This is a genomic window from Caulobacter vibrioides (assembly GCF_002858865.1).
In the GTDB taxonomy this organism is placed as follows: Bacteria; Pseudomonadota; Alphaproteobacteria; order Caulobacterales; family Caulobacteraceae; genus Caulobacter; species Caulobacter vibrioides.
This window is the reverse complement of record NZ_PJRR01000019.1, coordinates 1-56335: the sequence shown is the minus strand read 5'-3', so window position 1 is coordinate 56335 and position 56335 is coordinate 1. Positions and strand designations below refer to the sequence as shown.

The window sequence follows — 56335 nt, the reverse complement described above, 5'->3', positions numbered from 1 at the left end:
GCCGAGGCGCCGATGCCGATGGTCGGCACGGAGACCGACTCGGTCACCTCGCGCGCCAGGCTTTCGGCGACACCTTCCACGACGATGGCGAAAGCGCCGGCCTCGGCGGTCAGACGCGCCTCCTCCAGCACCTTGGCGCGGCCCGCATCATCCTTGCCCTTGGCCTTGAAGCCGCCTTCCAGCAGCACCGCTTGCGGGCGAAGGCCGACGTGGCCCATCACCGGCACGCCGCGGCGGGTCAGGTAGGCGATCGTCTCGGGTACGGTCGGGCCGCTCTCGACCTTCACCGCCTGGGCGCCCGTCTCCTTCATGATCCGCACGGCGTTGGCGTAGGCCTCCTCGTGCGAGGCCTCGTAGGAGCCGAACGGCATGTCGACGACGACCATGGCCTTCTTGGAGCCCCGCATCACGGCCTGACCGTGCAGGATCATCATCTCCATGGTCACGCCGACGGTGTTGGGCAGGCCATGCACGACCATGCCCACCGAGTCCCCGACCAGCAGCACGTCACAGGCGTCGTCGAGCGCCGCCGCGACAGGCGCGGTGTAGGCGGTCAGACAGACAATGGGCACGCCGCCCTTGCGAGCGGCGATGTCAGGGGCGGCCAGACGGCGGACCGTCTCTTCACGATGGGCGGACAGGGCGAACCCTCCCTAAGACGCTTTTGGGCGCCGTTTGTGGGCGAGATCGCGCCGCACCGCAACATGAACAGTGATAAGCCGCCGGCAGCCGCTTAAAAATCTTCGACCAGCCGGGTCACCGCAAACGCCAGGGCGACGACCGCTAGCCCGGCCGCCAGCCAGACGGCTTCGGCGCTGGACGGTGTGCTCAGCAGAGCCGTCAACCTGGCCCATCCGCCATTGATCTCGGTCTCCAGACCATGGCTGCCCTCGCGGGAGAGCTGCGCCAGTTCGTTTGAGAACCGGCTGCCGAAGATCTGGAAGGCGCCGATCAGGCCTGCGCCCGTTCCCGCGACGGCGATGAACATCCGTCGCATCGCCCACCCTCGGTCCAACTTGGCCATGACTTCCGCGTTGAACAGCGCCGCGTCAGGAAACGACGGCGCCTGAGCGAACATGCGGGTCAATTGCGCTTCGAAATCGGGTTCAGCCATGAGCTTCCCTCCTCGCGCCCTCATCCGGTCGGGCGAGCTTCGCCCGAAGTTTGTCCAAACCACGTTTGACATGGGATTTCACCGTGCCGATCGGGATGTTCAATGCCTCCGCCGCTTCGCCGTGGGACCAGTCGGCCCCGTAACAAAGCGAAACGCACAGGCGCTCGCCCCGTGAGAGGCTCTTGAGCGCCTCGTCGAGATCGATACGGCTGGCGGCGTCGCTGGACGCATCCCGGGCGGATATCTCTTCGAGCGGCTCGATCGTGTCCGAGAAAATCAGACGCGCCTCGCGCTTGACGCGCTTTAGATACAGCCGCGCGGCGATCTTCTTGATCCACGCCCCGAAGGTCCCCTCCCCGCGAAACTCCGCCACTTGCTCGAAGCCCGTCATGAAGGCGTCCTGCGCCAGGTCGTCGGCGGTCGCGGCGTCGGCGCCAAGGCGTCGCAGCAGCCCCCGGACGGTGGAGCCATGCCGCCGCACCAGTTCCCCATAGGCCAGCCGATCTCCAGCGGCCGCCTGCGCGGCGAGCTCGACATCGTGTCCTGTTGGCGGGCGTTCCATGCCCATTGAAATCAAGCCCCTCCCAAGGCTTCGGGCGCTAGACCCGTTGTTCCTTGTTCGGATTGAAGAAGCTCAAAACAATGAACGCCACGCCGATCACGGCGGGAATGCAGGCGATGCCAAAGCCGTCGAAATCGCCGTCGCCATGGATGAAGTCGCCGAAGTAAGTCGCCAGCGCCACGCCGACGCCGATCGCCAGCCAGATGATCCCGGCGCGCAGATCGCGCAGCCGGGTCGGCGGCGTCTTCACATTACGGGTCAGGGCCTCGATCACCTCGGGCGGGACCGGCTGGCCCTTCTCGATGGCGAGACGGAGAGTCGCCTGCATTTCCATGCGCTCCTTGCTCTTCAGGTACAGCGGCACGCAGACGACGGCGCAGATCATCGCGAAGAGCGCGACCGGGACGATGATTTCGGGACCCATTCTCAAATCCTCCAGTTCGGTGAACGACGCCACAGCGCCGCCTTCACTGGTAAGAGGCGTTCACGCCCCCGTTTGGAGGCGCCGTTCGCCATGAAACTTTCGTAAGGCGCTAGGCGGTGGCGAGGCCGAGCCTTCGCCGGACCGAGGGACTGCTGACCAGCAGCGTGGCCGCCACCAGGGCCAGCGCCGCCGCAGGGGGGGCCAGACCCGGCGCCAGCGCGCCGATCAGCACGTTCAGCGCCGGCGCGCAGGCCCAGGCGACCAGGCCGACCACGCCCGCCCACCCGCCGGCCGCGGCGATCCGCCCAAGAAACGCGCGGCGTTCGATCTTCTGCATCACCACGGCGGTGAACAGATCCGCGCGGCTTGTCGCCGGCTGCTCCCCCAGAAAGGCCGAGAGCTGATCATCAGGGGTCATCGAGATCCTCCCAGAACCGCCAGCAGCCGTTCGCGGCCGCGGGTAACATGCGATTTCACAGTGCCCAAGGGAATGCCCAAAGCGTCTGAAACCTCCGCGTGAGACCAGGCCTGTCCAAGGCACAGGGTGACACACGCGCGCTGATCTTCCGGCAGAGTCGCCAGCGCCGTTTCCAGCGCCAGGCGATCTTCGGCGGCGACCTCGGCGGCGGCCTCCAGGTCCTGCTCGCCACGCCAGGCCTCGTCCCGGGCGGCGGCGCGCTGGGCGCCGCGACGCTGGGATAGAGCCTTTTTCCAGGCGACGCCGTACAGCCAAGCCCGAAAGCCGGCGTCATCGCGAAGCCTTGGCAAATCACTCCAGGCCGCCACGAAGGCTTCCTGGGCGATGTCGTCGGCGTCGATCCAGCCGCTCTTGCGTAAAAAGCCCCGCAGCGGCTTCTCGTGGATCGCCACCAGCCTGGCGAAAGCGACCTCAGAGCCCGCGCGCGCCTGTCTGACGAGCGCGGCGTCCATCAGTCGCGCGGCCGCTTGCGGCTGAACAGCACCTGGGCCAACGACGCGGCGCTCAGGGCGGCCATCACGAAAGCCACGATCGTGAACGCCTCGCCCATCCCGTAGATGTCCGCAAAGGCTGCATAGGAGAAGCCGACGCAGAGCATGCCGAACAGCACCACCTGGTACCAGCCGTCGTAACTGCTGTTTTGGCGGCCGCGCTCGGCCGCATCATCGGCGTCGAAGTTGTGGCGCTTGTCCAGACGGTTCAGAAGCTCGGGCGGCGGCTCACGTCCTGATGTGGCGTAGGTCTTGATCAGGTCCAGAGTCGCGCGGTTCGAGCGATACGACAGCCAGCTTTGGAACGCCCCGTAGACGAAGAACGCGATCGGAAACAGCAGCCACCAATAGCGGTTGAAAAAGTCAAACATCGTCGCCCCCCATCACTTCAATTGGTTCAGGAGCGCGGCCGGCGGCTCGAGCCCCTTTTCTGCGAACGCCCGCAGCGTCTGGGTCAGCTCAAGACGCGCGCGCCAGTTCAGCCATTGGCGGAAGATGCCGATCGCGGTGAACGCCATCGGAAACAGAAGCCACCAGAAGTCACGGAACAGGTCGGCCATGGAAGTTACCCCTCGTTGGAGCGCGATCTCTCGCGCTTTCGAAGGTTAGTCGCCGCCGACGGCCGCCTTGGATGCGCCGACGTACGAAATAATTTCCGACATCGAGTTGAAGGACACGGTGGGGCCATGTTGCGCCAGGATCGAAGGCTTGGCGTAGCCCCAGCCGACGGCGCCGCAATCAAGGCCAACAGCCCGCGCAGCTTCGATGTCGCGGGTCTCATCGCCAATGCAGATGATCTTGTCGCGGGCGACGCCCTGGCGCGTGACCTGCCTGAACTTGCGCGCCTTGCCAAACAGCGACGCGCCGCAGGCGTAGAGGCTGATCAGATTGCCCAGCTCCTCGCCCAGCACACGGCGGATCACCGTCTCGCTGTTGGAGCTGACAACGGCGATCTTCACGCCCGCCGCGTGCAGCGCCCGAAGCATCTTTTCGGTCTCAGGGAAGAGCGGAATGGTGTGGGCGTCGGCGGCCATAAGCTTCTTGCCGGCCCGCGCGATCAGCGGAAGCTTCCACGGCGACACGCCGAGATACCGGATAACCTCGCGCGTGCTGCGGCCCCGCAGCATCTCGATCTCGTCTTCCGTGACGGTCTTGAAGCCGTAGCGACGCGCCATGGGATTGACGGCGCGCATCATCCACGCGGCGCTGTCGGCCAGCGTGCCGTCAAAGTCGAAGATGACCAGCTCGTATCGCGAGACGGCGTTCTTCCCCACGCGCGAAATGCCCTCCATGAGCCCGCGCTTCGCGAGCTTAGCCCCCACTGATAGACCGAACCGCCCGGGCATGTCGTCTTAAACTTCGCCCGGGAGGCGACGAACAATATTCGTCGGCGTCCGTCAGCCGAACGCGGCGGCGTACCAGTCCGGCTTGAAGCCGACCACGCGCCGATCGCCAAGGTCTAGAATAGGGCGCTTGATCATCGAAGGCTGGGCCAGCATCAGCTCAACCGCCTTGGCGGCGTCGAGATCCTGCCGGTCGGCGTCCGGGAGCTTTCGGAACGTCGTGCCCGCGCGATTGAGCACAACCTCCCAGCCCAGCTCCGCAACCCAGGCCTCAAGACGCGGTCGATCGATTCCCGCGGCCTTGTAGTCATGGAAAGCATACGACCGCCCGTGATCGTCGAGCCATTTGCGGGCCTTGGAGACCGTGTCGCAATTCTTGATGCCGTACAGGGTGGGAGTCATGACGAGGTCCGTGCCGGGTCGAATCGAGCCTTGGCCTCTTCCTGCCATCGAACCGGCTCAGAGCAACAGACTGATCCGCCCCGCGCCGGCCAGGATCAGCCCAGATCCCACTCGCGCAGGACGATGTGCTGGGTCCGCCCAAGCTTGCTCTGCACCAGGGCAAAGCGGCTCACCGTCCATCTGATGGGCGTGATCGCCTGCTCCGGCAGCACCTGCCGGTCGTAGAGCAGGGTGATGTGCGGCGTGAAACTCCGGTCGGGTCGAAGCGCGGCGCCCGCCATCTTCTCTCCCAGCGCTTTCTGGAAGGCGATGAGCGGCTGAATCCCCTCCCCGCCCTGCAACGTGAAGGGGTTGTTGCCGGAGCGATTGGCGAAACTGGCGGCCCGATCGAAGACCACCTCGAACGCCCCGGCCTCGACGGCGTCGCCAGCGAAGCGACCCTTGCTGACAATGTCGTTGGGCAGGCCCGCATAGTCGCCCAGATGATGCAGGGTGATGTGGAGGCGGTCGGTCTGGAGAAGCGGGCCGGCCAGTCCTGACGCCCGTTTCAGTCGCGCGGCCTCCAGCGCGATGCGCTCGGCCGTCCGCCGGTCAGGATACAGCAGGAACATCAGCCGATCCGTCGGCGTGGGCGACTCAAGGCCCGGCAGGCCAAGCTGAAGCGTGTCTGGCATGTACGACTCCTCCGCTCTCGAGCGTTAAGCCGCTTCGCTTGCGCCTCCAACGCTGCATTACATTTCGTTTACATGCGTAATCGATCACTTGACGGAAACGTTTACGTGCGTAATCGTCCGCTCATGGAAACGACATCACAACGTATCAGCGGCGCCGAGAGCGAAGTCATGAAGGTGCTCTGGGCCGACAGCCCCAAGCCGGCCGAGGAGGTGCTGGCCATCCTGGCCAAGGATCATGGCTGGGCGGAAGGCACCGTGAAGACCCTGTTGAACCGGCTGCTCAAGAAGGGCGCCATCGCCGCCGACAAGGACGGCCGGCGCTTTCTCTATCGCCCCCTGATCGGCCGCGAGGACTATGTGGACTCCGAGAGCCAGGGCCTGTTGGACCGCCTGTTCGACGGGCGCCTCGCCCCGCTGGTGAGCCATTTCTCCAAGCGCGAAAAGCTCAATCCCGAAGACGTCGCCGAACTGCGTCGCCTGCTGGAGCGGATAGACGATGGTCAGTGACATCCTCCTCTTCGTGGGCGAAGCCAACCTGGCCCTTGCGGCGGCCGTGCTGCTGGTGCTGGCCCTGCGGCGGCCCGTCCGCAAGGTCTTCGGAGCGCGCAACGCCTATGCGCTCTGGCTGATCGTCCCGCTGTCGATCCTCGCCCTGCTGATCCCGGCCAGGACGATCGTTCTGCCCGCGCCCTCCACCGTGAGCTCAACGGCTGCGATTTCGCCGTCGCCCTCGTCGGCGCCGAGCAGCGTCACGGCGCCGAAATCGCCGCAACCGGCGCCACTGCCCGCCATCCCGGTCGGCGAGATCACGCTGGGCCTCTGGCTGATCGTGGCGTTCGGAGGGCTGATCCTGCAGGTCGAGCGACAACGTCGTTTCGTCCGCTCGCTCGGCGCGCTCAGCCGAACCGGGGAAGATCGACTGCTGCGCGCCGAAAAGCCTGGCGTCGGTCCCGCCGTGATTGGCGCCGTGGCGCCGTGCGTCGTGCTGCCGGCGGACTTCGACCGACAGTACACGCCCGAAGAGCAGGCCCTGATCCTGGCCCACGAGCGCAACCACCTCGCCGTCGGGGACGCCCAGATCAATGCCGTCGTGACCGGACTGCAGTGCCTTTTCTGGTTCAACCCGTTCGTCCACCTCGGCGCGGCCACCCTGCGCATCGACCAGGAGATCGCCTGCGATGCGGCGGTGCTGGCCCGCCACCCCAAGACCCGCCGCGCCTATGGCGAAGCCATGCTGAAGACCCAGCTGGCCGCCTGCGCACCCCCGCTGGGCTGCCACTGGCCAGCCTCGGCCAACAAGCAATTGAAGGAGCGCTTCACGATGCTCACCCACCATCAAACCGACCGCCGTCGCCATCTGGCCGGAGCCGTCGCCGTGGCCGTCCTTGGCCTCTCGACCGCCGCTGCGGCCTGGGCCACGCAGCCCGCCCGAACGGTGCAACAGACCCCTGAGGAGGCGCGTCGCGCCGTCGCGCGGCATCTTGGCCGGCCGCTCTACGACGCGGTGGATCGGAAAGACCTGCAGACCGTGCGTGAGCTGATCGCGCTGGGCGCCAACCCCAACTACATCGCCCGCGGCGACGGCTCACCGCTGATCGAGGCTGCGCGCAGCGGACAGGCTGACGTGGTCCGCGCCCTGCTGGCCGCCGGCGCCGATCCCAACCTGGCTGTTCGCGGCGACGGCAATCCTCTGATCCAGGCCTCGCGGGTCGGCCGCCTCGACATCGTGCAAGCCTTGGTGGCCCGCGGAGCCGATGTGGAGTCCTTCGTCCCCGGCGACGAGACCCCGCTGATCGGCGCCGCCCTCCAGGGCGAGCTGGCGGTCGTGAAGTACCTTGTCGAGCGCGGCGCTGACGTGAACCGCGCCGTCGAGGCCAATCCTGGGGAAATGCGCTCCCCGCTGGGCATGGCCCGCAAGAACGGCCATGCCTCGGTGGTCAACTACCTCAAGAGCCGAGGCGCTCGCGACTAAGGCGTTCATCGCTCTGCCCGAAACGGCGGAACGCCCTAGCGCACCACCACTGCCTGCCTTCTCCGATCCGGCGATGTCGATCGGATCGGAGAAGGTCCCTCGCCGCCAAGCCTAGGGCCAACACCCGGCGCGCGGCGGTCTTCCCCCCTCAACAATCAGCGAGTTTTTCAACGATGGCGATCATCGACGCTCGAACCTTGCCTGACGCCAGCCATTTGGAAGCCGATCTGGTGATTATCGGCGGCGGTCTGGCCGGCATCACCCTGGCCAAGGAACTGGCCGGCGGTCCCTTGAAAGTCGTCGTCCTGGAAAGCGGCGGCCGCGAGATGGAGCCCGAAACCCAGGCGCTCTACGCCGGAGCCTGCGTGCAGAAGGCCGACGGCAATAAGGATCGCCCGCTCCATGAGTTTCCGGTCCAATCGCGCGTTCGAGCCCTCGGCGGCTCTGGCCATGTCTGGGGCGGCAAGTGCGGACCGCTGGACCCGGCGGACTTCGCCGAGCGCGCCTGGATCCCCTATAGCGGCTGGCCGATCAGCCGCGAGGCGATGCAGCCTTACTATGACCGCGCCTGCGACATGCTGGAGATCGATCGGTTCCCGCCGGAGCGCCCGAACGCGGCCGAAGCCAGCCTGCAACCCCTGGCCCTGGACGCCAGGGACGGCTTTTTCCCCGCGCCCCGCCTGTTCGCGCGCATTTCGGGTCGCACCGACCGCCCGGCGTTCGATCGCTTTCGCACCCAGTTCGCCGAAGCGCCCAATATCGACGTCTACCTCTATGCCAACGTCGTCCGCATTCGTCGCGAGCGGAACACGATCACAGGCCTGGACATCGCCTGCCTGGACGGCAAGCGGCACAAGGCAAAGGCGACGCGCTACGTCCTGGCCACAGGCGGGATCGAGAACGTCCGGTTGCTGCTGGCGTCAGACAATCTCGGCAACCGCCATGACCTCGTGGGACGCTTCTTCCAGGGTCACGTGACCTACTCCAATGACAGCGACGCCCAGCGTGAAGGCTCGGCCTTCGCCGCGTCCCGCGCCGAGCCGCTGGATCTGTACGCACCCGCGCTGCGGTATGGTCCCCACTGCGTCATCGGCGCGGGCTTGGCGGCGCAGAAGCGAATGAAGACGGGCAACTTCACCGCCACGCTCTTCCGCGCCAACTTCTCGAACGCCGACGCCAAGGTCGCCGCCGAAACCCAGACGATCAGCAAGGTCAGCGCACAGCTCGACAAGGGGCAGGCTCAACCCAACCTGCTCGGCTTCTTCGCAATGACCGAGCATTTTCCCCATCCGGAAAGCCGGATAACGCTGGATCAAAGCCAGAAGGACGCTCTGGGCATGCCCCGCGTGAATCTCACCTGGGTCCACGGAAAAAAGGACTACGACGACCTCGAGCGCTCGATCGACGGCTTGGCGGCCGCGATGGGCGCCGCCGGCGAAGGCCGCCTTTGCTGGTCGCTTCGACGCGACGAGCTGCTGGCCAGCTCCAACGCCTCGCGCCACCACATGGGTACGACGCGGATGCACGCAGATCCTCGCAAGGGCGTGGTGGACGCCGACGGTCGACTGCATGAGGCGAACAACCTCTATGTCGCCGGAAGTTCGGTCTTCCCGACCTCGGGCATTGTCAATCCGACCCTCACGATCCTGGCCCTGACCATTCGGCTGGCCGATCACCTGAAATCCGAGAAGAAGGCAGCCTGAGCATGAGCACCCGACGCGACCTACTCGCCGCGCTGGTGGCGCTCGCCGCGGCCCCTTCCCTGTCGCAGGCGCAGACCTCCGGATTCCTGCCCGGACTCGACAAGGATGCGGCGCGGCGCATCGGCGAAGCGTGGCGAAAAGCCCATCCTGGCGACACCGCGAAGACGCTGGTCGCCAAGCTTTTCCCCACAGGCCGAGGGCCCGAAGCCCTGCCTCGCCTGCGTCGCGCGATGGCGGCGGATTTCCGAGCCGGCGCGATCTTTGCGCATCGCGGCTGGCGGCTTTCCAACACCGAGGGCGCGCTCTTCGCCCTGGTCTCAATGGAGACTTGAGCCTTAGGGCCGCAGATGGAGCAGGCTCGGGAGGGCGAGCCTGCCGCCCCTTCCGACCTCAGGCGATCGTCGACGTCTCGGGGCTAGAGTGTGCGCCCCGTGACGGCGGCCGTCTCAACGCGGGTCCAGACCTGCGACTTGCACAGGAAGTTGGGCAACAGGCACCCCTTGGCGCGCAGCGATGCGCGATTCAGCAGCCTTACCTGTCCCGAAAACGTCATGTTCAGGTCGGGCACGAACACCTTGCCCTTCCACTCATTGGCGCCAGAAACCGAGAAGTCGCGCAGCAACTGCATGCCGACCAGCCCTTGGTTGCTGCCCTTCTTGACGTCGGCCTGAGCCTCGGCGTTCGCCCAGACGACATAGCCGCAAGTCCCTGGCCCGCACGGCTTGATCTCGATGTGAACACTGCCCTTGGGATTGCGCCAGACGCCGAAAAGATCATCCGGGCGCGCCGGTCCGGCGTCGGCGGCCAAGGCGGATCCAGCCACGCTCAGCCCCGCGGCGATGATCGACGCCACAAACATCTTCCGGCTCATAAGTGTCCTTCCAGGGTCGTCAACATCGCGTTCTGAGGAAGCTAGTCGGTCGCACGATCCAGGAGAAGCCGTCAGAAATGAGACGCGCGCCGCCACGACCGCCCAGACGTGCGGAGATAACCGCCGCTAGAGCCTGTCTGGTTTGGACGGAACCATCTAAACCAGATGAACAGGCTCTAAAATCAAACATTTAGAGCCCCTTAGCGGGTCGCCCAGCCTCTGCCGATCTCCGCCAGCGGGACGCAGCCATTGTACGCCCCCGGTACCGGATCATACTTCAGCGCCAGGGTCGCCCCGGGCTCAGAGGTGAAGTAGCCGACCGTGACGAAGTCCTCCAGCAGCGGGAAGAAGTGCCCGCTGGTCGAGACGGCGGTCTCGCGATCATAGACGTTCAGGATCGCGACCTGCTGTTCCGGCGCCAGCGCCACGAAAAGCTTGCCGTGAGCCGCCTTGGCGTCGGCGTCCATGCGGGCGAACCCGCCCACCAGCTGGTCGACCTGCCATTTCTCGCAATAGTTGGCGATGGCGCGGTCGATGAACTGCGGAACGCCGGCCGCCCGAGCGCCCGGCGTATCCGTGGCGGGAATGATCAGCTCTGCGACGACATCGAGGATCTGAGCCTGCTCGGGCGTGAGGGCCGTCGGCGTCCAGCTCAGCGCAGTCGTCGCCGCAGCGGTTCCCGCCCATCCCGTCGCCGCGGCGCCGACCGTCAGAGCCAGACCGCGAAGGGCGTCGCGTCGGTTCAGCATTACAGTTCTCCCCGCTTGCGGGCGCGTACCGCATGGTCGGCGGCGCGGGCCGTCAGGGCCATGTAGGTCAAGGATGGATTGACGCACGAGGCCGAAGCCATGGCCGCCCCGTCGGTGACATAGACGTTCTTGCACTCGTGAACCTGATTGTGCGCGTTCAGCACCGAGGTCTTGGGGTCACGCCCCATGCGGGCCGTTCCCATCTCATGGATGCCAAGCCCCGGCGCGAAGCCGTTGTCATGCGCCCGCACGTTCTGGAACCCCGCCGCCTCGAGCATCTCGGCGGCGGCCGCCTGCATGTCGCGGCGCATCGCCATCTCGTTGTCGCGCATGGTGACGTTCATGGTCAGGGTCGGCAGGCCGAACTTGTCCTCGACGTCGCGGTTCAGCGTCACGCGGTTGTCGGCGTAAGGGAGCATCTCGCCGAACCCGCTAAGCCCCATGGTCCAGGGCCCGGGCTGGCTGAGCGCGGCCTTGCGCGCTGCGCCGAAACCTCGCCCGCCCTGACCGCGATCACGCTCCCAGGTCGCGCGCCCGGCGCCGCCCTGATAGCCGAAGCCCCGCAGATAGTCCGAGCGCTTGCTGGCCGCATCACCAAGATTGCGGAAGCGAGGCACATAGATGCCGTTCGGCCGGCGCCCCGAGAAGTACATGTCCGCGAATTCCGGCGCCTGGCCCGTTGCTCCCGCGCCCAGGTGGTGGTCCATAACGTTGCGGCCAAGCTGATCGCTGGCGTTGCCGAAGCCGTTCGGGAACCGCGAACTCGTCGAGTTCATCATGATCCACGCGGAGTTCAGCGCCGAGGCGCAGAGGAAGATCACATCGGCGTGGAACTCCTCGTCCTTTCGGGTCTCTGCGTCCAGAATCCGCACGCCGCTGGCTCGTCCTGCGCGCTCATCATAGATCAGCTCGGTGACGATCGAGTTGGGACGGATCACCAGATTTCCCGTCCGCTCGGCCGCGATCAGCCCGCCTGAATTGGAGCTGTAATAGGCGCCGAACGGGCAGCCGCGGATACAGAGGTTGCGGTACTGGCACTTGGTACGCCCCAGCGCGAGCTGCTCCTCGGTGGGATCGGTCAGGTGGGCCGTGCGCCCGATCGTGACGCGCCGCTCGGGGAAGCGCGCCTCGGACCGCGCCTTGAAGGCCTTCTCGACGCAGTTCAGCTCCATCGGCGGCTGGTAGTGGCCGTCCGGAAAATGCGGCAGGCCCTCGGCCTGTCCGGAAACTCCGATGAAGCGCTCGACATGCTCGTACCAGGGCGCGAGATCCTCATAGCGGATCGGCCAGTCGACCGCGATTCCTTCGCGAGCGTTTGCCTCGAAATCGATCGGGCTGTGGCGATAGCTCTGCCGCCCCCAGGTCAGCGAGCGGCCGCCGACATGATAGCCCCGGATCCAGTCGAAGCGGTTCTCCTCGGTGTAGGGGTGCTCGTCGTCCCGCACGAAGAAGTGCTGGGTTTGCTCCGTCATCGTGTAGCCGGTGCGCCGCTGCACCTTGTAGTGCGCGTTCAGCTCGGCCTCGGGGAGCTTGCCCTGCGGATATTTTGACTGCCACGGGTCCAGCATCGCCGTGGGATAGTCCTCAAGGTGGCGCACCATGGGTCCGCGCTCGAGCACAAGGACCTTCAACCCCTTTTCGGTCAATTCCTTGGCCGCGATGCCACCGGTAATGCCACTGCCCACCACGATGGCGTCGTAGGTGTTCTTACGACGCGCGCGGCCGTTCAGGTTGGCCATGTTCGCTCCCTTCGCAGTCGCTCAATGGACCGCATCGAGATGCTTCACGCAACACGACACCAACCCCGGCGACCTCTTCATTCTTGCCTGGAGGCTTCCATGAAATGGGTTACATTGCAACAAAGCTCGGCGTTTCGACCGAGGTGATATGATGCGGGGGAGACGCGCCATGGTCTGGATGAAGCCGTCACGGGGCTGGGCCAGCTTTGGGCTCGTAACAGGGCTCGCGCTCGGCTTGGCCGGCGCATCTCACGCCGATGAGGTCCAGGCTGGACCGTGGCGCTCACTTTTCGACGGCAAGACGTTGAACGGCTGGACCGCGAAGGTCGCCAGGCATCCGGTCGGCGAGAACTACCGCCAGACCTTCGTCGCCGATCAGGGCGTGATCCGGGTCTCCTATGCCGGCTACGACAAGTTCGACAACCAGTTCGGCCATCTGTTCCACAAGACCCCGTTCAGCGCCTACCGACTGCGCTTCTCCTATCGCTTTCTCACCGAAGGCGGCCTGCCCGACACGCCGGGTTGGGCGCGGGCCAACAGCGGGATCATGTTCCACAGCCAGAGCGCCGAGAGCATGACGGTCGATCAGCCCTTTCCAGTCTCGATCGAGTTCCAGCTTCTGGGCAAGGATGGCGACAAGCCCCGGCCGACCGGCGCGGTCTGCACGCCGGGCATCACGATCACGATCGACGGCGCCAAGGTGAAGGAGCACTGCACGCCGCCGGCGAATGGTCCGACCATCGCCAACGGAACCTGGGTGCAGGCCGAGCTTGAAGTGCTGCCCAGCGGCGAGATCACCCAGAAGATCAACGGCGTCGTCGTCCACCGCTATGCTAGCGCGACGCTAGACCCGGACGACACCGTCGCGGGCGGGGCCAAGCCCTACATCCTGGCCCGAGGCGCAAGCCCGGTGACCGGCGGCTACATCGCCCTGCAAAGCGAGGGCGCCCCGATCGAGTTCAAGGACATCGAGATCCAGGAACTGACCCCGCGCTGAGGCCTATTTCTTGGCTGTTTTGACGTTGAGTGTTGACGGGGTAGTGGGAGCCGCCCTCGCCAGGAGTTTATCCTCGGGCCGACCTTCGGTCGGTCGCGGGGGACAAGCTCAGGGTGAGGACGACTGCTGACCTCGGTTCGCGAAAAATCCTCATCCTGAGCTTGTCGAAGGACGAGGATTTCCATCCGCATTAGCACCCGTAGCTAACGCGAAATCAGCCTATTTCTTGACGCTGGCCAGATAGGCGATCACCGCCGCGCGCTCGGCGTCGTTGGGCGCTCCCAGCAGCATCTTGGTGCCCGGCACGACCTTGGTCGGAGCCTTCGAATAGGCGTCGAGCTTGTCGGCGGTCCAGGTGATTCCCGAGCCCTTCAGCGCCGCGCTGTAGGTGTAGCCCGGAAAGCTCGCCGCCTTGCGACCGACCACACCCGCCAAGGGCGGCCCCATCTTGCCGGGAGCCTGCTGCAGCGAATGGCACATGCCGCACCGCTGCTCGAACAGCTGCTGTCCAGACGGCGCGGCGACCGCGCCAGACGCCAGGGCTGCGAACACCGCCGCCAGGGTAAGCCGAACCTTCATCAAGCCACTCCGTCAGAACACGCGCTTGGACTACAGGCCAAGCAGCCGTCGATTGCGCCCGGCGTCGGACCCGGCGCTCGCGAAATCATCGAACGCCTTGTCCGTCACCCGAATGATGTGATCCCGGATGAACGGCGCGCCCTCGGCGGCTCCCTGCTCGGGATGCTTGAGCGCGCACTCCCACTCCAGGACCGCCCAGCCGTCATAGTCGTACTGCGCCAGCTTTGAAAAGATCGCCTTGAAGTCGACCTGACCATCACCCAGCGAGCGGAACCGGCCCGGCCGGTCCACCCAGCCCTGATAACCGCCATAGACGCCCGAGCGCGCCGACGGTCGGAACTCGGCGTCCTTGACGTGGAACGCCTTGATCCGCTCGTGGTAGCGATCGATGTAGGCCAGATAGTCCAGTTGCTGCAGCACGAAATGGCTGGGGTCGTAGAGGATGTTGGCCCGAGGATGTCCGCCGACCTCGTCGAGGAAGCGCTCGAACGTAGCCCCGTCGTGCAAGTCCTCGCCCGGATGGATTTCATAGGCCGCGTCGACCCCGTTCTCGTCGAAGACATCCAGGATCGGCTTCCAGCGACGCCCGAGCTCAGCGAACGCCTCCTCGATCAGGCCCGCCGGCCGCTGGGGCCACGGATAGAGGTAGGGCCAGGCCAGGGAGCCGGAAAAGGTCGCATGCGCCTTCAGGCCCAGCCGCCGACTGGCGACAGCGGCAGCCTTCACCTGCTCAACCGCCCAGGCCTGCCGTTCCTTGGGCTTGCCGCGCAGTTCCGGCGGCGCGAAGCCGTCGAACAGCTCGTCATAGGCCGGATGCACCGCGACCAGTTGTCCCTGCAGGTGCGTCGACAGCTCGGTGATTTCCAGGCCGTACTCGGCCAGCAACCCGGCGATGTCGTCGCAATAGGTCTGGCTTTCGGCGGCCAGGGCCAGATCAAAGAACGAGTCCGCCCCGCCCGTCGGCATCTGCACCCCGGCATAGCCCAGGCTCGACACCCAGGCGGCCATGGTCTCGAGCTTGTCGAACGGGGGCGTGTCGCCGATGAACTGGGCCAGGAAGATGGCCGGTCCCTTGAGCGTCTTCATCAGCCCTCTCCCTGCAGCGACACCCAGCCCGCATCGTCGCGGCTGGCCGCAACGGCGCGCTCGACAAAGGTCATGCCGCGTACGCCCTCGGCAATGTCCGGCACAAGGCCGCCGGCGCGGCCTTCGATGGCGTCGGCGAAATCACGGTAGATCGTGGCGAAGGCCTCGATGAAGCCCTCGGGATGACCGGTCGGCAGGCGCGTCACCGCCCGCGCCGCCGGGCCAAGATAGCCAGAGCCGGCGTGCAGCACGTGGCTGGGCCCATCCAGCCAATCCAGCGTCAGAATGTTGGGATCCTCGTGCGACCAGGTCAGGCCGCCCTTCTCGCCATAGACGCTGATCGTCAGGCCGTTGCGGGCGCCGGCTGAGATCTGCGAGGCGATCAGCACGCCGCGCGCCCCGCCCTCAAACCGCAGCAAGACGTTGCAGTCGTCGTCGAGATCGCGCCCGGGTACGACCGTCGCGACATCCGCGCACAGTCTCTCAACGCGCCGCCCAGTGATGAACTCGGCGATGTTGAACGCATGGACGCCGATGTCGCCGATGCAGCCGCCGACGCCCGATTGGCTGGGATCGGCGCGCCAACTGGCCTGCTTGTTGGCGCTGTCGCGCTCCAGCGGCGTCGACAGCCAGCCTTGCGAGTACTCGACCACCACCTTGCGAACCGCGCCCAGATCGCCGCGCGCCACGATCTCGCGCGCCTCGCGGACCATCGGATAGCCGGTGTAGGTGTAGGTCAGGCCGTACTGCTTGCCCGAGGCGGCGACGACCTTCGCCAAGGCCTGCGCCTCGGCGAGGTTCAGCGTCGCGGGCTTGTCGCTGATCACATGCAGACCCGCCTTCAGGGCTGCGGCGGACACATCGAAATGCAGATGGTTCGGCGTCACCACCGAGACCAGCTGCACGCCGTCGGCGCGCCCGCGCTCAGCCGCGAACATCGTGTGGTGGTCCGGATAGACGCGATCGGGCGAGACGCCCCAAGCAGCCGCAGCCTGGGCGCTCTTGGCGGGGTCTCGGCTGAACACGCCCGCCACAAGCCGAATGCGGCCGTCCAGCTCGGCGGCCATCCGGTGCACCGGCCCGATGAACGAGCCGGGCCCGCCGCCCACCATGGCCATCCGCAGCGCCATCAGGCGACGACCTTGGCGAGATAGTCGAAGCTGATCCTGGCCGACTCCAGGCGCGTGTAGGCGAACGGCGGCTCCTGCTCGTAGTAGAAGCCCCGGATCCCGGCGTCATAGGCCGCCGGCAGCAGCCGCTTCCAGTCGATCATGCCAGAGCCCACCTCGGTCGGATCCTGCCGCAGCTCGAAGTTGGGCTTGGTGCTCGGCTTGACGTCCTTGACGTGCATCTGGGTGAAGCGCCCCGGATAGGCCTTCAGCAGCGCGAACGGATCCTGGCCCGCCGCCGTCACCCAGCCGGCGTCCAGCTCGAAGGTCACCAGCGACGGGTCCGTGCCCTTCAGCAGGATGTCCATCCCGGTGGTCTCGCGGCCCTTGGCGTCCTTCAGCGGCGCGAACTCGAAGTTGTGGTTATGATAGCCGGCGAGAATGCCGGCCTTTTTCAGGATGGCCGCCTTCTCATTGAGGAAGTCGGCGTTCCACTTCCATTCGTCGGCGGTCATCTGCACGCCCGCCTGGCGCAGGTCGGCCGCGCCCATCCGCTCGGGGATGTAGAAGATCGGCATGATCGCCGACTTCACCCCGATGACGTGCAGTTCGTCCGCCAGCTTGACGAGGTCGCCGCTGAAGCCGCTGGGTCCCTTGGGCGAGATATGCGCGCTGGGACAGACAAGCCCGTGCTTGTCGAACGCCGCGCGCAGATCGGCGGGCGTGCGGCCAAGGTAGCCGGCCAGCTCAACCGTCCGGAAGCCGATCTTGGCCACCGTCGCCAGCTGCGCATCGAGCTCTTTGGCAAGGTCCGGACCCAGGCTGTAGAGCTGGATGCCCACGGGCTGCTTGCGACGCTGGAAGAACGGCAGCGCGCTGGCGCCCGCCGCGCCGGCGACGCCCGCGCCCAGCGCGGCGGCGCCGGCGGCCAGCAGGCCCCGACGCGACAGGCCCTGGCTCTGATTATCGAAGGCGGTCATGCGCATGGGGATCACCTTTCCTGACATCTAGGCTTGGGCCGAACCGGCGGCGGATGAAGCGGAATCCGCCTCCGAAACAGGTCCCCGCGTGGGCGGCCGGAAGAACAGCGCCAGCAGGCAGACCGCCGCCAAAGCCATGGCGGTCGGCACGAGGAACAGCGTCGTGTAGTCGACGGACCCATCGGTGGTCAGGCGACCGATCAGCGCGGGGAAGATGAAGCTGGCGGCCACATTGCCGACGCCCAGGATCAGCAAGTTGAACAGACCCTGCGCGCTGGAGCGGACATCTTTCGGGAAGACGGCGTCGACGAAGATGTAAACCGTGGCGAAGAAGAAGGCGTAGCAGACGCCGTGCAGCAGCTGCACCGCCACGATGACCGGCACGCTGTCGGCGAAGTAGGCGAAGACCGCAAAGCGCGCGGCGTGGCCCAGCACGCCGACGATCATGGTGACCTTCCAGCCCAGCTTGGCCAGCACGCGGCCCAACAGCAGCATGGTGATGATTTCGGCCACCTGGCCCAGGCTCAGCACGACCATGCTGAGATTGCCCGCGATCCCGACCCGGTTGGTCAAGAAGGCGTCGGCCATCACGAAGTAGCCGTTGTGGATCACCGAATCGATGAAGGTCACGACAAAGAGGACAAACACGAAGGGCGCGCCCAGCAGCTTGAACGCCCGTCGCCAGGCCAGCTTGTCGACAGCGTCATCGGCCTTGCGCGGCGGCGTGTGCGGCAGGGTCAGAGCGTAACCGGCGAAGACGAAGGAGACGATCGCCGCCACCAGGAAGATCCAGCGGACCTGCTCCACCGTCGCTTGGGCGCCCAGCAGGAACACGAAGGGCCAGCTGACCAGCACCCAGCCGACGGTTCCGCCCATCCGCACCCCGCCGAAGCCCGCCGCCGGATCGCGCAGATTGGCGAAGGCGATCGAGTTGGTGACCGACAGTGTCGGCACATAGACCAGGCTGAAAACGAGGTAACAGGCAAAGAACGGCCAGAAGGTCGTCGAGAAGGCCGTGCCCAGCAGCGCCACGCCGCCGATCAGGTGGCTGACCGCCAGGAACCGCTCGGCCGAGAAGTTCCGGTCGGCGAACTGATTCGAGAAGAAGATGCCCACCAGCGCCGCCACGCCCCAGGCGCTGCCGACCAGCGACTGCTGCCAGGGCGCGAAGCCCAGCATGCCCATGTAGGGGAAGATCTTGGGCGCCCAGGCGCCCCAAATCGCCAGCTGCAGCACCATCATCACGAACAGACGGAAACTCGTCCCCATGCCTTCGTCCTCCCCGACCCCTGGGCGGCCGCCTTTTCGCCTCTTCAGACGCGCGCCGCTCCAATGTAATCGAATTCATCGATAACAGGGGTCCGCGAAAGCGGCAACCGTTGCAAGGCCACAACGCGCGGTCTGCGATGCTTGCCAAGCTAACGGCGACCCGCCAGTGTCCGGCCGATGGCCACCATTCAAGATGTTGCTCGGGAAGCCGGGGTCTCGACCGCGACCGTGTCGCGGGTCTTCAGCGCGCCCGACCTGGTGCTTGAGGCCACGCGCCAGAAGGTGATGGAGGCCGTCCAGCGCCTCGGCTACGAGCCGAACTTCGCAGCCAAGAGCCTGCGCACCCTGCGGACCGAGAAGATCCTGGTCACGGTGCCTGACATCTCCAACCCCTTCTTCTCGCAGGTGATCCGCGGCGTCGAGGAGGCCGCGCTGGCGGCGGGTTACTCCGTACTCTTGGGCGACACGCGTCATGAGGAGGCGCGGGAGGAGCAGTACGCCCTGATGTTCCGGCGCAAGGAAGCCGACGGCCTGATCTTCCTGGGGCATCGCCTCCCGGACGTCCTGGCCGAGATGCTCGCCGCCAAGGGGCCGCGTACGCCGATCGTCAACGGCTGCGAGTTCCGGCCGGGCCTGGCGGTCTCCAGCGCCCATATCGACAATGAACGCGCCGCCGCCGAAGTCATGGACCATCTCTATGGCCTGGGCCACGTCCGCGTCGGCGTGGTGACCGGACCGCTGGCCAGCCCGATCAGCAGCGACCGCCTGGCGGGTGTGCTCACCGCCGCCCAGCGCCATGGACGCGCCAGCGCCCTGCGGATCGCCATCGGCGACTTCTCGATCGAGTCCGGCGTCCGACAAGCGGGCGGAATACTGGACGAACCGGGGCGGCCGACGGCGATCTTCTGCTTCAGCGACGAGATGGCCATGGGGGCGCTGGAAGCGATCCGGCAGCGCGGCCTGGACTGTCCGCGCGACATCTCGCTGGTCGGCTTCGACGACATCCGCTTCGCCCAGTACCTGCACCCGCAGCTGACCACGGTGCGCCAGCCCAAGGAGCAGATTGGTCACGAGGTGGTTCGGCTGCTGCTCGACATCCTCGCGGGCCGCTCCACGGCGCTGCAGAACATCACCCTGCCCCACCAGTTGGTGGTGCGGGGCAGCACGGCGCCGCCCCCCGCTTAGCGGGGCGCCAGCTCTCGCACCCAGATGTTGCGGAAGCTGATCGGAATGCTGGGGTCGCCGTGCGCCTGCAGCTTGATCGGCGACGGACCGTGCGCCTTGTAGCCGGGCTTGCCGATATAGACGGTCTCGCCCGCCAGGACCGCGTTGTCCTGCACCAGCACGCCGTTGTGCAGCACCGTCACCGAGGCGGGGGTCGTCAGCGCGCCATCGGAGCCGAACACCGGCGCGCGCCAGATGATGTCGTAGGTCTGCCACTCGCCGGGCTTGCGGTTGGCGTTGGCCAAGGGCGGATGCTGCTTGTAGACGGCGCCGGCCTGGCCGTTGACGTAGGTCGCGCTCTGATAGCTGTCGAGAATCTGCACCTCATAGCCCTGGTCGCGCGAGCCGGTGGAGGCCAGAAAGACGCCGCTGTTGCCACGCCCTTGGCCGGAACCGGCGATGTCAGCGGGAATGCGCCACTCCAGGTGCAGTTGATAGTCCCGGAAAGCGCGCTTGGTCTCGATATTGCCCCGCGCCTTGTCGACGGTGATGACCCCGTCCGCGACCGTCCAGCCCGCCGGAGACTTGTCGGCCGCTGTGACCCACTGATCCAGGTTACGGCCGTCGAACAGGATGATCGCATCCGACGGGGCCCCGCCCGGCGCGGACGCCGGCGTCACCACCGCAGGGACAGGCTTCCAGACTTCGGTGTCTTCGGGACGAGTCTGAGCCGAGGCTGTGGCGCTCAGGAGCGCCATGCCGACCGCAAAGCTAGCCAGACCCATGATCGGCTTGATCGTCATCCGCCCTACTCCCTGGAGCCGACGTTCTTTGGCCAGCAAAGCGGGCAAGATTGACCAGCCCGCGCTGCACCGCAAGCCAGGGAGGCTCACCCCTTGACGGGAGCGGTCCAGACCACGCGAGACCCCCGCACCGCAAAGGCCGCTGAGCCCAAGGCCACCGAGCGCGCATTGATGCGATCCAGGATGACCCGGGCCTGCGCGGGCGACGCCAAGGTCGGCATGCCGCGCGTGGCCATGTCTTCGGGGCCGCCCAGTCCGATCTCGTTCATCACGATCGGCGTCAGTTCGAAAGCCTGGCAACGCCCGCGCTCGAACGAGGCCTGCACGATCACACTCTCCCAGCATTCGGCGGCATAGGCGCCGGGCGGCTTCTCGGTCTGGAAGACGAAGTTGCCCAGTCCAAAGAACAGCGGCGCGCCGTCATGGATCTCGATCCCCTGCAACAGGGGCGCGCCATGCCCGACGAACACCGAGGCTCCGGCCGCGACGCATCGGCGCGCGAACGCCCTCTGCCAGGCCGGCACGTCGGCCTGGTTCGGCTCCCAGTCGTGATTGTGCTGATAGGCGATGACGACCTCGGCGCGGCGCTTGGCCTCGGCGATGGCGGCCAACACCCGCTCAGCGTCGTCCTCGCGCGGGAGACCTGAGGCGTCGCGGCGCAGTTCATTGACACCCGGACGCGCCAGCGTCGCAGCGCCGCCCTCGCGCACCTTGCCCGTGGCGAAGGCGACCAGCGCCACCGGCCCTGCTGGCGTCGGCGCATAGGCGGGCGCGGCGGCCCGGGCGAGATCACGCCCCGACCCCGCCGACACCAAGCCGGCGCGCTCAATGGCGTCGACCGTATCGAGGATCCCGCCGCTCCCCAGGTCAAAGGCATGGTTGTTGGCGGTGGCCAGCAGACGAAGGTCCATCGCCTTGAGCGCATCCAGCACCGCCGGCTCGCCGGTGTGCAAGGTCAGGGCTTCGCGCGTCGGTGCGCCGGCGCGGGGCCCCTTGATGACGGTCTCCAGGTTGGTGAAGCCAAGATCGGCCCTGGCCAACGCGCGCGCCACCGCTCGCCGTCCGGGCCACTGGGCGTCGGTCGGGGCGTGCTCGATGAGGGCCTGCCCCACGAGCGCCAGCCGCACGCGACGAGGCTTGGCGATCGCCGGCGTCGCGGCCAAGCCCAGCGCCCCCAGCAACAGACTGCGTCGATCCATCTCAGCCCCCAAAGCTTCTCATTGGAGACCATAGGCCGAACCGCGAAAAGCCAGCCACATCATGCGCGCGCGGTATGGCTTGATGATCGCCGTCTATACCATTGTCGGCTCTCAGGGGCGCTGCCAGGGTCGCCGAACGCAATGGGGGCCTTGCATGAACGAGAGCATCGAGCCGCAGCGCGCGGGCCAGCGCGGCTGGCGGCGACTGCTGGACCGCATCGAGCGCGTCGGCGACGCCCTGCCCGATCCCGTCTTCATCTTCATCGGTTGCATCGCCGTATTGATGGTCGGCTCCGTCATCGCCTCCGCGCTGGGCTGGAGCGCGGTGAACCCCGTCACGGGCCAGCACCTCCAGGCTGAGAGCCTGCTCTCCCGCGAGAACCTGGCGAAGCTGTTCGTCGACATGCCCGAGACCATGACCAAGTTCCCGCCGCTGGGGCTGGTTCTGGTGGTCATGCTGGGCGCGGCGGTGGCCGAGCGTTCGGGCCTGTTCGGCGCCTTGCTGGGCGACGCCATTCGCAAGCTGCCGAAGACAGTTCTGAGTCCCGCGATCTTCGTGATCGGCGTCATGTCGCACCATGCGGCCGACGCGGCCTATGTGGTGCTCATCCCGATGGCGGCGCTGATCTACGCCGAGGCCGGACGCCATCCGCTGGCGGGCATCGCCATCGCCTATGCCGGCATCTCCGGCGCCTTCGCCGGCAACATGCTGCCCGGCCAGTTCGACGTCTTGATCCTGGGCATCACGGCGCCGGCGGCCCAGTTGATCGATCCGAACTTCGTGATGAACCCGCTCGGAAACTGGTGGTTCACCCTGGCGATCGGGATGCTGTTCACGCCGATCGCGTGGTGGGTCACCGATCGGGTGGTCGAGCCGCGCCTTGGCCCGTGGACCCGCGAGGACACCGCCGCCGCAGCGCCAGACCTCGCCCTGGACGAGATCGGCGAGGCGCAGAAGAAGGGCCTTCGCCGCGCGGGCGTGGCCGCCTTGGTGGTGATTGGACTTTTCGCGACCCTCACGCTCTGGCCCGGCGCGCCGCTGGTCGATCACGAGGCGGTCGGGCCCAAGCGCATGACGCCCTTCTACCAGTCGCTGATCGCCGCGTTCATGCTGCTGTTCCTGACCACGGGCTGGGCGTACGGCTCGGCGACCGGTTCGGTGAAATCGCACCGCGATATCGTGTCGATGATGGCCGAGGGTATGCGGGCCATGGCGCCCTACCTGGTACTGGCCTTCTTCGCCGCCCACTTCGTGGCGATGTTCGCCTGGTCCAAGATGGGGCCGGTCATGGCGGTGCAAGGGGCGGAGACCCTAAGCGGTCTTGGACTGCCCAAGCCGCTCCTGCTGCTCTCGCTGTTGATCATGTCGTCGTTCCTGGACCTGCTGATCGGCTCGGCCTCGGCCAAGTGGAGCGCGATGGCGCCGATCGTTGTGCCCATGCTGATGCTTCTGGGCGTCTCGCCCGAGATGACGACGGCCGCCTATCGGATGGGCGATTCGATCTTCAACATCGTCACGCCCCTGGCCTCGAACTTTCCGCTGGTGCTGATCCTGGCCCAGAAATGGCGACCACGCTTTGGCGTGGGATCCATGGTGGCGTTGATGTTGCCCTACACCATCGGCTTCGCCATCGCCGGCATGGCGCTGGTCTTCACCTGGGTTGGGCTGGGACTTCCTGTCGGGCCAGGCGCGCCGAGCGGCTATGTTACGCCTACCACCGCCCAGACCATCCCCTAGCGCCATCAGGCATCATCACGCGGTGTTCGCCGCCGCCCGCCTCCCAGGCGGCGGCGATGCGCATTTCGGCGACCAACGGTCTGCGACCATGCCGTCCAGGCATAGGGTGATGCGCCGGACCAATAGCGTTGCGCGCGAAAACAGCCCGCCCCTAGGCTTCAGCATCCAAGGGGAGCGGGCCGACAGAGCCGCGCCGAGCACACCATGACGAGGGGACTTCATCGTATGCCCGTACTGAACCTGCGCGCGCTTCGCGCTGGAACCGCCTATGCCGCCCTGCTGGCCGGAGCCTTGGCCACGCCGGCCCTGGCGCAGACGGCCACCGCACCCGCCGCCCAGGCCGCCGATGCGGTTGAGGAGATCATCGTCGTCGGCTCGCGCATCCAGCGCAGGGATGCGGACGGCGTCGGCGTGGTGACCACGATCACCGAACAGGATCTGAAGAATTCCGGCGCCGGATCGGTCGGCGAGTTGCTGCAGAAACTGCCGTCCGCCGGGGTCAGCCTCAGCACCAATGGCACGCAAGGCACCTCGTACGGCGCCAGCTCGATCAACCTGCGCTACCTCGGCGGCGCCGAAGGCAGCGGCAATCGGGTGCTCGTCCTGGTCGACGGCCATCGCTGGGTCGACGGCGTGGGCCAGCGCGGCTTCCGAGATTTCGTGGATCTCAACACCATGCCGCTGGGCATGATCGAAGGCATTGAGGTTCTCAAGGACGGCGCCTCGGCCATCTATGGCTCGGACGCCATCGCCGGGGTGGTCAATATCAAGACGGCCCGCGATTTCGACGGCGTGAAGCTGACCGCCAAGTACGGCGCGACCACCCATGGCGACGGCCAGTCCTATTCGACGATGGCCAACTTCGGGAAGCGCTTCGACAAGAGCGCCATTCTGGTCTCGGCCAGCTACGTCAAGGACAAGCCGATCCTGACGACGTCGCGGGATCTGACCCGCGTGACCCTGGTTCCCGTTACAGCGCCGGGCACCAGCCCGAACGGCCTCTACATCCTGCCCGGCCTGTCCAATAACGCCTATTTCGGCACGCCCACGGGCTTTGCCACCTCGGCCAGCCCGGTAGCGTTCACCGCCGGTGCGACGATCGGCTCGGGCGCCCTGGCCGACAACGCCTATCGCACGGCGTCGTTGCCGGCCGACTACTACAACACCCAGGCGCAAGGCATCTACTCGACCGGTCCCAGCGAGCGCTGGGGCGTCTATGCCCGCTGGACCACGGACCTGAGCGACAGCGTCCGCTTCAAGGCCGAGGGCCTGTTCAACCAGCGCAAGTCTGATCAGCTGTTCTCGCCGGTGCTGCTGGATATCGGCGGCTCGGCCGGGACGATCCGCGGCTTCTCGATCGCGAACAATCAGCCGTTCAATCCGTTCGGCACAGCCAACGGCGTGCCCACCGCCAACGCCCTGGCCTTCGCCGCCAACTCGGCCTGGCGCATCCGCAAGGTGATGACCGAGGTCGGCAATCGCGACAACGTTCAGGACGTCAAGACCTGGCGCATCGCCGGTGGCTTCGACGGCGAGTTGAACCTGTTCGGCCGCGAATGGAGCTGGGACGTCTACGGCCTCTATTCGAAGAACAAGATCGACACCCAGGCGCTGAACGGCGTGAACTACGACCGGCTTGCGCTGGGTCTGGGTCCGAACTGCGCAACGACCGCAGGCTGCGTGCCGATCAACCTCTTCTCGCCGATGACCGCCGCCCAGGCCGAGTACATCCGCTTCACGGCGCGCGAGTCGAACCAGACCGAGATCTACGACTTCACGGCCAATATCACCGGCGAGCTGTTCCAGCTGCCGGCGGGCCCTCTGGCGATCGCGGCCGGCGTCGAGCACCGCAAGAACAAGGCCTCCGACAGCCCCGATCCGTTCGTCAACGCCCTGCCGACCAACATCCCGACCCCGGCGTCGGGCTCGGCCTTCGCGAGCAATACAACGACCACGGCCCAGACCCGGATCGCGACCGTCGGTCAGTACAGCCTGAACGAAATCTATGCCGAGGCGGCGATCCCGCTGCTGAAGGACGTCCCCCTGGCCAAGACGCTGGATATCAGCCTGGCGGCCCGCTACTCGGACTACGACACGGTCGGCGGCGACAGCACGGTCAAGGTCGGCGTCGGCTGGCGTCCGATCGAGGACATCCTGGTGCGCGGCACCTATGCGCAAGGCTTCCGCGCCCCCTCGATCCTGGAGCTCTTCCAGGGCGGCCGCCAGACGAGCTTCCAGGGGACCGACCCCTGCAACGGCGGCGCGAGCGCCAACCCCAGCCTGCCTGGCTGCACCGGCGTGCCCACCGGCTACAATCAGGTCAACTTCAACCTCAATGGCCTGATCCCCGGCACCATCTCGGGCAACACCAAGCTGAAGGCCGAAACTGCCGACACCTATAGCGCGGGCGTCGCCATCAAGCCGCGCTTTGCGCCAGGCCTGAGCCTGACGGTCGACTGGTACGAAATCACCGTGCGGGACGCGATCTCCAGCCAATCGGCCACGCAGATTCTCAACCTCTGCGCCCAGCGCGCCGGGGTGTTCTGTGACCTCGTGTCCCGTGACGCCTCGACCGGCGCGATCACCAACCTGCTGCAAGGCGTGCTGAACCTCGCCGAGATCAAGACCTCGGGCGTGGACACCACGCTGCGCTACGACTTCAGCAATGACCTGGGCAAGTTCGCGGCGGTCGTCGACGCCTCGTACCTGGAGAGCTTCAAGACCACGAGCCCCAACCCGGCCGGCGGCGCGCCCATCGTCGACGAACGTGCGGGCAAGGGCGATCAGCCTCGCTCGACCTATCCGCACTGGAAGGGCCAGGCCTCGTTCAGCTGGACGGGCGGGTCGTGGAACGCGCTGTGGCGCGGCCGCTATATCGGCTCGACCACCGATGTCGTGAACGCGGTGAAGGACGCCAAGACCAAGGCGATTTTCTACAACGACCTGGAAGGCGGCTATCAGTTCGAACGCTATGACACCGCCATCAGCGTCGGGATCAGCAACATCTTCGACAAGGCGCCGCCCGCGTCCTACGCCAACGCCCCGATCAACTACGACATCTACACCTACGACGCCCGCGGCCGGTACGGATATGTCCGCGTCTCGGCGAAGTTCTAGTCTGGACAGGACGGCGGCTTGCAGGCCGCCGTCCGATCCGGAGGACCGGTCTTGAACCCCGCCCTTTCCATCGATCGCCATGAAGGCCACAGCGCCTGCCAGCCGCCCGACGACGTGCATGTCACGCGCGACGTCATGGTGACCATGCGCGACGGCGTACGCCTGGCCATCGACATCTATCGGCCGGCGATCGCCGGCGAGCCGACGCACGCGCCTCTTCCGGTCCTGCTTGAGCGCACGCCCTACGACAAGCGCGGCACCAACCATGGCGACCGGACCCGCGACGATCCGATCCCCAAGTCGAAGCCGGACCTGGCGGTGCAGTTTGTGCGCGGCGGCTATGTGGTGGCCATTCAGGACTGCCGGGGTCGCTACGCCTCGGAAGGCGTGTTCGAGAAGTATCTCGGCGAGGGCGCTGACGGCTATGACACCATCGCCTGGCTGGCCGCGCAGCCGTGGTGCGACGGCCGGGTGGCGACCTACGGCCTTTCCTATGGTGCGCATGTGCAGAGCGCGGCTGCCTGCCTGGCCCCGCCCGCGCTGGCGGCGATGTTCCTCGATTCCGGCGGCTTCTCCAGCGCCTATCACTCCGGGATCCGCCAGGGCGGAGCCTTCGAACTCAAACAGGCGACCTGGGCTTACAAGCACGCACTGCTCAGCCCCGAAACCCAGCGCGACCCCGCCCGTCTCGCCGCCCTGGAGGCGCAGGACCTCAAGGCCTGGTTCACGCGGATGCCCTGGATGGAGGGTCACTCCCCGCTGAGCGCGGCGCCGGAGTACGAAAAGTACCTGCTGGACCAATGGCGCACCGGCCTCTTTGGCCCCTACTGGACCCAGACCGGCGTCTATGCGCGCGGGGCTTACGATACCTACGCCGACGTGCCGATGGTGCACATGAGCAGCTGGTATGACCCATACGCGGTCACGGCGACCGAGAACTTTCTGGGCCTTTCGGGTCGCAAGCGTTCACCGGTGAAGCTGATCCTGGGTCCCTGGACGCATGGCCAGCGTTCCGTAACCCACGCGGGGGACGTCGACTTCGGCCCCGAAGCGACGCTGGATGGGGCCTTGGCGAAGGACTACGTGGCCCTCCGCCTGGCCTGGTTCGACGCTTGGCTCAAGCCTGACCAACACGCCAAAGACCCCCTGCCCCCGGTCAAGCTGTTCGTCATGGGCGGCGGCTCTGGCCGCAAGACGCCGGAGGGCCGGCTGGATCACGGCGGCCACTGGCGCGACGAAACGGCGTGGCCGCCACAGGGCGCCCGCGTCACCGACTTTTTCCTGTCCGCCACCGGCGGCCTCTCGACCGCACGAGAGGTCGTCGACGAAGCCTTTCTCGAATACGTGCACGATCCGCTGAACCCAGTACCCACCATCGGCGGCGCCATAGCCTCCGGCGCCCCGGTGATGGAGCCCGGAGCCTTCGACCAGCGTGAAGGGCCCCACATCTTCGGCTGCCTGCCGCCCTATCGCGCGCTTCGGGATCGCGAGGACGTCCTTGTGTTCGAAACACCGCCGCTGGAGACCGATGTTGAGGTCATTGGCCCGATCCGGGCGCGCCTCTTCGTCAGCTCGGACGGGGTCGACACGGACTTCACCGTCAAGCTGATCGACGTCCATCCGCCCTCCGAGGACTATCCCGACGGGTTCGCCATGAACCTCACGCATGGGATCCTCCGCGCCCGCTATCGGGAGCGCTTCGATTGGGAGACCTGGATGACCCCGGGCGAGGTCTGTTTCATCGAGATCGAAGCGTTCCCCACGGCCAATCGTTTCCTGAAAGGCCACCGCATCCGACTGGACATCTCTTCGAGCAACTTCCCCCACTTCGACATCAACCCGAACACAGACGAGCCCGAAGGCTACGGCTTCACTCCCCGTCGCGCGAAAAATCGGGTCTATATGGACGCCCAGCGGCCCTCGCGCCTGCTGCTGCCGATCGTTACGCGCTGATCCGAGGGCCTGGATGAAGCTGAACCTGCGGAGCCTGGAGGCCTTTCGGGAGACCATGCTGAGCGGTTCGGCCACGGCCGCCGCCGGCCGCATGGGTCTGACCCAGCCTGCGGTGAGCCGGCTGATCGCCCAGCTCGAGCAGGAGGTCGGCTTCGAACTCTTCTATCGCGAGCGCGGGCGCCTTAGCCCCACGCCCGAGGCGCTGATCATCTATGACGAGATCGACTTGGCGTTCGGCGGCCTGGAGCGGGTCGACGCTCTGGCGCGCGACATCGCCGCGTTCAATACCGGCCTCCTGAAGATCGTGGCGCCGCCCAGCCTTTCCGAGAGCGTGCTGTCGACCATCCTGCCCAGGTTCATGGCGAGATTTCCCAAGGTGCGGATCGCCATCGAGTCCCGTAGCACTGCGACCGCCCGCGCCATGGTCGCCAACCGCACGGTCGACTGCGGCTTCGTCAAACTGCCGCTGGATCGCAGCGATATCTCCACGGTCACGCTATCGACGAGCGAGACGGTCTGCGTCTTGCCAGACACCCATCCACTCACGGCGCACGAGGTGCTGACGCCCGAGTTGCTGCGCGGCGAACCGCTGGTGCTGCTCGGCGCGGGAACCTGGACGCGCCGCCAGATCGACGACGCCTTCCGCGAACGGGGCGTGCGCCCCGATGTGCGGGTCGAGACCCACACCGTCGGGTCCGCCTGCGCGCTGGCGGCGGGCGGCCTGGGGGTCGCGATCGTCAACGCTCTGTTGGCCGACAACTTCGCACGCCCAGGCGTCGCTATCCGGGTTTTCCGCCCTCAGATCCTGCATGAGTACGCGTTCATGACGTCCGCGCTGGCGCCGATGAACCGACTGGCCGCGGCCTTCCTGGAAGAGGCCCAGACCTTTTTTCGCGAACAGGCGCGCTAACCGCGCCGCCGCGCTACTCCCACTCGATCGTGCCGGGCGGCTTACTGGTCACATCGTAGACGACGCGATTGACGCCGCGCACCTCGTTGATGATGCGCGTGGCGGTCTTGCCCAGAACCGGCCACGGAAACTCGAAGAAGTCGGCGGTCATGCCGTCGGTCGAGGTCACCGCGCGCAGGGCCAGAACGTTCTCGTAGGTCCGCGCATCGCCCATCACGCCCACCGTCTTCACGGGCAGCAGCACTGCGAAGGCCTGCCAGATCTGGTCGTAGAGGCCGGCGTTGCGGATCTCTTCCAGATAGATGGCGTCGGCGTCCTGCAGGACCTTGACCTTCTCGGGCGTGATCTCGCCCGGGATACGGATGGCGAGGCCCGGTCCGGGGAACGGATGGCGGCCGACGAAGGCCGGGGCCAGGCCCAGCTCGACACCCAGGGCGCGAACCTCGTCCTTGAACAGCTCGCGCAGCGGCTCGACCAGCTTCAGCTTCATGTAGTCGGGCAAGCCGCCGACGTTGTGGTGGCTCTTGATCACCGCCGAGGGGCCGCCGCGGGCCGAGACGCTCTCGACGACGTCCGGATAGAGCGTGCCCTGGGCCAGGAACGTCGCGCCCTCGATCTTGGCGGCTTCCTTGTCGAACACGTCGATGAACAGGCGGCCGATGGTCTTGCGCTTGGTTTCGGGATCGCTGACGCCGGCCAGCTCGCCCAGGAACAGGTCGCCGGCGTCCACGTGGACCAGCGGGATGTTGTAGTGGTCGCGGAACAGGGTCACGACCTGGTCGGCCTCGTTCTTGCGCAAGAGGCCCGTGTCGACGAACACGCAGGTCAGCTGGTCGCCGATCGCCTCGTGGATCAGCACGGCGGCCACCGAGCTGTCGACGCCGCCCGACAGGCCGCAGATCACCTTGCCGTCTCCGACCTGGTCGCGGATCTTCTGGACCATCTCCTGGTGGAACGCCGCCATCGTCCAGTCGCCCTTCAGCCCCGCGATATTGAACAGGAAATTGCGGTACATCGCCGGTCCGTTGACCGTGTGATAGACCTCAGGATGGAACTGCAGGGCGTAGATCTTCTTGGCGTCATTGGCGATGGCCGCGAACGGCGCGCCGGTCGATGTGCCGATCACCTCGAAACCTTCCGGGATCGCCGTGACGCGATCGCCGTGGCTCATCCAGACCGTCTCGACGCCGCCGACGCCGGCCAGGCCTTGGAACATCGGGCTATCCTTGCCGATGGTCAGCTCGGCGCGACCGAATTCGCCCGCGTGACCGCCCTCGACCTTGCCGCCCAAGACGTCGCACAGCAGTTGCTGGCCGTAGCAGATGGCCAGCAACGGCAGGCCCAGATCGAACAGCTTGCGACCGATGCGCGGGCTGTCCGCCTCCAGCACACTGGCCGGACCGCCCGACAGGATGATCGCCGAGGGCGCGTACTCGTCGACAATGGCCTCGGCCTTGTCGAACGGATGGATCTCGCAATAGACCCCCGCCTCGCGCACTCGGCGGGCGATCAGTTGGGTGACCTGGCTGCCGAAGTCGACGATCAGGACGCGCTGGTGGTCGGTTTTCTGAGTCATGGGCGAGGTCTCCAGCGGTCGGACGTGATCGGTCAGGGCGTGTAGGATGCGCGTTGCAGCACCGCGGCGAAGAAGCCGTCCGTGCCCGCGCGATGAGGGGTCAGGCGCAGATAGCCTTCGGGGGTCACATGGGTGACGCCGTCCAGGGCGATCGGCTTGACGGTGAATTCGGGGTGGCGCTCGAGGAAGGCCGCGACGCGGTCCTCGTTCTCCTCGGTCAGCAGCGAGCAGGTCACATAGATCATGCGGCCGCCGGCCTTCACGAAGGCCGCGGCGTCTTCGAGCACGCTGTCCTGCTCGATCTGGCGCTTGGCCAGTTGGTCGGGCGACAGACGCCACTTGGCGTCCGGGTGACGACGCCAGGTGCCCGCGCCCGTGCAGGGGGCGTCGACGAAGACGACGTCGATCTTGCCTTCCAGGCCCTTCAGGGGCGTGGCCTCGATCGGCGAGCGGATCTGCAGGTTGCGAACCCCCGCCCGCTGGCCGCGACGGATGGTGTCGGCCAGACGGCGTGCATCGCTGTCATGGGCGAAGATCTGGCCGCTGTTGCCCATGGCGGCCGCCAGGGCCAGGGTCTTGCCGCCCCCGCCGGCGCAGAAGTCGAGAACCTGCTTGCCCTTCACATCGCCCGCCACGGCGGCGGCGATCTGGGAGCCCAGGTCCTGCACCTCGAACCAGCCCTTCGAGAAGGCGGGCACGGCCTCCACCGACGGCGTGCGATCGGCGGCGGCGGGCGCGGGAATGCGGAAGGCGGTCGCCAGGACGCCCGCCGGCGCAGCGTCGATCAAGGCCAGAGCCTTGGCGCAGCGCTCGACATCGGTCTTCAGAGTGTTGACCCGCAGATCGACGGGCGCGCGCTCCGAAAGCGCCCGCATCTCGGCGGCCTGGTCAGGGCCCAGGGCGCGCGCCAGGTGCGGCTCCAGCCAGTCCGGATAGTCGCCCGCCACCGGCGCCGGCGCGCTGTCGGTGGAAATCGGAGCGGTCAGACGCTCGCGCTCGACATCTGTCAGGGCGCCAAAGCCGTGCTCCTCGGCGGCGGCCTCGGCGATCCGCTCGACCGGCCACTTCCACATGAAGGCCAGGACGCCCAGCATCACGCTGCGCGCGCTGACGTCGGCCATCATCCAGCCCAGCGAACGCTTGCGGCGCAGGGCGTCCAGCACGAGCCCCGAGACGAACGCCCGGTCCTTGGACCCGGCGTATCGCGCGGTCTCGCCCCAGCGCTTCAGCGCCATCTTCACCGGAAAATGCCGCGCCTCGATCTCGGTGAGAACCTCGATCGCCGCTGAAACCCGTCCTCCGTCCCGCATCAGACCACCAGGGCCGCGAGCAGCATCAGGATCCCGACCATCGACGCCAGCCAGACCAGGCTGCGGACATAGGGCACGCCGAACGCATAGAGCGGCAGATAGGCCGCGCGCGCGGCGACATACAGCGCCGCGCCATAGACCGTCAGGTCACCCAGGCGACCGCCCAGATAGTCGATGATCACCAAGGCCACGAAGAACGGAAAGGTCTCGCGGAAATTGGCGAAGGCTCGCGTGAGCCGACCGGCCATGCCGGTCAGCTCGATCGTCTCGTCGCGGGGACCGACGTTCCACTTCAAGCCGCGCTGCGGCTGGGCGGCGGCCGACGCCCAGACCAGGTTGAAGATCCCGATGGCGACCGCCACGGCGATCATTTGCAGCTCGAAGGCCATCCGCATCGGTTAGACCGCGCTCGGATAGTTGGGCGCCTCGCGTGTGATCATCACGTCGTGGACGTGGCTTTCACGCAGGCCCGCGCCCGTGATGCGCACGAACTTGGCGCGCTTTTGCAGCTCAGGGATGGTCGGCGCGCCGAGATAGCCCATGGCCGCGCGCAGGCCGCCGACCAGCTGGTGCAGCACCGGCGAGATCGGCCCCTTGAAGGGCGTCTGGCCCTCGATGCCTTCCGGCACCAGCTTGAAGTTGTCGGTGACTTCCTTCTGGAAGTAGCGATCGGCCGAGCCGCGGGCCATGGCGCCCACGGAGCCCATGCCGCGATAGCTCTTGTACGAGCGGCCCTGGTACAGGAACACCTCGCCCGGCGCCTCTTCGGTGCCGGCGAACATCGAGCCCATCATGGCGGTCGAGGCCCCGGCGGCGATGGCCTTGGCCAGGTCGCCCGAATACTTGATGCCGCCGTCGGCGATGACGGGGATGTTGCTGTCACGGGCGGCACGGACCGCTTCCATGATCGCCGTCAGCTGCGGCACGCCCACGCCCGCGACGATGCGGGTGGTGCAGATCGAGCCGGGACCGATACCCACCTTCACCGCATCGGCGCCGGCGTCGATCAGCGCGCGCGCGGCGTCGTAGGTGGCGATGTTGCCGGCGACGATCTGAACGCGGTTGGCTTCGCGCTTCAGGCGGGTCACCGCAGCGGCGACCTGGCTGGAGTGGCCGTGCGCCGTGTCGATGACGACGACGTCGACGCCGGCGTCCACCAACGCCATCGAGCGCTCGAAACCGGCGTCGCCGACGGTCGAGGCGGCGCCGACCAGCAGGCGACCCTTGTCGTCCTTGGCGGCCAGCGGATGGGCCTGGGCCTTCTCGATGTCCTTGACCGTGATCAGGCCGACGGCGCGATAGGCCTCGTCGACGACGATCAGGCGCTCGATCTTGTGCTTGCGCAGCAGCTCGCGCGCCTCGCGGTGATCCACGCCTTCCGAGACGGTGATCAGGTTCTCGCGGGTCATCAGCTGCGAGGCCGGGACCTTGTCGTCGCCCTCGAACCGCATGTCGCGATTGGTCAGGATCCCGACCAGCTTGCCCGAACCACGCTCGACCACCGGGAAACCCGAGATCTTGCGGCGGGCCTTGATCTCGCGGATCTCGGCCAGGGTCGTGTCGGGGTGGATGGTCAGCGGATTGATGACCATGCCGCTTTCGTAGCGCTTGACCTCGCGCACCTGGTCGGCCTGCTCCTCGTTGGTGAGGTTGCGGTGCAGGACGCCCATGCCGCCGGCCTGGGCCATGGCGATGGCCAGGCGGCTTTCGGTCACCGTGTCCATGGCGGCGGACACGAGCGGAATGTTCAGACTGATTTCACGCGTGAACCGGGTCTCGGTCGTCACCTGGGTGGGCATGACGTCGGACGCTGCGGGTTCGAGCAAAACGTCGTCGAAGGTGAGCCCTTCGCGAATCTCCATCGGAGTCTCCATTTTGCGGCGCGGATATAGCCGCGAGGTCGACCGTTGTCGACCCGCCACGTCGCCGATTTGGAGATGAATCTTCCCCGGCGTCAGTCGGTGATGGCGTCCAGGCCCAGCCGCCCCAACTTGGAAAGGACCGCCAGACCGTCTCCGGCGCTGATGACCTCATCCGCCTTGGGCTTTTCGATCAAGGTCCCGTTGGCGCGTTCGATGCGCACGACCAATACGCCGCCCCGCCGTTCAAAGTCGCCGACCGTGACCCGTCGCGCGGCGAAGGAGGCCGGCGCGGTGACCAATCCAAGGTCAAGCCCTAGCTGCGCCAAGGCCTCGCTCTGCTGGGCGGCCGGCGCGCGGGCTTCTTTCAGGAAGCCGGCGAGGCGCGGATAGAGGATCATCTCGGCGATGCGCTCGGCGCCGATATGGGCCGGCATCACGACCTTGTCGGCGCCGGCCTGGACCAGCTTGCGCTCGGTCGTGGGTCGCTCGCCCCGCGCGATGATCTCGATCTTCGGATTGAGGCTGCGGGCCGACAGGGTGATGAAGACGTTGGCCGCGTCGTCCGGCAGCACGGTGGCCAGCACCTTGGCCCGCTCGACATGCATGGCGCGCAGCACGTCCTCGTCCGTGGCGTCGGCGTGCCGGCAAAGATAGCCGAGTTCCCGCGCCTCGTCGCATCGCGCCTCGTCACGCTCGACCACGACGAAGCGCTCTCCGGCGGCGGCAAGCTCGCTGGCGAGCATCAGCCCAATGCGGCCGAAGCCGCAGATGACGATGTGTCCGTCGAGTTTCTCGATGTCCCGTTCCACGCGCTTTCCGAAGAACTGTTCTAACTGAGACTGGGTCAGCGCCTGCACCAGCGCGCCGGTGACGATGATGACGCCGGTGCACCCGAACACCATCGTGGCCATCGTGACGGCGCGCAAGTCGTCGGTGTCAACCGGGCGAACCTCACCATAGCCCACCGTGAAGATGGTCAGGGTGACCATGTAGAGCGCGTCGCCGAACGACCAGCCGGCGCGCATATAGGCCAGAACCGCCATGCCCGCGACGGCGAGAACGAACGCCACGGCGAAGGCCAGGTTGCGGAAGGGCCGCGCGATCAGCCCGCCGATCACGCGCTCCCCTCGCCTCACCGTCCCTTGAATCCTGTCGCGACCAGGAAGACCTCCGAGCTGTCCTGCCGGCTGGCCTTGGGCTTGAAGTGCTGGACCTTGTCGAAGTGGCGCTTGAGCTTGCCGATGATCTCGGCCGTTTCGCCGCCCTGGAACGCCTTGGCGACGAACGCGCCGCCGGGCTTGAGAACGTCGATGGCGAACTCGGCGGCGATCTCGATCAGCCCGACGATCCGCAGGTGGTCGGTCTCGCGATGGCCCACGGTGTTGGGCGCCATGTCGGACATGACAAGATCAGGTTCGCCGTCCAGCAGCGCCAGAAGCTTCTCGGGCGCGCCGTCGGCGGTGAAGTCCATCTCCAGAAGATGGGCGGGCGCCACGGGATCGACCGGCAGGAGGTCGATCCCCGCCAGGGTCGTCACGCCGCGTTCGACGGCGATCTGCAGCCAGCCGCCTGGCGCGCAGCCCAGGTCGATGACCTTCGCGCCCTTGCGGAAGAAGTGAAACTTGTCGTCGATCTCGCTGATCTTGAACGCCGCCCGGCTGCGATAGCCCAGCGCCCGGGCCTTGGCCGAGAAAGGATCGTTGATCTGGCGTTCCAGCCAGGCCTGCTGGCTGGGGGTGCGGCCATAGGCGGTCTTCAGGCGCGCGGGCTTGCCGCGCCCGCCCTCATTGCCGCCGGCCGGCGGCTTGACCATGCGCTTGCGGGGCGGCTCTTCGTCACTCATGCGGCTTCAGACTTCTTGGAGGCGCCGCCGCGACGACGCCGACGAGGGCGCCGTTGCTGATCGGACATCAGGGACAACAACAGCCCCTCTCTAAGCCCTCGATCGGCCACACGCACGCGCGAACATGGCCAGAGCTCCTGCACGGCCTGAAGGATCGCCGCGCCGGCCAATACGAGATCCGCACGATCGGCTCCGATGCAGGGCTCAGCCGCGCGTTCCGGCGAGGTCAAGGCCAGCAAGCGATCCGCCGCCGCGTCACAGTCCGTCCGGTTCATCCAGAGTCCGTCGACCACGTTACGGTCATAGCGCGCCAGGCCCAGATGCAGGCCCGCGAGGCTGGTGATGGCGCCGGACGTCCCGACCAGATGCGCCCTGCCCTCCGCGAAGACCTTCCGCATCGGCTCAGCGTGCGGGAAGGTCTCGATCCGGGCCTTCACGTCATCGACCATGGCTCGGAACCAGACGGGATTGGCCTGCTCGCCCTCCGGAAAGCGCTCGGCCAGGGTCACAACACCGACGGGGATCGACAGCCAGGCCTTGATCGGCAGCTTCCAGGCCGCGAACTGACGGGGCTTGGCGTCGAGGCCGCCGCCCTTCAGGTCCACCCAGGACAGCTCCGTCGAGCCGCCGCCGACATCGACGACCAACGCCGCGTCCTGCTGGCGATCAAAAAGGCTCATACACCCGGCGACGGATAGCTGGGCCTCCTCGCGCGGGCTGATGATCTGCAGCTTCAGCCCCGTTTCCTCGTGCACCCGTCGCACGAAGTCAGGGCCGTTGGTCGCGCCGCGACAGGCCTGGGTCGCCACCGCCTTGACGCGGATCGCCTTGCGGCGACGGATCTTCTCGGCGCAGACCTTCAGCGCCGCCAGCGAGCGCTCCATGGCGGCGTCCGACAGCTGGCCGCTCTGCGACAGCCCCTCGCCCAGACGCACGATGCGGGAATAGGCCTCGACCACGCGGAATCCGCGCGGGCTCGGCGTGGCCACCAAAAGGCGGCAGTTGTTGGTCCCCAGATCAAGCGCCGCATAGCACGACGTCTCTTCCGGCGACCGCCGGCGCCGCCCACTCGGCGCGCCGGGCGCGCGCGGCGCCTCCGACATGGTCCTAACCACCTGTCTCGCAGGCGCCGCGAACAGTTGCGACGCCTCATTTCGAGTCGACCATAGCATGTGACTCGCCCGTCGGAAGGCGCCGCCTTGATATCCGTGTCCCGGCATTTACGTTCAGGAATCAGTCAGGTGCGGCTGTTATTCTGAGCGCCATGAATTCTCGTCTCGCCAAATTCGCGATCGGACAGGTCGTCAGGCACCGGATCTTCCCCTTCAGAGGGGTGGTGTTCGACGTCGATCCGGTTTTCGCCAACACCGAGGAATGGTGGCAGTCCATCCCGGAGGATATCCGGCCGACCAAGGACCAGCCCTTCTATCATCTGTTGGCCGAGAACGAGGACAACAGCTACGTGGCCTATGTGTCCGAACAGAACCTGCTGCCCGACGACAGCGGCGAGCCTATCGGGCATCCGCAGACAGCGGTGATCTTCGAGTCGTTCGATCACGGGCTCTACAAGCTGCGCCCGCGAATCTCGCACTGAGCCGGACGATCAGCAGTTTGCAGGCCAGGGCGAGCGCGCCCAATGCGCCTCGCCCTGGCGATTCGGCATCTCATTGCAAACTTTGCGCATTGAGAACAACGTTTCTCCGCTCATCCGGCCGTTAAGCGCAAATTCCGAACAGCAATTGCCAAATCCGGGGCGTAGCGTCGTCCCATGAGCGGAGATGGCCTGAGCAACGGACCGCCCCCCGGCGCGCGTCCCGACTGGACGATCGATCAGGGCTGGGAAACCTACACCCAGGCCGAGCATGACGTCTGGATCACCCTGTACGAGCGGCAGACCGACATGCTGCATGGTCGCGCGTGCGACGAGTTCCTGCGGGGGCTGGACGCGCTGGACCTGCACCGCTCGGGCATTCCGGACTTCGCCCGCATCAACGAAGAGCTCAAGCGCCTGACGGGCTGGACCGTGGTGGCGGTGCCGGGCCTCGTGCCCGACGACGTCTTCTTCGATCACCTCGCCAATCGCCGCTTTCCCGCCGGCCAGTTCATCCGCAAGCCGCATGAGCTGGACTACCTGCAGGAACCCGACATCTTCCACGATGTGTTCGGCCATGTGCCGATGCTGACCGACCCGGTCTTCGCAGACTACATGCAGGCCTATGGCGAAGGCGGCCGCCGCGCCCTGGGCCTGGGTCGCCTGGCCAATCTCGCGCGGCTCTACTGGTACACGGTGGAGTTCGGCCTGATGAACACCCCCGCAGGCCTTCGGATCTATGGCGCGGGCATCGTGTCTTCGCGCACCGAGTCGATCTTCGCCCTTGATGATCCCTCCCCCAACCGGATCGGTTTCGATCTGGAGCGCGTGATGCGCACGCTCTACCGGATCGACGACTTCCAGCAGGTCTATTTCGTGATCGACTCGATCCAGACCCTGCAGGAGGTGACCCTTCGCGACTTCGGCGCGATCTACGAGCGGCTGGCCAGCGTCAGCGACATCGGCGTCGCCGAGATCGTTCCCGGCGACGCCGTACTGACACGCGGCACCCAGGCCTACGCCACGGCCGGCGGTCGGTTGGCCGGCGCGGCGGCGGGCTGACCCTTCAGTCCGAATAGGGCCCTCACGCCCGGGATGCGCCGCACAATCTCGTAGGTCGCAAAGCACCCGGCGAAGGTCGCCGCCACCAGGATCGCGCCTTCCAGGGCTTGCGGCAGGCCCAGCTTGGCGAGGTTGTGCGCCGTCACGACGATTAGGGTCTGGTGCACGATGTAGAACGAGAAGACGCCCAGCGTCAGATAACGCAGCACGGGCCCGCCCTTGTCCGACAGATGCTTGGCGCCGAACCCCAGGATGGCGGCGATGGCGCACCACTGGTCGGTGGCGTAGACGCATCGCATGACGATCCGCAGCGCCTCCGGCGGGTTGGCGTCATCGGCGCGATAGATCCAGGCGTAGCTCGCCCAGCCGGCCCAACAGAGAACGGCGAGCGTCAGCGCGGTCCATCGGGCCTCGATCAGCCTCGCCTTCAACACGTCGGATTTGGCCAGCCCAAAGCCGAGCAGGAACGCTGCGAACGAGACGGCGTGGTTGTACCAGTCCTCCACGAGATCGTGCGTGATCTCGAAGCGCGGCAGAAGGAAGATCCGCGTCGCCGCCAGGAAGACAATGGGCCAAATCAGAAGCCCAGAGCCCTTGAGCAAACGCTCCAGGCCGCCCTGCAGCCGGTCGCCCAGCTTGGGCAGGACCAGCAGCATCAGGGCCAGGACCAGGGAATAGACCAGCAGGTACGCGACGAACCACATGTGGTTCCAGGTCGGGGTGATCAGGCACTCTCCCTGATCGCACCAGTTGCCTGATGCGGTCGCGTATTTCCGCCAGAACACGCCATAGCTATCGACCGCGACCGGCGCGCCGGGGTTAGCGGCGACGTGCTCGACGATCTCGTAGTAACTCTGCGGCGGCACGATCACAAACATGGCGAACAGCAACGGCGGCAGCAGCCGCGCGATGCGCGACGTCGTCAGCCGCCCCACCGAAGTCCTGTCGGCCATGAACCGCGTCGCCGCGCCCGAGACCAAGAACAACAGGGTCAGGCGCCAAGGGTTGGTCAATTGCATCAGAGGCTCGAGGGCCTCAACTGGATGCGGCGTCTTCACGTGCCAATCCCACGGCACATAGAACATTCCGGTATGGTAGAGGATCAGCAGGAAGAACGCGCCGACCCGAATCCAGTCGAGGTCATGGCGCCGGTCGAGGCTTGTCACACGGGTCATGGGGGCGTCCGACTTGAGAAGCGATGCCAAGGACCTGCCGCGCGGCCCCGCCTCAGGCCAAGTCCAAGGGGATCAGCGGATATTGGCTGGGACGTCCGGAATGGGTTTGGGGACCAACGGCGGCTTTTTGGGGATGACCGGCCAGGAGCGCCAATGGCTGCTTCGTGCCTGGCTCTTCGGCGTATGCCTGATCAGCTGCATCTGCCTCGTCAACATCCTGACGATCCAACATGACTCGCCGGATCTGGGGCCTATCCGCCCCGTCATCTGGGAAGTCAGCAGCGCGCTGGTCACCATGGTGATCTTCACGATCCCTGCGGCGATGGCGGTCTGGACCAGCCGCTGGCGCCCCCGTTGGTGGATCGCCGCCCCCGCGCACCTCGCGGCGCTTCTCGCCTACTCAGCGCTCCACGTCGCGGGGTTCCTGGTCCTTCGCGAGTGGGCGCACGCCGCCCTTCTGAACGAGGCCTACAACTACGGTCCGCTTTCGACCGAGTTTCCCTATGAGTTCCGCAAGGATTTCCTAGCCTATCTGATCGCCTCGGGAATTTTCTGGCTGGCGCTGCAACGCGGCGGCCAGACGGCCGACGCTATGGGACCAGCGCGCCCCGCGACCTTCGACATTCAGGACGGCGCGCGGCTGATCCGCGTGGCGGTGGACAAGATCATCGCCGTGCGCTCGGCAGGGAACTATGTCGAGTTCATCCTCGCCGACGAGCGACGCCCGTTGATGCGATCTTCGTTGACGGCCATGCAGAACGCGCTCGCGCCCCAGGGCTTTGTCCGCACGCACAAGTCCTGGCTGGTGAACAAGGCGCTGGTCACGGGACTGAGGCCCGAAGGCTCGGGCGATTACACGATCGAGCTCGGCGCACTGGAAGCGCCCTTGTCGCGGCGCTTCCCCAAGGCCCTGGCGGCGCTACGCGAACCCGCCTAACCGACCGGACGAAGCAACAGGCCCATCAGGATGTCGTCCTCGAAGCGGCCGTCGGGCAAGCGACCTCGCGCGACCTGACGGCCCTCATGGCGAAAGCCCAGCCGCTCGTAGAGGCGAACCGCGCCGGGATTGCCGGCGCCGGCCGCCAGCTCGATCCGCACGATCTCGGGTTCCGCCGACCGCGCCCAGGCGATCAGCGACTCGAACAGCCTCGAGCCGACGCCGCGTCCCTGATGGTCAGGATGGACCGCCACGGTGAGACCGCCGAGCACGTGGGCGAACAGCGCGATCGTCTCGCGCTTCGCATGGATCTCGCCGCAAACGGTTCCGTCCGCGTCGACCGCAACCAGGCAGACATCGGCGGCGATCGCCGCTTCGGCAAAGGCCGTCGTCACCTCCTCGGGCGTGCGGGCCAAGGCGCCGGGCGTCACAGCTGCGGAGCGATGCACAGCAACGATCGCGTCGCGATCGGCGACCGTGGCGCGACGAACCGTGATGCTCATGCCGTTCTCTGGAAGGGGTAGAAGTCATCGCCCAATCCCAGAATCTGGGTCAGCGCGTCAAGCGCCTCGCGGCTCTCGGTCAAGAGCCTCGGATCGGCCAGATCCGCCGGCGAAAGACGATCGCGATAGCGGCGCGTGATCCAGTCGGCCAGGGTGTCCTGAAGTGCGGGCGTAAAGCGTTGCGCGGGGTTCGCCGCCGCCAGTTCGGCATCGGTCAGCACGACGCGGAGGCGCAGGCAGGCGGGCCCGCCGCCATTGCGCATGCTTTGGCGGACGTCGACGTACTCGACCCGGCCGATGGGGCCGTTCGAGGTCGCGAGGCTCTCGGCCACGGCGTAGGCGCGGGGATTGTCCCGCGTCTCGACGGGCGCCAACAACACCAGCCGGTCCTCGCCCGGCACGACCAGCAGCTGCGAATTGAACAGATAGCTGGCCACCAGATCAGCCATCGGCAGATCGGCCTCCGTCACCTCGACGAAGGCCGGCTCGAACAGGCCGCTCGCCGCCGCCCGGACCTCGCGCGCCATCGTGGCGCGATCCTCGAAGGCTCGCTCGTGGAAGAACAGACACTCACGCGTCCCAACGCAGACGACGTCATTGTGGAAGGCGCCGCCCTCGATCGCCGTCTTGCCCTGCTGCGGAAACACCGCGCGCGCCGCACCGTGGCGACGTTGGATCGCCTCGAACGCTTCCTTGGTCTGGCGGGCGGGGAACCGGCCGTCCCAGTGGCTCCAGGCCTCACGTCCCCAGACGAACAGGTTCACCCCCGGCGCGCCATGCTCGGCGCAGAGGCGCACATGGTTGGCCGCGCCCTCGTCGGCGAAATGCGGCTGGGCGGGCAAGGGATCGTGGACGGCAAACCGCGTCTCGTCGGCGAATAGCCGTCGAAGCGACCGCGCCGTCTGACGGCCCTCCAGGCTGCGATGCAGGTTGGTCAGAAGGTTGGCGGGCGTGAAATGCACGCGACCATCGGCGGCGTCGGCGCTGGGGGTGACCGTCGCGGCGTTCGCGGCCCACATCGGCGAGGCTGAACAGGCGGCGGCGGCCAGGGCCGGCGCATCGCGCCAAGCCGACGTCAGAACGATCTCATCTGGACCGGAAAAACCCAGCTGCCTCAAGAGGCTTATGGCTGGTCTCTCATGCGGCGGCAGTACGAACTGCGGCAGCCCCAGATCGGCCAGCCGGCGCATCTTGGCGAGCCCTTCCAGCGCAGCGCCGCGCGGATTGGAGACCTCGCCGGCGTTGCGCGTGCTGGCCAGATTGCCGGGCGAGAGACCGACATACGAGTGCGTCGGCCCGACCAGGCCGTCGCAGTTCGCCTCGAACGCTAAGATCACGCCTTCAAGCCCTTGATATCCTTCAAGGTATCAACGACCATTGAAGCCTCGAAACTCGCGACAGGATAGGCGCAGTAGTCTGCGGCGTAATAGGCGCTCGGGCGATGGTTGCCTGAGGCGCCGAGGCCTCCGAACGGCATAGAGCCGGCCGCGCCGGTGGTCGGTCGGTTCCAGTTGACCACGCCGGCGCGGATACGGCTCAGGAACTTATCCCAAAGCTCTGATTCATTGGAGATAAGTCCCGCAGAGAGCCCGTAGCGCGTCGCGTTCGCCGCCGCGAGCGCCTCGTCGAAACTCGAGACCCGCCGCACCTGCAGCAGCGGCGCGAACAGTTCCTCGTCGGGTGTCTCGAGACCCGTCAGGTCGACAATGCCGGGCTTCAGAAACGCGTCGCCCAGACCCGCGACGCCGTCCAAGGCGAGGATGGTCTTTCCCGGCGTCGCCGAGGCCACCTCACGCGCGGCCTTGGCGGCGCGGCCGGAGATCAGCGGTCCCATGAAGGGCTCGTTCTCAGCGTTCCAGGCGCCGATTACCAGCCGCTCCGCCAGCGCGACCGTCGCCTCGATGATCGCCGCGCCCGAGGCGTCATCGGGCACGATCAGCCGCCGCGCGCACGAGCATCGCTGCCCGGTGGTGATGAAGGCCGACTGTACGATGAGGGCCGCCACGGCCTCCGGCGCATCGTCGGCGTTCCAGACCACCAGCGGGTTGTTGCCGCCCAGTTCCAAGGCCAGGATCACGTCCGGACGATCGGCGAAGTAGCGACGGAAGTAGGTCCCAGCCGCGGCCGAGCCCGTGAACAACAGGCCGTCGATGTCCTGGGCGATCAGCGCCTGTCCGGTCTCGCGCCCGCCCTGGACGAGATTGACCACGCCGGCCGGCGCGCCGGCGGCCTCCAGGGCCTCGACCATCAGCTGGCCCGCCAGCGGCGTCTCTTCCGAAGGCTTGAACACCACCGTATCGCCCGCCAACAGCGCCGGGACGATGTGGCCGTTAGGCAGGTGTCCCGGGAAGTTGAACGGTCCCAGCACGGCCATGACGCCATGCGCGCGATGGCGCAGGACGGCGCGTCCGAACGGCATGGCGTTCTCGGTGACGCCGGTGCGCTCGTCATAGGCCCGGATCGACAGATCGACCTTGCCCGCCATCGAGGCGAGCTCAGCCCTGGTCTCCCAGAGGGCCTTGCCGGTCTCGCGGCTCAAGGCCTCAGCGTAGGGCGCAGCGCGCTCGACCAGGATGTCCTTGTAGCGCCGCAGGATCGCGATCCGCTCCTCACGCGGGCGATCGGCCCAGGCGGGAAAGGCCTTACGAGCGGCCGCCACCGCGTCCGCCACATCAACCGGGGTGGCCGTGGCGGCGCTCCAGACGTCCTCGCCCGTGGCCGGATCGGTGGAGCTCAGGCCTGCGCCTTGGCCCGCGCGCCACTTGCCATCGATGAACAGTCCGCCGCTCATGCCTTCACCCGCACCACTTCGCCTTCGCCTACGCCCAGGGCGTCCATTGCATCGCGTCCCAGGATCGCCGTCTCGCCGTCGATCAACACCGGCGCCCGCACGGCGCGGAAGCGCGAAACCTCGCCCGTGGAGATCAGCGCCTCTTCGCCATAGGCGTCTTCGCCCGCCTTGACCCGCAGCCGTCTGGCGTCACGCACGGTACGGATGTCATCTCGGGGACAGGCCACCGTTGGCCCCGCATCGAAGAGGTCGACGAGTCCCTGATACCGGAAGCCCTCGCGCTCCAGCATCGCCCGCGCGGCTTCACCGTCGCGGTGGACACGACCGATCACGTCGCGAGCCTCCTCGGGCAGAAGCTCGGTATAGATCGGGTGGCGCGGCGCCAGGTCCAGGATGAACTGGCCATCGGTCGACGCGCTCATCAGATCCGCCTGATCGAAGTCCAGCCGGAAGAACTTGTGCGAGACGTGCTCCCAGAAGGGGCATCGGCCGTCCTCGTCGAACCAGCCGCGCAGTTCGGCCAGAACCATCTCGGCGAAGCGCTGCGGCTCGATACCGATCAGCATGTAGCGCGATTGCGCCAGCAGCCGCCCGGCTCCGCCCTTGCGCTTCTCGGGGCGCAGGAACAGCGAGCCGACTTCGGACCAACCCGCGCACTCGTTCACCAGCACCAGCGCCTTGTGGTCGAAGCGCATTTCCAGGGTCGGCGATGACTGAGCCAGGGTCACGACCCGGAAGGAGAAGAACGGGCGCTTGAGGCCCACGCCCGCCTTGACGCCCGCGACGCCCTCGACCGTGCCGGTTTCCAGGTCCTCCAGCATCAGGGTGTACCAGGCCTCGGGCGGCGCAACGCCCGCCTGGAAGCTGGCTTCGGACAGGGCGAGGCGCGAGCGCAGCGTGGGTTCGTCTTCGGGAAGACTGGTGAAGCCGCGCCCAGACAGAACGGCCAGCTCCATCAGGGCCTCAAAATCGGCGGAACCGGCGGGACGGACGACTAGCATTCACGCATTCTCCATGGCCGCGCGGATCGCTCTGGCGTCGATCTCCCCGCTGGCCAGCTTCATCAGGATGCTCGCCGAGAGCTGAGCGCGCTCGACGAAGCTTTCGGGCCAGGCATGCTCGGCCTCGCTATGGATATCGCCGCCACGCACGCCCAGCGTATCGACATTGGGAAGCCCGGACGCGAATAGGTTGTTGCCTTCGCAGACCCCCCCCGACGGCTTCCAGGTGATGTCCTGGCCCAGCAGCGCCCCGACAGCCTTCACCGCGCCGAACAGCTGCTGCTGCGCGGCGTTGAAGGGCTTGGCGCCGCGCGTGATCAGGCCGTGCAGGTGGGCGTGGAGGTCGGGGTCGACTTCGCTCACAATCCGCGCGACCTCGGCCTCGAACCAGACAGCGGCAGCGGCCTCCGGGAACCGGACATTGAAACGGACGACGGCGACGTCGGGAACCATGTTCAGCGGCGCGCCGCCATCGATCCGCGCGACGTTCACCGTAAGACCGTCGCGCAAACCATTCAAAGCGTGGAGCTTCTCGGCGATACGCGCCGCGCCGACGATCGCGTTTCGTCCCGCCGCGAAATCGCGTCCGGCATGGGCCGCGCGCCCGTGGATGACGATGTGGAAATTGCCCGACCCCTTGCGCGCGGCCGCCAGGGCGCCGTCCGCCAGCGCGGGTTCATAGGTCAGACCGACATGTCCCTGACGCGCGAACTCAGACAGGATCGGACCTGATGCGATCGACCCGATCTCCTCGTCCGGCGACAGCAGGACCCGGTAGCCGACATTGCCGGCGTGCGGATGCGTCTCGAACGCCGCCAGAGCCGCCAGCATCACCGAGATGCCGCCCTTCATGTCGGCGATGCCCGGACCGTGCAGCGCGCCGTCCGAGCGGGTGCTCACGGCCTGGAACGGGCTATTCTCGGGATAGACGGTGTCGTAGTGACCCGTGAGGATCACCTGGACGGGCGCTTCCGGCCGGACGATCACGGCGACCGACGGCGGATGCGGGAACTCAGCCTCGCGACCGTTGGCGTCGATCTCGCGCGATGGGGTCAGCGGAATCTCAAGCGGCGCGGCCGGCAGGCCGGCGGCGGCGTCCAGCAGAATCTGCCTCTGGCGCTCCAGCCCCTCAAGATTTCGACTTCCCGAGTTTATGGCGCACCAATCGACCGCCCGGTCGACGATCCGGCCACCATCCTGCGCGATCCGATCCAGAACGCTGCGATCTTCTGACGTGAGATGCATGAAAGGCCGTTCCTCCCTCAGTCAAGATAACCAAGGGCCGCGGGCAAATCGTGCTAACCTCGAGCGAGGTAACCGGGGGCCCACGCAACAGCCTTGCTTGCTTAATAGTCCTTTCGCCAGCGAACGGAAAGCTTTGCGTCGTTCTGACCGCCGATACGGGACACCAGCGACAGAGTCCGACGAATCCGCCACTCGACCTGCGCAGCAGGACCGTCACGGCCGCCGCCGATGATTTCAACATAGACATCGTCGGTGACGTACTTGCCGCCGGCGACCGTCATGCCGGTCGCGCCCTCCGCAAAGGCCAGACGATCCAGGCGGGCGAAGCTGCGAAGGTTGCCGATAACGTCAAAGCCGCCACCGCCCGCCAGCGCCGCCACCGCCGAGGCCAGTTGCGCCGCCTCGATCGGCGACAACTGTGCGGCCGATGCGCCGAACAGCACCTGGCTGAGCACTTCGTCGCTGGGCAGTTCCGGCTTGGACGTCAGGGTGATCTCCGGTTTGGCCGCCGTCCCTAGGATACGAACGACCGCCGTCAGCGCCGTGTCCTCACGGGTTGCCGACAGATCGAGCCGCACCTGGTCGAGCTGGGTCGAAAGATAGACCATACCGTCGTCGTCGAACTCGAACCGCTTGCCGGCGAAGTCATACTCGCCGCGCACCATCCGCGCGACGCCGCTCAGTTGCGGAGCCAGCGAGGTGCCCCCGACGTGAGCGTCCAGCGAAAGCTCGACGTCCAGACCCCGACCGCGAACGAAGATGCGTCGCGGCGCCTTGAGGTCGAGATCGAGGATCATCCCGCCCGTCGTGGGACGCCGCTGCAGGCCCTGATCCAGATCGACGGGACGATTGCGTTCGACCACATCCATCGCCACCACGCCGGCAGGCGTCTTGGTCTGCGCCGAAACGTCGGCGCGATCGAGGGTCACCGCGCCGGTCAGCTTGATCTTGCCGTCGGCCGAGCGATTGACGCTGGCCTGGCCGGTCGCCACCGCCGAGGCCAGATCGTTGTCGATCAGCCGGAAGCTCTTCATGTCGAGCTTGAAATTGCCCTCGCCGCCCCGCGACAGGCTGATCCGCCCCGCCCCCGAGATCGAACCGCCCTGCCCGTCCTCACCGATGGCCTGGCTGACATCGATGGCGTTGTCGGCCAACGCCGACCGCAGCGTCACATTGCGCAATCTCAGGCCCGACTGACCGTCGTCGAAGCCGCCGCCGTCAAGCGTGGCCTGGCCGATCAGGCGCGGGTCCGCCAGCGTGCCACCAAGGCTAGCCTGCAGGTTGATGCGTCCCGACAGGGAGCGCTCGGGCCCCAGCAACAAGTCCCACAGCGGCTTGATCTCGCCTTGTGCGGAAAAGCGTCCCTGGACGCCGCGACGCCTGTTCACCGCCAGACGAAGCGGCATGGCCGAGGCCTCCACCGGAAGCACCAGATTGGCCTCGGCCTTCAGGCCCTGGCGGTTGTCGCCGTCGGCGATAATCATCAGTTGGCTGTCGCTCAGCGTGCCCTGGATCTTGGCGTCCAGCGACTGCTCGATCTTGGCGCCGCGCTCGCGCGCATGGGACAGCCGCATCGCGAAATCGCCCGTGAGCACATCGCCCTGGCCCTGCAGGTTGAAGGCGCCGTCGATGTCGCCGTCGAGGTCAGGGTCGAAGGCGGTGAGGGTCACGCCGGCCAATTCGGCCTTCAGCATCGCGGTCGCGCCGCCCAGATCGGCGTCAATGTCGGCTCGCCCCTTGTCGACGGCCAATCGCAGGCGCGCTTGCATGGGCCCGTCGCCAAACCGGATCCGCGCGGCGTCGCGCGTCTTGAGTTCTGTCCGACCAACGCGCCCCGACGCATTCAGCGTCAGGTCGTAGATCTTTCCCGTCTGCGCCAGGTCACCCGCGCCGCTGAGACGCCAAAGCCCGCCGGGCGCCTCGCCGCGCGCGTCGATCGAGAGCGGCAGGCGCGAAAGCGGCCCATCCGCCTTGATGCGTGCGGACCGCACCTTCCATGAGCCGGTGGCGACGCCTTCGGCGACCAGATCCAGCGTGGCGCTCGGCGCGCCGCCGCCCGGTGCGTCGACCAGACGCGCCGATCCCTTGACCGTCCCCTGTGGCAGGAAAGCGCCTGGACCGACGGCGACCTGCAGGTCCGCCGTCGCCGGCGCCCCGTCGCGCAATGAGACCGCCCCCTGCGCCTTGGCGCCGCCGGCGTCGACATCGACATCGGTCAGCTCGATCCCGCCCGGCGAGAACCGGAACGATGCGCGCCCACGGGCCGGGCCGTGTTGGCTATCAGCCTGCAACGCAGCCGCGCCATCCGTCCCGTTGGGGCCGCTCGCGAAGGTCAGCGTCAATCGCGCCTTGGACAGCGGCAGCCGGGGCAGCTCGATCGTGTCGAACGCGGCCTGGAGATCCGCTCGCGGCGCAGAGAGGGTTCCACCGACCCGTCCATCGCCGGCCGCCTGGCCCGCGACCTCGACCGGGCCGGCGCGGAACGGACCGGTCGCGGTCCAATCCACTCCGAAATCCAGCGCCAAGCCTTGTCCAAGCTTGCCAGACGTCTTCAGCGCCGCGTTGGCGCCGTCCAGCCTGGCCTCGTCGACCGTCAGCACGCCGGCGTTCCAGTTCGCCTTGCCGGCCAGGCGCGGCGTCAGGCCCAGAAGCCGATCCACCTCGGCGTAACCCGTGCCGAAATTGGCGGCTCTTCCATCGACGGTGAAGCTCCACGGCCTGCCCGCGAAGCTGGAAGCCGACCATTTGGCGCTCACCGAACCCTTGGCGCCCTGACGCACCGGCGCCAGGCTGGCGACCTTCATCTCCCCATCGAACGACAGGCCGCCGAGCAGCCCCCGGCCGCCTTTCCCGGTCACGATCAGGTTCGGCGCCTCGATCCGCGCGGCCGTGATCAGGAACCGGCCGCCCTTTACCCGTCCGCCCTCGAAGGTCGCCTTCGGGCTGGAGCCCAGAACCGCCAACAGGCCGGTCCCGCCGCCGCCCGCCGTCGTCGCCGCGCCCTCGATCGCGAGATTGCCCTTGGACCAACTGACCTTCGCCGGCCCCGTGGCCCGCTTGAGCCGATAGCCGAGCAGTTCCAGATCGCTGACATCCGTGCGCCCTTCGACGACGAAACCGCCATCGATCAGCCGGAAAGCGCCCTGCGCCTCGCCGCGGCCCATCTTCGGGATCGTCACGATCCGGCTCAGAGCGCCGACCTGCGCGGTGAAGGCGATGCCGTCCGGGCCGGTGCGCCGCTTGCCCAGGTCCGCCAGGCCCTGGCCACGCAGAACCAGATTCTCGGAATTCAGGCTGATCTTCAATGCTGACAGACCATCGGCGGTGGCCTTGCGCCCCTCGATGGTGAAGTCCGCGCCGGGACCGAACATGCGGGCCAGGCGCTGGGTCAATCTGGAGGCTTCAAGGTCGACACGGCCGCGCGCCGAGCCGCCTTGTTCGGCCCAGGCGCCGCGCGCCTCGAGCGGGATTTCACGTCCCGAGCGCGCAACCACATCGAACGCCGCGCGGCTGGTGGTGCCCTCCGCCTTGGCCTTCAGATCGAAGGTCCTGTCGGCGGGAAGTCCTAGCGCGCCCGCGATGGCGCCGCCGTTCGCCTCCGTCGCGTCGGCGACAAGGCGCAGCGATTTCGACCGCCCAAGATCAAAGTCGAGATCCAGATGGTCGCCGATATGGAGCCGCGACGCCACGGCGATCCGCCCCTTCTGCCCCCCGCGCCGCGCCATTTCGTAGGCGCCGTCGACGTCGAAGTCGCCCTCGGCGCCGCTGAAGGCGGGGCGCGTCAACAGACGAAACTTGACGTTGTCCAGGTCCACCGAAACAGGCGGGGCGCCAGACTTCCCCTTCGGCCCCATGGTCGGCCGACGGTGGACGGTGACATCGCGTGCGGTGATCTGCTCGGCATAAAAGCGTCGCCCGAACAGCGCGGTCGCGCGCCAGGCGACGCGCAGGTCGCGGGCCTCAAGCCAGACCCCCTTCTCGTCGGAGATCGTCAAACGACGAACGCCAAAGTCCTGCCAGATGTCGCCGGACAGCCCTTCAATGTGCAGCTTGCCAATCCGACCGAGCTTCAGTCCCGAAGCGCGCGCTTCCAGGAACATGCGGCCTTGCGGCGTGATCGGCGCTAACCGCAGCCCTCCCGCCATGACCAGCAGAAGCGCGGCCAGAACACCAACCACGACCAGCGCCACGCCGCCCCAGCCGATTTTCCGGACGACCTTCCCCGCCGTTTCGCCCGCCGCCTCGGCGGCTTGCGAGACCGTATCGGTCAGATCAGGCTTGTCCTGGTCGCGGCTCAAAAGCTTTGCCCGATGCTGAGATAGATCTGGAACTTCGGGTCGCCCTTGCGCCGTCCCAGCGGCGCGGCGATGTCGGCCCGGATCGGTCCAAAGCCCAGATCGTAACGGACGCCAAGGCCGGCGCCAGCGCGGAAGTCCTCGCGCTGGGGGGTTTCATGGGTCCCGATGGCGCCCGCATCGACGAAGGCGACGCCGCTCCAGCGATCGGTGATCTTCTGGCGCACCTCAAACGAGGTCTCGACCAGTGAAATACCCCCTTGCGGCGTGTTGTCCGACAAGCGCGGGCCGATCGCCTGATAGGCGTAGCCTCGCACCGAACCGCCGCCGCCGGAGAAGAAGCGCCGGGACGCCGGAACATCGAGAAGCCCGGCGCCCAAGATCGCGCCCAGCTTGACGCGCGCCGCCAGCACAGTGCTGTCCTGCTTGCCAAACGGCAGATAGGCCGAGCCTTGGCCAGCCAGCTTCAAGTACGGGACCGAGGTGTCGCCGGCCACATAAGTCGGTTCGGCGCGGGTCTCCAGGCGCCACCCCCGTTTGGGATCGAGGATATCGTCCGAGAAATCCCAGGCGTAGGCGGCCAGACCCGCCAGGGTCGCGAGATTCAGCTTCCGCCCGGCGATCAAGCCGTTGCGATTGACCTGCTCCTTGGTCTGCGAGAGGTCGAATGAGACCCCGAAGGTGCGATACGCCGTCGTCTGGCGTCGGCGGGTCAAATCGACGCCGACCGTGGCCCCGGTTTCGTTGTAGGCGTCGGTGTCGTTGCGGAAGACCGAGCTGTTCAGCTTCAAGGTCTGCTGCGGTCGCCGCCAGTGCGGCAGTGAGATTTCTGCGCCAAGCCGTTGTTCCAGCTTGGCGAACCGCAGCGCATATGTCGTCGTGTCGGCGCGCTTCTGGCGGTTATAGCGGATCCAGCGCGCATCGACGCCGGCGCCTTCGCTGGTCGAATAGCCTGCGCCCAGTTCGATCGTGCGCGCCCGCCTGTCGGACAGGGTGACGACCACCGGCCGATAGCCCTCGGCCGAGGCCTTGTCGGTCCCCGCGAGCGAAACCGAGATCGAGTCATAAACGGCGGTGTCGCGCAGCCGGCGCTCCAGCTCGGCGACATCTTCCGGATCATAGACGTCACCGGCCACCCAGGGCGCGAGACGGCCGACCCATTCGGGATTGGTGCGCCCCTTGGTGACGACATCAACGCCGTTCAGACGCACCAGCTCTCCCGCCATGATCCTGAAGGTCGGCCGAACCGTGCGGTCAGCATGGTCGACCACAACTTCGCGCGGCTCGGCCGCGACGTCGGCGTAGCCGAGCTTGGCCACCTGGGCGACGATCCGGCCCTCGGCGCCGACCACGTCGGCGGAGCGCCCAGGCTCGCCTTCGGTCAGCCGCATCGCCGCAACGGCGCGCTGACGAACGCCTTCATCCGGCGGCGAACCCGACCAGTCGATGTGGGGATCGGCCAGCAGGAAAGCCGGTCCCGGCGTGATCCTCACGATGGCGCGCGGCGGATCGCCTTCGGTCACATCCGGCTCGACGGTGTAGGCGTAGTAGCCCTCCGCGCGCAGGACGGCGATCGCATCCTCACCGGCTTGACGGGCCCGGCGGCGCGCCTCGGAACGGCTGCGCGGCGGCTGTTTGGAATCGGACAGGGCGCGCTGGATGGCGTCGCGAAGGGCTCGGTCCTCGACACCCTGGATCTGGGCCATCGGCTCGTCGGCCCATGCGGCCGAGGCCGAGAGCCAGGTCACCGCCGCCAAAGCCAGGGTAGTCCGCCCAAGCACCAAATCACGTTCCCCGCGCGAAGCGCCCCCGCCCCTGCTGTAGTCGCGGGCTGGGCTCGTGTCACGTTCGGAATGGCGGCCGCCTCCGTCACGAGCGCTTCTCAAAGCAGCCGAATGGCGCCCAAATGATAGGCAGTCGTGCGCAATCGCTTAGCGGATGTCGAATCCGGGAAGCAGGACCGCGTGGAGGCCCTAGAGTCGGGACGGCGCATGCCTCTGGGGCGCGCCCAAGATCGAAGACAAGCGGATAGAAGCGTGGCGGCGAAGACCCAGACCCTAGCGGACACTCCGACCCTGCCGATGACGGAGGCGGCCTACCTGCCGGGCGTCGCCTACGACGAGATGTTCACGCCCGAGGGCGAGGTTCGCCAGCACTACGATCCGCTGCACGGCCGGATGTCGACGCTAGGCGCCGAGGAACTGGCTGCGCGACAAAGGACGCTCGAGCGCTCTTTCCTCCTCCAGGGTATCACCTTCACGGTCTACGGCGCCGAGAACACCACCGAACGGATCATTCCCACCGACCTGTTTCCCCGGATCATCCCGGCGTCGGAATGGGCGCGGATCGAAGCTGGCCTGACCCAGAGACTACGGGCGCTGAACCTCTTCCTGGCCGATATCTACGGCGATCAGCAGATCCTGATGGATGGCGTGGTTCCGCGAGAGCTTGTGCTGGGCGCGCCCTCCTATCGCCGCGAAATGCAGCACCTCTATGTGCCGCACAAGGCCTACGCCAATGTCTGCGGCAGCGACCTGATCCGCTGCCAGGACGGCCAGTTCGCCGTGCTGGAGGATAACCTCCGCGTTCCGTCCGGCGTGTCGTACATGCTGGCCAATCGTGACGCGGCCAAGCGCACCTTCCCCGGCACCTATCGCGCCGCGGGCGTTCGGCCGGTCGAGCGCTACCCCGACCTGCTGCTTTCGACCCTGAAGAGCATGGCCGCCGATTGGCGCGCCGATCCGCAGGTCGTGGTGCTGACGCCGGGCGTCTACAACAGCGCCTATTACGAACACGCCTACCTGGCGCGTCTGATGGGCGTCCCCCTGGTCGAGGGGCGCGACCTCGTGGTGCACGAGAACATGGTCTACATGCGCACCACCACCGGCCTGCGCAGGATCGACGTGATCTATCGCCGGGTGGACGATGACTTCATCGACCCGCTCACCTTCCGGCGCGACAGCTCGCTGGGCGCGGCGGGCCTGTTCAACGCCTATCGCGCCGGCAATGTGGTGATCTGCAATGCGCCCGGCACCGGCGTGGCCGACGACAAGGCGGTCTATGCCTACGTCCCCGACATCATCCGCTACTATCTGGGCGAGGACGCGATCCTGCCCAACATCGAGACCTATCTCTGCCGGGAGCCGCGTCAGCTCAGCCACGTGCTGGCCAATCTCGACAAGCTGGTGGTCAAGGCTGTCGGCGCTTCGGGCGGCTACGGCATGCTGGTCGGGCCGCACGCCAGCCAGAAGGAGCGCGATGATTTCGCCCTGGCGATCAAGGCTGATCCCGAGAACTACATCGCCCAGCCGACCATCCAGCTCTCGACCGCGCCTTGCCTGGTGGACGGCCGCATCGAGCCGCGCCACGTCGACCTGCGTCCCTTCATCCTCTCAGGCGAAAAGACCATCGTCACCCCCGGCGCGTTGACCCGTGTCGCGCTCAAGCGCGGCTCCCTCGTGGTCAATTCCAGCCAGGGCGGCGGCTCCAAGGACACCTGGGTGCTCGCCGACGACGCGCCTTCCAACGGAAACGGTCACGGGAGCGCCCGTCCATGATGCTCGCCCGTGTCGCCGACAGCCTCTATTGGCTGGGCCGCTATATCGAACGCGCCGAGCACCTCTCGCGCCTGTCCTCGGTGATGCTGAACGCCACGCTCGACCAGACCGACGCCGGCGCCCAGGCTGTGTGGATCGCCATGGCCGCCGTCGGCGCTCCTGAAGACGGCGCGGGTGTCGGGTCGTTCGAGGCGGCCCACGCGCTGGTGCTGGATCGCAGCGACCCCAACTCCGTCGTGTCCTCGCTGGCGCGCGCGCGCGAGAACGCCCGTCAGGTCCGCGATCAGATTACGACCGAGACCTGGGAACGCCTGAATCTGCTGTATCTCAAGGTCACCGATCCGAACGCGACCAAGGATTTCGCCGCAGGATCAGACATCTTCCTGCACGACGTGATCGCCGACCTGCACCTTTTCAAGGGCGCAGCCGACACCACCATGAGCCATGGCGAAAGCTGGCGGTTCATGATGCTGGGCATCTATATGGAACGCGCCCAGCTGGTCTCGCGCCTGCTGGAAGTCTGTTTCGCGGAGTCGCCCACCCACGGCCGCCTTGGCGACCACGTGGCCCTGGTCAGCGTGCTGCGCATGGCCTGCGCGCTGGAACCCTATCTTCGCGTCTACACCGCCGAGATCGAGCCGCGCCACATCCTGGAGTTCCTGGTCTTCGACGAGGATTTCCCGCGGTCGATCCGGTTCGCGACGGCGCAGATCGAACAGCATCTCAGCGCCATGGCGCGCAGCGTCTCGGCCAACGAGCGCGCGGGCCCAGAGCGCCTGGCCGGCCGCCTCAAGGCGCGACTGCAGTTTGCCGATGTCGACGAGCTGGAAGCCGTCGGCGCGGGTCCCCTGCTGACCACCGTCGTCAACGAATGCGCCAGAATCCACGAAGCCATCTACGAGACCTTCGTGGCCTACCCTCTTGAAACGCGTCTGCCCGCTTAGGATCCAAGACCGTGCTGCTCGAAATCCGACACGTCACCCAGTACCACTACGAGCGTCCCGTCCGCGAAAGCCTGATGGAGCTGTGGATGCAGCCCCAGAAGACCGCCCGGCAACGCCTGGTCAGTTTCGAGCTGGACCTGAACCCTGCGGCGCAGGTGTTCTCCTACGCCGACAGCTTCGGCAACGCGGTCTATCATTTCGACGTGCCGCAGCCGCACGACAACCTGACGATCATCGCGCGCTCGGCGGTCGAGACCGAGTCGCCCGGTGAGCGTCCCGACCAGCTCGACATGGGCGAGTGGGATCGTCTGCGCAGCGAATTCGTCCGGGGCGAATGCTTCGACTTCCTGCGGCCCCACGGGTTCGTCAGGACGACTGAAGCGCTGCAGACCTTCATCAACGAACACGACCTCGACGCCCTCAAGCGCCGGGATCCGCTGACCGCCGTCCGGAGCCTGTCGGAAACGATCTACGGCGCGTTTGAGTACCAGCCCGGCGTTACCGACGCCGACAGCCCGATCGACCTGACGCTCAGCGCCGGACGCGGGGTCTGCCAGGACTTCGCGCACATCATGCTGGCCGTCTGCCGTGGCTGGGGCGTTCCGGCCCGTTATGTCTCCGGCTACCTTTTCACCGACCGTGACGCGGGCGATCGCTCCGACCCTGACGCGACCCACGCCTGGGTCGAGGTGTTCCTGCCCAGCCTGCGCTGGGTCGGCTTTGATCCCACCAACAACATGATGGCGGGCGAACGCCATGTCGCCGTCGCCGTGGGTCGAGACTATGCGGACGTCACGCCCTCGCGCGGGGTCTACAAGGGCGACGCGGAAAGCCAGTTGGCCGTCGGCGTGTCGGTGCGCCGCGCCCGCGCCGCGCTGGCCGAACCGGAATTCCTGAGAATGGCCCGCCCCAGCTTTGCCGGCGGTCGTCGCCGTCACGACACGGCGCTGCGCGAAGAGCTGCATCAACAACAGCAGCAACAGCAGTAGCCGCCTCCGGAGTCCTGGCGGATCCAGCCAACTCAATCAGATCAACAAAAAGAACTTTATTTCAGCAGCTTAGAGCGTCATTCTGATCGAAAGACGCTCTAGGCGGCGTGGACACTTATCGCAGCCACAAGGCAATAGCGGCGAGGGTGACGACGGCGAGATAGTTGCGAGCGGTCTTTTCGAAGCGGGTTGCAACGCGCCGGAACTGCTTGAGCTTTGAGAAGCAGC

The 56335-nt window shown here is 66.9% G+C and carries 53 protein-coding genes and 2 pseudogenes (1 of these 55 cut by a window edge); 18 read left to right on the top strand and 37 right to left on the bottom strand.

From position 1 onward, the window contains the following. From panB to CVUC_RS14470, 10 genes are all read right to left on the bottom strand, one after another. A protein-coding gene (panB, locus tag CVUC_RS14515) for a 3-methyl-2-oxobutanoate hydroxymethyltransferase (protein WP_012640297.1) crosses the window boundary here: on the bottom strand, positions 1–641 show its 5' portion. Its footprint begins 187 nt before the window's first position; the window shows 641 of its 828 coding nt (coding positions 1–641); it begins with the start codon at positions 639–641; its stop codon lies beyond the left edge, outside the window. A gap of 92 nt (positions 642–733) precedes the next feature. Next, positions 734–1114 (bottom strand): hypothetical protein, encoded by a 381-nt coding sequence (locus CVUC_RS14510; protein WP_164468123.1) that lies wholly within the window; start codon positions 1112–1114, stop codon positions 734–736. Continuing rightward, complete coding sequence (locus tag CVUC_RS14505) at positions 1107–1691, bottom strand: RNA polymerase sigma factor (protein ID WP_096034771.1); 585 nt, start codon at positions 1689–1691, stop codon at positions 1107–1109. The genes CVUC_RS14510 and CVUC_RS14505 overlap by 8 nt, the downstream gene beginning before the upstream one ends. 22 nt (positions 1692–1713) lie before the next feature. Next, entirely contained in the window at positions 1714–2106 is a 393-nt protein-coding gene (locus CVUC_RS19930; protein WP_024265731.1) for a DUF6249 domain-containing protein, read from the bottom strand. A gap of 103 nt (positions 2107–2209) precedes the next feature. Continuing rightward, entirely contained in the window at positions 2210–2518 is a 309-nt protein-coding gene (locus CVUC_RS14495; RefSeq protein WP_096033232.1) for a twin-arginine translocation signal domain-containing protein, read from the bottom strand. Continuing rightward, on the bottom strand, positions 2515–3030 hold the full coding sequence (locus CVUC_RS14490) for an RNA polymerase sigma factor (protein WP_010919519.1): 516 nt from the start codon (positions 3028–3030) through the stop codon (positions 2515–2517). Before CVUC_RS14490 ends, CVUC_RS14495 begins: the two co-directional genes overlap by 4 nt. Next, positions 3030–3440 (bottom strand): hypothetical protein, encoded by a 411-nt coding sequence (locus tag CVUC_RS14485; protein ID WP_096033231.1) that lies wholly within the window; start codon positions 3438–3440, stop codon positions 3030–3032. The genes CVUC_RS14490 and CVUC_RS14485 overlap by 1 nt, the downstream gene beginning before the upstream one ends. 12 nt (positions 3441–3452) lie before the next feature. After that, positions 3453–3629, bottom strand: coding sequence for a hypothetical protein (locus tag CVUC_RS14480; RefSeq protein ID WP_096033230.1), 177 nt, complete (start codon positions 3627–3629; stop codon positions 3453–3455). A 45-nt stretch (positions 3630–3674) separates the two neighbouring features. Next, positions 3675–4361 (bottom strand): HAD family hydrolase, encoded by a 687-nt coding sequence (locus tag CVUC_RS14475; protein WP_024265730.1) that lies wholly within the window; start codon positions 4359–4361, stop codon positions 3675–3677. Between the two features lie 105 nt (positions 4362–4466). Next, positions 4467–4814: an ArsC family reductase gene (locus tag CVUC_RS14470; protein ID WP_164468122.1), complete on the bottom strand. Its 348-nt coding sequence runs from the start codon at positions 4812–4814 to the stop codon at positions 4467–4469. Here CVUC_RS14470 and CVUC_RS14465 point away from each other — a divergent pair. Continuing rightward, positions 4813–4998 carry a hypothetical protein gene (locus CVUC_RS14465; protein WP_096034770.1) on the top strand — a complete coding sequence of 62 codons (186 nt, stop codon included), beginning with the start codon at positions 4813–4815 and terminating at the stop codon, positions 4996–4998. The genes CVUC_RS14470 and CVUC_RS14465 overlap by 2 nt on opposite strands. Here the strand turns inward: CVUC_RS14465 and CVUC_RS14460 are convergent. After that, entirely contained in the window at positions 4910–5488 is a 579-nt protein-coding gene (locus tag CVUC_RS14460; RefSeq protein WP_096033228.1) for a 2'-5' RNA ligase family protein, read from the bottom strand. The genes CVUC_RS14465 and CVUC_RS14460 overlap by 89 nt on opposite strands. A gap of 123 nt (positions 5489–5611) precedes the next feature. Here CVUC_RS14460 and CVUC_RS14455 point away from each other — a divergent pair, with 123 nt between their 5' ends. From CVUC_RS14455 to CVUC_RS14440, 4 genes are all read left to right on the top strand, one after another. Next, the gene (locus CVUC_RS14455) at positions 5612–5995 is read left to right on the top strand and encodes a BlaI/MecI/CopY family transcriptional regulator (protein ID WP_012640294.1); all 384 of its coding nucleotides are present in this window, start codon (positions 5612–5614) and stop codon (positions 5993–5995) included. After that, positions 5985–7460, top strand: a complete 1476-nt coding sequence (locus CVUC_RS14450; protein ID WP_096033226.1) for a M56 family metallopeptidase — start codon at positions 5985–5987, stop codon at positions 7458–7460. Before CVUC_RS14455 ends, CVUC_RS14450 begins: the two co-directional genes overlap by 11 nt. A gap of 173 nt (positions 7461–7633) precedes the next feature. Continuing rightward, positions 7634–9163 (top strand): FAD-dependent oxidoreductase, encoded by a 1530-nt coding sequence (locus tag CVUC_RS14445; protein WP_096033225.1) that lies wholly within the window; start codon positions 7634–7636, stop codon positions 9161–9163. 2 nt (positions 9164–9165) lie between these two features. Continuing rightward, positions 9166–9495, top strand: coding sequence for a hypothetical protein (locus CVUC_RS14440; RefSeq protein WP_096033224.1), 330 nt, complete (start codon positions 9166–9168; stop codon positions 9493–9495). Positions 9496–9578: 83 nt separating this feature from the next. Here the strand turns inward: CVUC_RS14440 and CVUC_RS14435 are convergent, their stop codons facing one another. From CVUC_RS14435 to CVUC_RS14425, 3 genes are all read right to left on the bottom strand, one after another. Then, a complete protein-coding gene (locus CVUC_RS14435; RefSeq protein WP_096033223.1) occupies positions 9579–10130 on the bottom strand; it encodes a DUF2147 domain-containing protein in 552 nt (183 codons plus the stop codon). Positions 10131–10234: 104 nt separating this feature from the next. Beyond that, a complete protein-coding gene (gene lacC, locus CVUC_RS14430; RefSeq protein WP_010919508.1) occupies positions 10235–10783 on the bottom strand; it encodes a lactose 3-dehydrogenase subunit gamma LacC in 549 nt (182 codons plus the stop codon). Then, the gene (locus CVUC_RS14425) at positions 10783–12522 is read right to left on the bottom strand and encodes an FAD-dependent oxidoreductase (RefSeq protein ID WP_010919507.1); all 1740 of its coding nucleotides are present in this window, start codon (positions 12520–12522) and stop codon (positions 10783–10785) included. The genes lacC and CVUC_RS14425 overlap by 1 nt, the downstream gene beginning before the upstream one ends. 151 nt (positions 12523–12673) lie before the next feature. On the opposite strand from CVUC_RS14425, the gene CVUC_RS14420 reads away from it, so the two are divergent. Both CVUC_RS14420 and CVUC_RS20860 read left to right on the top strand, forming a co-directional pair. Beyond that, positions 12674–13519: a 3-keto-disaccharide hydrolase gene (locus CVUC_RS14420; protein ID WP_096034769.1), complete on the top strand. Its 846-nt coding sequence runs from the start codon at positions 12674–12676 to the stop codon at positions 13517–13519. 44 nt (positions 13520–13563) lie between these two features. Next, positions 13564–13713, top strand: a pseudogene (locus tag CVUC_RS20860) (hypothetical protein); the annotation flags it as partial. 25 nt (positions 13714–13738) lie between these two features. On the opposite strand, the gene CVUC_RS14415 reads toward CVUC_RS20860, so the two are convergent. The 5 genes from CVUC_RS14415 to CVUC_RS14395 are packed head-to-tail and all read right to left on the bottom strand — an operon-like array spanning position 13739 to position 18542. Next, positions 13739–14101 carry a c-type cytochrome gene (locus CVUC_RS14415; protein WP_012640293.1) on the bottom strand — a complete coding sequence of 121 codons (363 nt, stop codon included), beginning with the start codon at positions 14099–14101 and terminating at the stop codon, positions 13739–13741. Between the two features lie 27 nt (positions 14102–14128). After that, positions 14129–15184: a sugar phosphate isomerase/epimerase family protein gene (locus CVUC_RS14410; RefSeq protein ID WP_096033222.1), complete on the bottom strand. Its 1056-nt coding sequence runs from the start codon at positions 15182–15184 to the stop codon at positions 14129–14131. Beyond that, complete coding sequence (locus tag CVUC_RS14405; RefSeq protein WP_096033221.1) at positions 15184–16314, bottom strand: Gfo/Idh/MocA family protein; 1131 nt, start codon at positions 16312–16314, stop codon at positions 15184–15186. The genes CVUC_RS14410 and CVUC_RS14405 overlap by 1 nt, the downstream gene beginning before the upstream one ends. Next, positions 16314–17300: a sugar phosphate isomerase/epimerase family protein gene (locus CVUC_RS14400; RefSeq protein ID WP_096033220.1), complete on the bottom strand. Its 987-nt coding sequence runs from the start codon at positions 17298–17300 to the stop codon at positions 16314–16316. Before CVUC_RS14400 ends, CVUC_RS14405 begins: the two co-directional genes overlap by 1 nt. Then, the gene (locus tag CVUC_RS14395) at positions 17301–18542 is read right to left on the bottom strand and encodes an MFS transporter (protein WP_096033219.1); all 1242 of its coding nucleotides are present in this window, start codon (positions 18540–18542) and stop codon (positions 17301–17303) included. Positions 18543–18719: 177 nt separating this feature from the next. On the opposite strand from CVUC_RS14395, the gene CVUC_RS14390 reads away from it, so the two are divergent. After that, the gene (locus tag CVUC_RS14390; RefSeq protein WP_096033218.1) at positions 18720–19727 is read left to right on the top strand and encodes a LacI family DNA-binding transcriptional regulator; all 1008 of its coding nucleotides are present in this window, start codon (positions 18720–18722) and stop codon (positions 19725–19727) included. Here the strand turns inward: CVUC_RS14390 and CVUC_RS14385 are convergent. Then, positions 19724–20509: a 3-keto-disaccharide hydrolase gene (locus CVUC_RS14385; protein ID WP_096033217.1), complete on the bottom strand. Its 786-nt coding sequence runs from the start codon at positions 20507–20509 to the stop codon at positions 19724–19726. The genes CVUC_RS14390 and CVUC_RS14385 overlap by 4 nt on opposite strands. Before the next feature lie 86 nt (positions 20510–20595). Then, a complete protein-coding gene (locus tag CVUC_RS14380) occupies positions 20596–21720 on the bottom strand; it encodes a CapA family protein (protein WP_096033216.1) in 1125 nt (374 codons plus the stop codon). Between the two features lie 142 nt (positions 21721–21862). Between CVUC_RS14380 and CVUC_RS14375 the strand changes: the two genes are divergently transcribed. The 4 genes from CVUC_RS14375 to CVUC_RS14360 all read left to right on the top strand — a co-directional run bounded on the left by CVUC_RS14375 (position 21863) and on the right by CVUC_RS14360 (position 29426). Then, complete coding sequence (locus CVUC_RS14375) at positions 21863–23446, top strand: AbgT family transporter (RefSeq protein ID WP_124743058.1); 1584 nt, start codon at positions 21863–21865, stop codon at positions 23444–23446. Between the two features lie 204 nt (positions 23447–23650). Further along, positions 23651–26563: a TonB-dependent receptor gene (locus tag CVUC_RS14370; RefSeq protein WP_010919497.1), complete on the top strand. Its 2913-nt coding sequence runs from the start codon at positions 23651–23653 to the stop codon at positions 26561–26563. Between the two features lie 18 nt (positions 26564–26581). Then, the gene (locus CVUC_RS14365) at positions 26582–28516 is read left to right on the top strand and encodes a CocE/NonD family hydrolase (protein ID WP_164468121.1); all 1935 of its coding nucleotides are present in this window, start codon (positions 26582–26584) and stop codon (positions 28514–28516) included. A 13-nt stretch (positions 28517–28529) separates the two neighbouring features. Next, entirely contained in the window at positions 28530–29426 is an 897-nt protein-coding gene (locus CVUC_RS14360; protein WP_010919495.1) for a LysR family transcriptional regulator, read from the top strand. A 13-nt stretch (positions 29427–29439) separates the two neighbouring features. Here the strand turns inward: CVUC_RS14360 and guaA are convergent, their stop codons facing one another. The 7 genes from guaA to CVUC_RS14325 form a co-directional block, all read right to left on the bottom strand. Further along, complete coding sequence (gene guaA / locus CVUC_RS14355; RefSeq protein WP_096033214.1) at positions 29440–31002, bottom strand: glutamine-hydrolyzing GMP synthase; 1563 nt, start codon at positions 31000–31002, stop codon at positions 29440–29442. Between the two features lie 32 nt (positions 31003–31034). Next, a complete protein-coding gene (locus CVUC_RS14350; RefSeq protein WP_096033213.1) occupies positions 31035–32312 on the bottom strand; it encodes an RsmB/NOP family class I SAM-dependent RNA methyltransferase in 1278 nt (425 codons plus the stop codon). Then, a complete protein-coding gene (locus CVUC_RS14345; protein WP_096033212.1) occupies positions 32312–32707 on the bottom strand; it encodes an MAPEG family protein in 396 nt (131 codons plus the stop codon). The genes CVUC_RS14350 and CVUC_RS14345 overlap by 1 nt, the downstream gene beginning before the upstream one ends. 3 nt (positions 32708–32710) lie before the next feature. Continuing rightward, on the bottom strand, positions 32711–34174 hold the full coding sequence (gene guaB, locus CVUC_RS14340; RefSeq protein ID WP_096033211.1) for an IMP dehydrogenase: 1464 nt from the start codon (positions 34172–34174) through the stop codon (positions 32711–32713). Between the two features lie 92 nt (positions 34175–34266). Next, positions 34267–35310 (bottom strand): potassium channel family protein, encoded by a 1044-nt coding sequence (locus CVUC_RS14335; RefSeq protein WP_096033210.1) that lies wholly within the window; start codon positions 35308–35310, stop codon positions 34267–34269. After that, on the bottom strand, positions 35307–36017 hold the full coding sequence (locus CVUC_RS14330) for an RlmE family RNA methyltransferase (RefSeq protein WP_096033209.1): 711 nt from the start codon (positions 36015–36017) through the stop codon (positions 35307–35309). The genes CVUC_RS14335 and CVUC_RS14330 overlap by 4 nt, the downstream gene beginning before the upstream one ends. Beyond that, a complete protein-coding gene (locus CVUC_RS14325) occupies positions 36014–37120 on the bottom strand; it encodes a Ppx/GppA phosphatase family protein (protein ID WP_024265726.1) in 1107 nt (368 codons plus the stop codon). The genes CVUC_RS14330 and CVUC_RS14325 overlap by 4 nt, the downstream gene beginning before the upstream one ends. Positions 37121–37281: 161 nt before the next feature. Between CVUC_RS14325 and hspQ the strand changes: the two genes are divergently transcribed. Together hspQ and phhA are read left to right on the top strand one after the other, a co-directional pair. Further along, entirely contained in the window at positions 37282–37611 is a 330-nt protein-coding gene (gene hspQ / locus CVUC_RS14320) for a heat shock protein HspQ (RefSeq protein WP_010919487.1), read from the top strand. Positions 37612–37785: 174 nt separating this feature from the next. Further along, on the top strand, positions 37786–38670 hold the full coding sequence (phhA, locus tag CVUC_RS14315; protein WP_096033208.1) for a phenylalanine 4-monooxygenase: 885 nt from the start codon (positions 37786–37788) through the stop codon (positions 38668–38670). Here the strand turns inward: phhA and CVUC_RS14310 are convergent. Next, positions 38625–39845: an acyltransferase family protein gene (locus tag CVUC_RS14310; protein WP_096033207.1), complete on the bottom strand. Its 1221-nt coding sequence runs from the start codon at positions 39843–39845 to the stop codon at positions 38625–38627. The genes phhA and CVUC_RS14310 overlap by 46 nt on opposite strands. On the opposite strand from CVUC_RS14310, the gene CVUC_RS14305 reads away from it, so the two are divergent. Next, positions 39844–40782, top strand: coding sequence for a LytTR family DNA-binding domain-containing protein (locus CVUC_RS14305; protein WP_096033206.1), 939 nt, complete (start codon positions 39844–39846; stop codon positions 40780–40782). The genes CVUC_RS14310 and CVUC_RS14305 overlap by 2 nt on opposite strands. Here CVUC_RS14305 and CVUC_RS14300 read toward each other — a convergent pair. The 7 genes from CVUC_RS14300 to CVUC_RS14270 all read right to left on the bottom strand — a co-directional run bounded on the left by CVUC_RS14300 (position 40779) and on the right by CVUC_RS14270 (position 52401). After that, the gene (locus CVUC_RS14300; RefSeq protein WP_010919483.1) at positions 40779–41285 is read right to left on the bottom strand and encodes a GNAT family N-acetyltransferase; all 507 of its coding nucleotides are present in this window, start codon (positions 41283–41285) and stop codon (positions 40779–40781) included. The two genes, CVUC_RS14305 and CVUC_RS14300, sit on opposite strands and share 4 nt — an antisense overlap. Continuing rightward, positions 41282–42622, bottom strand: a complete 1341-nt coding sequence (astB, locus tag CVUC_RS14295) for an N-succinylarginine dihydrolase (protein WP_096033205.1) — start codon at positions 42620–42622, stop codon at positions 41282–41284. The genes CVUC_RS14300 and astB overlap by 4 nt, the downstream gene beginning before the upstream one ends. Then, on the bottom strand, positions 42619–44076 hold the full coding sequence (gene astD / locus CVUC_RS14290) for a succinylglutamate-semialdehyde dehydrogenase (protein ID WP_096033204.1): 1458 nt from the start codon (positions 44074–44076) through the stop codon (positions 42619–42621). The genes astB and astD overlap by 4 nt, the downstream gene beginning before the upstream one ends. After that, complete coding sequence (locus tag CVUC_RS14285) at positions 44073–45077, bottom strand: arginine N-succinyltransferase (protein WP_096033203.1); 1005 nt, start codon at positions 45075–45077, stop codon at positions 44073–44075. The genes astD and CVUC_RS14285 overlap by 4 nt, the downstream gene beginning before the upstream one ends. Next, a complete protein-coding gene (locus CVUC_RS14280; RefSeq protein WP_096033202.1) occupies positions 45078–46322 on the bottom strand; it encodes a hydrolase in 1245 nt (414 codons plus the stop codon). It lies immediately after the preceding gene. 101 nt (positions 46323–46423) lie between these two features. After that, complete coding sequence (locus tag CVUC_RS14275) at positions 46424–50593, bottom strand: translocation/assembly module TamB domain-containing protein (RefSeq protein ID WP_164468272.1); 4170 nt, start codon at positions 50591–50593, stop codon at positions 46424–46426. A gap of 23 nt (positions 50594–50616) precedes the next feature. After that, complete coding sequence (locus CVUC_RS14270; RefSeq protein ID WP_012640285.1) at positions 50617–52401, bottom strand: autotransporter assembly complex protein TamA; 1785 nt, start codon at positions 52399–52401, stop codon at positions 50617–50619. Positions 52402–52653: 252 nt separating this feature from the next. On the opposite strand from CVUC_RS14270, the gene CVUC_RS14265 reads away from it, so the two are divergent. The 3 genes from CVUC_RS14265 to CVUC_RS14255 are packed head-to-tail and all read left to right on the top strand — an operon-like array spanning position 52654 to position 56107. Then, on the top strand, positions 52654–54174 hold the full coding sequence (locus CVUC_RS14265; protein WP_024265725.1) for a circularly permuted type 2 ATP-grasp protein: 1521 nt from the start codon (positions 52654–52656) through the stop codon (positions 54172–54174). Next, on the top strand, positions 54171–55118 hold the full coding sequence (locus CVUC_RS14260) for an alpha-E domain-containing protein (protein WP_010919475.1): 948 nt from the start codon (positions 54171–54173) through the stop codon (positions 55116–55118). Before CVUC_RS14265 ends, CVUC_RS14260 begins: the two co-directional genes overlap by 4 nt. A gap of 11 nt (positions 55119–55129) precedes the next feature. Further along, positions 55130–56107, top strand: coding sequence for a transglutaminase family protein (locus CVUC_RS14255; RefSeq protein WP_010919474.1), 978 nt, complete (start codon positions 55130–55132; stop codon positions 56105–56107). 115 nt (positions 56108–56222) lie between these two features. Here the strand turns inward: CVUC_RS14255 and CVUC_RS14250 are convergent. Then, a pseudogene (locus tag CVUC_RS14250) lies at positions 56223–56335 on the bottom strand (IS5/IS1182 family transposase); the annotation flags it as partial.

Excerpts from the sequence above, each read along its gene's own strand:
- CVUC_RS14395 (WP_096033219.1), bottom strand. The coding sequence starts at position 18,542 with ATGGGGACGAGTTTCCGTCTGTTCGTGATGATGGTGCTGCAGCTGGCG.
- CVUC_RS14345 (WP_096033212.1), bottom strand. The coding sequence starts at position 32,707 with ATGCGGATGGCCTTCGAGCTGCAAATGATCGCCGTGGCGGTCGCCATC.
- CVUC_RS14350 (WP_096033213.1), bottom strand. The coding sequence starts at position 32,312 with ATGCGGGACGGAGGACGGGTTTCAGCGGCGATCGAGGTTCTCACCGAG.
- CVUC_RS14305 (WP_096033206.1), top strand. The coding sequence starts at position 39,844 with ATGGGGGCGTCCGACTTGAGAAGCGATGCCAAGGACCTGCCGCGCGGC.
- CVUC_RS14325 (WP_024265726.1), bottom strand. The coding sequence starts at position 37,120 with ATGTCGGAGGCGCCGCGCGCGCCCGGCGCGCCGAGTGGGCGGCGCCGG.
- CVUC_RS14445 (WP_096033225.1), top strand. The coding sequence starts at position 7,634 with ATGGCGATCATCGACGCTCGAACCTTGCCTGACGCCAGCCATTTGGAA.
- CVUC_RS14475 (WP_024265730.1), bottom strand. The coding sequence starts at position 4,361 with ATGGAGGGCATTTCGCGCGTGGGGAAGAACGCCGTCTCGCGATACGAG.
- CVUC_RS14410 (WP_096033222.1), bottom strand. The coding sequence starts at position 15,184 with ATGAAGACGCTCAAGGGACCGGCCATCTTCCTGGCCCAGTTCATCGGC.
- CVUC_RS14310 (WP_096033207.1), bottom strand. The coding sequence starts at position 39,845 with ATGACCCGTGTGACAAGCCTCGACCGGCGCCATGACCTCGACTGGATT.
- CVUC_RS14465 (WP_096034770.1), top strand. The coding sequence starts at position 4,813 with ATGACGAGGTCCGTGCCGGGTCGAATCGAGCCTTGGCCTCTTCCTGCC.
- CVUC_RS14480 (WP_096033230.1), bottom strand. The coding sequence starts at position 3,629 with ATGGCCGACCTGTTCCGTGACTTCTGGTGGCTTCTGTTTCCGATGGCG.
- CVUC_RS14405 (WP_096033221.1), bottom strand. The coding sequence starts at position 16,314 with ATGGCGCTGCGGATGGCCATGGTGGGCGGCGGGCCCGGCTCGTTCATC.
- CVUC_RS14285 (WP_096033203.1), bottom strand. The coding sequence starts at position 45,077 with ATGCTAGTCGTCCGTCCCGCCGGTTCCGCCGATTTTGAGGCCCTGATG.
- lacC (WP_010919508.1), bottom strand. The coding sequence starts at position 10,783 with ATGCTGAACCGACGCGACGCCCTTCGCGGTCTGGCTCTGACGGTCGGC.
- CVUC_RS14420 (WP_096034769.1), top strand. The coding sequence starts at position 12,674 with ATGCGGGGGAGACGCGCCATGGTCTGGATGAAGCCGTCACGGGGCTGG.
- CVUC_RS14440 (WP_096033224.1), top strand. The coding sequence starts at position 9,166 with ATGAGCACCCGACGCGACCTACTCGCCGCGCTGGTGGCGCTCGCCGCG.
- guaB (WP_096033211.1), bottom strand. The coding sequence starts at position 34,174 with ATGGAGATTCGCGAAGGGCTCACCTTCGACGACGTTTTGCTCGAACCC.
- CVUC_RS14390 (WP_096033218.1), top strand. The coding sequence starts at position 18,720 with ATGGCCACCATTCAAGATGTTGCTCGGGAAGCCGGGGTCTCGACCGCG.
- CVUC_RS14260 (WP_010919475.1), top strand. The coding sequence starts at position 54,171 with ATGATGCTCGCCCGTGTCGCCGACAGCCTCTATTGGCTGGGCCGCTAT.
- CVUC_RS14375 (WP_124743058.1), top strand. The coding sequence starts at position 21,863 with ATGAACGAGAGCATCGAGCCGCAGCGCGCGGGCCAGCGCGGCTGGCGG.
- CVUC_RS14510 (WP_164468123.1), bottom strand. The coding sequence starts at position 1,114 with ATGGCTGAACCCGATTTCGAAGCGCAATTGACCCGCATGTTCGCTCAG.
- phhA (WP_096033208.1), top strand. The coding sequence starts at position 37,786 with ATGAGCGGAGATGGCCTGAGCAACGGACCGCCCCCCGGCGCGCGTCCC.
- CVUC_RS14450 (WP_096033226.1), top strand. The coding sequence starts at position 5,985 with ATGGTCAGTGACATCCTCCTCTTCGTGGGCGAAGCCAACCTGGCCCTT.
- CVUC_RS14330 (WP_096033209.1), bottom strand. The coding sequence starts at position 36,017 with ATGAGTGACGAAGAGCCGCCCCGCAAGCGCATGGTCAAGCCGCCGGCC.
- CVUC_RS14460 (WP_096033228.1), bottom strand. The coding sequence starts at position 5,488 with ATGCCAGACACGCTTCAGCTTGGCCTGCCGGGCCTTGAGTCGCCCACG.
- guaA (WP_096033214.1), bottom strand. The coding sequence starts at position 31,002 with ATGACTCAGAAAACCGACCACCAGCGCGTCCTGATCGTCGACTTCGGC.
- CVUC_RS14495 (WP_096033232.1), bottom strand. The coding sequence starts at position 2,518 with ATGACCCCTGATGATCAGCTCTCGGCCTTTCTGGGGGAGCAGCCGGCG.
- CVUC_RS14470 (WP_164468122.1), bottom strand. The coding sequence starts at position 4,814 with ATGACTCCCACCCTGTACGGCATCAAGAATTGCGACACGGTCTCCAAG.
- CVUC_RS14425 (WP_010919507.1), bottom strand. The coding sequence starts at position 12,522 with ATGGCCAACCTGAACGGCCGCGCGCGTCGTAAGAACACCTACGACGCC.
- CVUC_RS14360 (WP_010919495.1), top strand. The coding sequence starts at position 28,530 with ATGAAGCTGAACCTGCGGAGCCTGGAGGCCTTTCGGGAGACCATGCTG.
- astD (WP_096033204.1), bottom strand. The coding sequence starts at position 44,076 with ATGAGCGGCGGACTGTTCATCGATGGCAAGTGGCGCGCGGGCCAAGGC.
- CVUC_RS14485 (WP_096033231.1), bottom strand. The coding sequence starts at position 3,440 with ATGTTTGACTTTTTCAACCGCTATTGGTGGCTGCTGTTTCCGATCGCG.
- CVUC_RS14385 (WP_096033217.1), bottom strand. The coding sequence starts at position 20,509 with ATGACGATCAAGCCGATCATGGGTCTGGCTAGCTTTGCGGTCGGCATG.
- hspQ (WP_010919487.1), top strand. The coding sequence starts at position 37,282 with ATGAATTCTCGTCTCGCCAAATTCGCGATCGGACAGGTCGTCAGGCAC.
- CVUC_RS14280 (WP_096033202.1), bottom strand. The coding sequence starts at position 46,322 with ATGCATCTCACGTCAGAAGATCGCAGCGTTCTGGATCGGATCGCGCAG.
- CVUC_RS14490 (WP_010919519.1), bottom strand. The coding sequence starts at position 3,030 with ATGGACGCCGCGCTCGTCAGACAGGCGCGCGCGGGCTCTGAGGTCGCT.
- CVUC_RS14370 (WP_010919497.1), top strand. The coding sequence starts at position 23,651 with ATGACGAGGGGACTTCATCGTATGCCCGTACTGAACCTGCGCGCGCTT.
- CVUC_RS14455 (WP_012640294.1), top strand. The coding sequence starts at position 5,612 with ATGGAAACGACATCACAACGTATCAGCGGCGCCGAGAGCGAAGTCATG.
- CVUC_RS14400 (WP_096033220.1), bottom strand. The coding sequence starts at position 17,300 with ATGTCAGGAAAGGTGATCCCCATGCGCATGACCGCCTTCGATAATCAG.
- CVUC_RS14300 (WP_010919483.1), bottom strand. The coding sequence starts at position 41,285 with ATGAGCATCACGGTTCGTCGCGCCACGGTCGCCGATCGCGACGCGATC.